At 63.5% G+C, this 50,420-nt stretch carries 43 protein-coding genes and 1 pseudogene; 39 read left to right on the top strand and 5 right to left on the bottom strand.

Going from position 1 to position 50,420, the window contains the following annotated elements:
• The 5 genes and pseudogenes from BT122_RS11035 to BT122_RS09915 all read left to right on the top strand — a co-directional run.
• A pseudogene (locus BT122_RS11035) lies at nt 1–1,458 on the top strand (hypothetical protein); the annotation flags it as partial.
• Nucleotides 1,459–1,677: 219 nt separating this feature from the next.
• A complete protein-coding gene (gene argC, locus BT122_RS09930) occupies nt 1,678–2,754 on the top strand; it encodes an N-acetyl-gamma-glutamyl-phosphate reductase (RefSeq protein ID WP_072355757.1) in 1,077 nt (358 codons plus the stop codon).
• A 93-nt stretch (nt 2,755–2,847) separates the two neighbouring features.
• Nucleotides 2,848–4,134: a bifunctional glutamate N-acetyltransferase/amino-acid acetyltransferase ArgJ gene (argJ, locus tag BT122_RS09925; protein ID WP_083432454.1), complete on the top strand. Its 1,287-nt coding sequence runs from the start codon at nt 2,848–2,850 to the stop codon at nt 4,132–4,134.
• Nucleotides 4,135–4,199: 65 nt separating this feature from the next.
• Complete coding sequence (argB, locus tag BT122_RS09920; protein ID WP_059055797.1) at nt 4,200–5,075, top strand: acetylglutamate kinase; 876 nt, start codon at nt 4,200–4,202, stop codon at nt 5,073–5,075.
• Between the two features lie 58 nt (nt 5,076–5,133).
• Entirely contained in the window at nt 5,134–6,378 is a 1,245-nt protein-coding gene (locus BT122_RS09915; RefSeq protein ID WP_072355756.1) for an aminotransferase class III-fold pyridoxal phosphate-dependent enzyme, read from the top strand.
• Nucleotides 6,379–6,561: 183 nt separating this feature from the next.
• On the opposite strand, the gene BT122_RS10905 is transcribed toward BT122_RS09915, so the two are convergent.
• Together BT122_RS10905 and BT122_RS09910 are read right to left on the bottom strand one after the other, a co-directional pair.
• Nucleotides 6,562–7,554, bottom strand: a complete 993-nt coding sequence (locus BT122_RS10905) for a hypothetical protein (RefSeq protein WP_143190040.1) — start codon at nt 7,552–7,554, stop codon at nt 6,562–6,564.
• A gap of 361 nt (nt 7,555–7,915) precedes the next feature.
• Nucleotides 7,916–9,145, bottom strand: a complete 1,230-nt coding sequence (locus BT122_RS09910) for an MFS transporter (protein WP_072355755.1) — start codon at nt 9,143–9,145, stop codon at nt 7,916–7,918.
• 301 nt (nt 9,146–9,446) lie between these two features.
• Between BT122_RS09910 and BT122_RS09905 the strand changes: the two genes are divergently transcribed.
• The 7 genes from BT122_RS09905 to BT122_RS09875 all read left to right on the top strand — a co-directional run bounded on the left by BT122_RS09905 (nt 9,447) and on the right by BT122_RS09875 (nt 17,604).
• Complete coding sequence (locus BT122_RS09905; protein WP_072355754.1) at nt 9,447–10,430, top strand: zinc dependent phospholipase C family protein; 984 nt, start codon at nt 9,447–9,449, stop codon at nt 10,428–10,430.
• On the top strand, nt 10,427–10,939 hold the full coding sequence (locus BT122_RS09900) for a very short patch repair endonuclease (protein ID WP_059055790.1): 513 nt from the start codon (nt 10,427–10,429) through the stop codon (nt 10,937–10,939). Before BT122_RS09905 ends, BT122_RS09900 begins: the two co-directional genes overlap by 4 nt.
• Nucleotides 10,940–10,992: 53 nt before the next feature.
• The gene (locus tag BT122_RS09895) at nt 10,993–11,796 is read left to right on the top strand and encodes a metallophosphoesterase family protein (RefSeq protein WP_072355753.1); all 804 of its coding nucleotides are present in this window, start codon (nt 10,993–10,995) and stop codon (nt 11,794–11,796) included.
• On the top strand, nt 11,786–12,322 hold the full coding sequence (locus BT122_RS09890; protein WP_072355752.1) for a DNA-deoxyinosine glycosylase: 537 nt from the start codon (nt 11,786–11,788) through the stop codon (nt 12,320–12,322). Before BT122_RS09895 ends, BT122_RS09890 begins: the two co-directional genes overlap by 11 nt.
• A 216-nt stretch (nt 12,323–12,538) precedes the next feature.
• Entirely contained in the window at nt 12,539–14,395 is a 1,857-nt protein-coding gene (locus tag BT122_RS09885) for a GNAT family N-acetyltransferase (protein WP_059055784.1), read from the top strand.
• Nucleotides 14,396–14,589: 194 nt separating this feature from the next.
• Nucleotides 14,590–15,966, top strand: a complete 1,377-nt coding sequence (locus BT122_RS09880; RefSeq protein WP_072355751.1) for a hypothetical protein — start codon at nt 14,590–14,592, stop codon at nt 15,964–15,966.
• 396 nt (nt 15,967–16,362) lie between these two features.
• Nucleotides 16,363–17,604 (top strand): deoxyguanosinetriphosphate triphosphohydrolase family protein, encoded by a 1,242-nt coding sequence (locus BT122_RS09875; protein WP_072355750.1) that lies wholly within the window; start codon nt 16,363–16,365, stop codon nt 17,602–17,604.
• A gap of 61 nt (nt 17,605–17,665) precedes the next feature.
• On the opposite strand, the gene BT122_RS09870 is transcribed toward BT122_RS09875, so the two are convergent.
• On the bottom strand, nt 17,666–18,955 hold the full coding sequence (locus tag BT122_RS09870; RefSeq protein WP_083432453.1) for an ATP-binding protein: 1,290 nt from the start codon (nt 18,953–18,955) through the stop codon (nt 17,666–17,668).
• Between the two features lie 59 nt (nt 18,956–19,014).
• Nucleotides 19,015–19,800: a gamma-glutamyl-gamma-aminobutyrate hydrolase family protein gene (locus tag BT122_RS09865; protein ID WP_072355748.1), complete on the bottom strand. Its 786-nt coding sequence runs from the start codon at nt 19,798–19,800 to the stop codon at nt 19,015–19,017.
• A 339-nt stretch (nt 19,801–20,139) separates the two neighbouring features.
• Here BT122_RS09865 and BT122_RS09860 point away from each other — a divergent pair, with 339 nt between their 5' ends.
• The 27 genes from BT122_RS09860 to BT122_RS09730 all read left to right on the top strand — a co-directional run bounded on the left by BT122_RS09860 (nt 20,140) and on the right by BT122_RS09730 (nt 49,837).
• The gene (locus BT122_RS09860) at nt 20,140–21,570 is read left to right on the top strand and encodes a replication-associated recombination protein A (protein ID WP_083432451.1); all 1,431 of its coding nucleotides are present in this window, start codon (nt 20,140–20,142) and stop codon (nt 21,568–21,570) included.
• 213 nt (nt 21,571–21,783) lie between these two features.
• Entirely contained in the window at nt 21,784–22,275 is a 492-nt protein-coding gene (locus tag BT122_RS11030) for a hypothetical protein (RefSeq protein ID WP_072355747.1), read from the top strand.
• Between the two features lie 160 nt (nt 22,276–22,435).
• Nucleotides 22,436–24,907 (top strand): glycoside hydrolase family 3 N-terminal domain-containing protein, encoded by a 2,472-nt coding sequence (locus BT122_RS09850; protein WP_072355746.1) that lies wholly within the window; start codon nt 22,436–22,438, stop codon nt 24,905–24,907.
• A 395-nt stretch (nt 24,908–25,302) separates the two neighbouring features.
• The gene (locus BT122_RS09845; RefSeq protein ID WP_072355745.1) at nt 25,303–27,105 is read left to right on the top strand and encodes an ABC transporter ATP-binding protein; all 1,803 of its coding nucleotides are present in this window, start codon (nt 25,303–25,305) and stop codon (nt 27,103–27,105) included.
• A gap of 616 nt (nt 27,106–27,721) precedes the next feature.
• A complete protein-coding gene (locus BT122_RS09840; protein ID WP_072355744.1) occupies nt 27,722–28,378 on the top strand; it encodes a DUF948 domain-containing protein in 657 nt (218 codons plus the stop codon).
• The gene (locus BT122_RS09835) at nt 28,371–28,763 is read left to right on the top strand and encodes an ATP-binding protein (RefSeq protein ID WP_059055766.1); all 393 of its coding nucleotides are present in this window, start codon (nt 28,371–28,373) and stop codon (nt 28,761–28,763) included. Before BT122_RS09840 ends, BT122_RS09835 begins: the two co-directional genes overlap by 8 nt.
• Nucleotides 28,756–29,685: a SigB/SigF/SigG family RNA polymerase sigma factor gene (locus tag BT122_RS09830; protein WP_082667370.1), complete on the top strand. Its 930-nt coding sequence runs from the start codon at nt 28,756–28,758 to the stop codon at nt 29,683–29,685. Before BT122_RS09835 ends, BT122_RS09830 begins: the two co-directional genes overlap by 8 nt.
• A gap of 141 nt (nt 29,686–29,826) precedes the next feature.
• Nucleotides 29,827–31,230 carry an AI-2E family transporter gene (locus tag BT122_RS09825; protein ID WP_177242225.1) on the top strand — a complete coding sequence of 468 codons (1,404 nt, stop codon included), beginning with the start codon at nt 29,827–29,829 and terminating at the stop codon, nt 31,228–31,230.
• Nucleotides 31,217–33,856 carry an alanine--tRNA ligase gene (gene alaS / locus BT122_RS09820; RefSeq protein WP_072355742.1) on the top strand — a complete coding sequence of 880 codons (2,640 nt, stop codon included), beginning with the start codon at nt 31,217–31,219 and terminating at the stop codon, nt 33,854–33,856. Before BT122_RS09825 ends, alaS begins: the two co-directional genes overlap by 14 nt.
• Nucleotides 33,857–34,270: a Holliday junction resolvase RuvX gene (ruvX, locus tag BT122_RS09815; RefSeq protein WP_072355741.1), complete on the top strand. Its 414-nt coding sequence runs from the start codon at nt 33,857–33,859 to the stop codon at nt 34,268–34,270.
• A gap of 24 nt (nt 34,271–34,294) precedes the next feature.
• Complete coding sequence (mltG, locus tag BT122_RS09810) at nt 34,295–35,677, top strand: endolytic transglycosylase MltG (RefSeq protein ID WP_286130363.1); 1,383 nt, start codon at nt 34,295–34,297, stop codon at nt 35,675–35,677.
• A 5-nt stretch (nt 35,678–35,682) separates the two neighbouring features.
• The gene (locus tag BT122_RS09805; protein WP_072355740.1) at nt 35,683–36,228 is read left to right on the top strand and encodes a YqeG family HAD IIIA-type phosphatase; all 546 of its coding nucleotides are present in this window, start codon (nt 35,683–35,685) and stop codon (nt 36,226–36,228) included.
• 47 nt (nt 36,229–36,275) lie between these two features.
• Nucleotides 36,276–36,815, top strand: coding sequence for a shikimate kinase (locus tag BT122_RS09800; RefSeq protein WP_083432450.1), 540 nt, complete (start codon nt 36,276–36,278; stop codon nt 36,813–36,815).
• On the top strand, nt 36,812–38,050 hold the full coding sequence (locus tag BT122_RS09795) for a hypothetical protein (protein WP_083432449.1): 1,239 nt from the start codon (nt 36,812–36,814) through the stop codon (nt 38,048–38,050). The genes BT122_RS09800 and BT122_RS09795 overlap by 4 nt, the downstream gene beginning before the upstream one ends.
• An 84-nt stretch (nt 38,051–38,134) precedes the next feature.
• On the top strand, nt 38,135–39,262 hold the full coding sequence (locus BT122_RS09790) for a M24 family metallopeptidase (protein WP_072355739.1): 1,128 nt from the start codon (nt 38,135–38,137) through the stop codon (nt 39,260–39,262).
• A gap of 576 nt (nt 39,263–39,838) precedes the next feature.
• Entirely contained in the window at nt 39,839–40,849 is a 1,011-nt protein-coding gene (locus BT122_RS09785; protein ID WP_072355738.1) for a PTS sugar transporter subunit IIB, read from the top strand.
• A 15-nt stretch (nt 40,850–40,864) separates the two neighbouring features.
• Nucleotides 40,865–41,680, top strand: a complete 816-nt coding sequence (locus BT122_RS09780) for a PTS mannose/fructose/sorbose transporter subunit IIC (protein WP_072355737.1) — start codon at nt 40,865–40,867, stop codon at nt 41,678–41,680.
• Nucleotides 41,681–41,704: 24 nt separating this feature from the next.
• Nucleotides 41,705–42,637 carry a PTS system mannose/fructose/sorbose family transporter subunit IID gene (locus tag BT122_RS09775; protein ID WP_143190039.1) on the top strand — a complete coding sequence of 311 codons (933 nt, stop codon included), beginning with the start codon at nt 41,705–41,707 and terminating at the stop codon, nt 42,635–42,637.
• Nucleotides 42,638–42,800: 163 nt separating this feature from the next.
• Complete coding sequence (locus tag BT122_RS09770; RefSeq protein WP_059055748.1) at nt 42,801–43,190, top strand: DUF956 family protein; 390 nt, start codon at nt 42,801–42,803, stop codon at nt 43,188–43,190.
• Nucleotides 43,191–43,501: 311 nt separating this feature from the next.
• On the top strand, nt 43,502–44,065 hold the full coding sequence (efp, locus tag BT122_RS09765; RefSeq protein WP_032110903.1) for an elongation factor P: 564 nt from the start codon (nt 43,502–43,504) through the stop codon (nt 44,063–44,065).
• 179 nt (nt 44,066–44,244) lie between these two features.
• Nucleotides 44,245–44,607, top strand: a complete 363-nt coding sequence (locus BT122_RS09760) for an Asp23/Gls24 family envelope stress response protein (RefSeq protein ID WP_059055746.1) — start codon at nt 44,245–44,247, stop codon at nt 44,605–44,607.
• Nucleotide 44,608: 1 nt separating this feature from the next.
• Complete coding sequence (nusB, locus tag BT122_RS09755) at nt 44,609–45,208, top strand: transcription antitermination factor NusB (protein WP_072355736.1); 600 nt, start codon at nt 44,609–44,611, stop codon at nt 45,206–45,208.
• Between the two features lie 2 nt (nt 45,209–45,210).
• Nucleotides 45,211–45,531 (top strand): exodeoxyribonuclease VII small subunit, encoded by a 321-nt coding sequence (locus BT122_RS09750; RefSeq protein ID WP_059055745.1) that lies wholly within the window; start codon nt 45,211–45,213, stop codon nt 45,529–45,531.
• Nucleotides 45,528–46,322 carry a TlyA family RNA methyltransferase gene (locus tag BT122_RS09745; RefSeq protein WP_072355735.1) on the top strand — a complete coding sequence of 265 codons (795 nt, stop codon included), beginning with the start codon at nt 45,528–45,530 and terminating at the stop codon, nt 46,320–46,322. Before BT122_RS09750 ends, BT122_RS09745 begins: the two co-directional genes overlap by 4 nt.
• A 56-nt stretch (nt 46,323–46,378) precedes the next feature.
• Nucleotides 46,379–47,236 carry an NAD(+)/NADH kinase gene (locus BT122_RS09740; RefSeq protein WP_059055742.1) on the top strand — a complete coding sequence of 286 codons (858 nt, stop codon included), beginning with the start codon at nt 46,379–46,381 and terminating at the stop codon, nt 47,234–47,236.
• Nucleotides 47,236–48,903 carry a DNA repair protein RecN gene (gene recN, locus BT122_RS09735; protein WP_072355734.1) on the top strand — a complete coding sequence of 556 codons (1,668 nt, stop codon included), beginning with the start codon at nt 47,236–47,238 and terminating at the stop codon, nt 48,901–48,903. The genes BT122_RS09740 and recN overlap by 1 nt, the downstream gene beginning before the upstream one ends.
• Nucleotides 48,890–49,837 carry a TIGR02452 family protein gene (locus BT122_RS09730; protein ID WP_072355733.1) on the top strand — a complete coding sequence of 316 codons (948 nt, stop codon included), beginning with the start codon at nt 48,890–48,892 and terminating at the stop codon, nt 49,835–49,837. Before recN ends, BT122_RS09730 begins: the two co-directional genes overlap by 14 nt.
• Nucleotides 49,838–50,116: 279 nt before the next feature.
• Here the strand turns inward: BT122_RS09730 and BT122_RS09725 are convergent.
• The coding region (locus BT122_RS09725) for a transposase (RefSeq protein WP_143190038.1) at nt 50,117–50,420 on the bottom strand (304 nt) is incomplete at its 5' end.

Genomic DNA, 50,420 nt, shown 5'->3' with positions numbered 1-50,420 from the left:
TACAACTACGTGTGGTCCTACGGGGGCGGCTGGGACCTCTGGGGCTCCACCGTCAGGGACACGGGGAAGGGGACGAGCGAGGCCACGGGGACGCTCGCGCTGACCAAGCCGGGCGACTACACGGTCTACGTCGACGTCACCGACCGCGCGGGCGAGAGGAGGACGATGTCGGCACAGCTCGTCGTCTCCTCCCCCTCCTGGACCTTCACCGGGGTCAAGGTCTCCTCGTCCCGCGTCCGCGTCGACGAGCCCGTCACCGTGACGCCCGTCACCTCCGGCGACCTCGACGGCGCCGAGTACAACTACGTGTGGTCCTACGAGGGCGGATGGGACCTCTGGGAGTCGACCGTCAGGGACACCGGCAAGGGCACGAGCGAGGCCTCCTCCGAGCTCTCCCTCTACCGCCCCGGCCGCTACGTGCTCTACGTCGACGTGACCGACCGCTCCGGGCGGACGCGCACCATGTCCACGGAGGTCGAGGCCTACGACGACTCCTGGTCGCTCGACGGCGTCACGGCCTCCCCGGCCGAGGTCGTGGCCGGCGACGAGGTGACCTACGCGCCGCGGGTCTCCGGAGACGCCTCCGGCCTCAGGTACAACTACGTCTGGCAGCGCGACGGCTCCTGGGCCGAGGGGGACTGGGGCTCCACGGAGCTCTGCACCGGCTCCGACACGGACGAGGCCTCCCACACCGGGGCCCTCGGCTCGCCCGGGCGCTACACCCTCTACGTGGACGCCGTCTCCGCGCGCGGCGAGAGGCGCACCGCCTCCACGCAGGTCGTGGCCTGGGGCGTGACGGGAATTGACGTCTCGTCTTCGGATGGAGGGATGACTTGGAAGGCGTCTGCGAATCTCTTTGAGGTTCCTTCCGATGCTCAGATGGAGTACCGCTTCCGCTGGGAGGCCTCGGACGGCTCCGCCTCCGGCACGCTCAGCGACTGGTCATCTGCCTCCTCATGCACTTTCCGTCGATCGGACTTTGGTAGTCTCGCCTCGCGCTATCGCATTTATCTCGACGTGAAGTATCCCAACGGGAAGACGAGTGCGTATGCATCTGGCAGCCTCTCCCTGCTGAGCGATGCGCAGAAGAGGGTCATCGCCTCGGCATACAACACTCCGTCTGTCGGCTCTGGCTACTGCTCGGAATGGGTTGACAACGTGTTTGTCAACGTTGGCTTCTATCGTTATGGTCAGGATAAGAATGCAAATGACCTATGCCGCGAGTTCTGCACGTATATGAAGCTCTCAGACCTGCAGCCTGGCATGATTGTTGCAGTGGAGAAGTCCCCAACTCCCCTTGGAAGAATCTACGGGCATGTAGCTGTATACATTGGCGATGGCAAGCTGCATGATGACGAGGGATACATTAGGGAGATGTCGCTTACGGACTGGCTCGCCTTTTACAGCAAGCTCGATACTCCTCGATGGGGGTGGTACGGCAACATTCCGCTTGCCTAGGATACGGTTTCACACTTGAGGCGGCGCGGTTCCCGTAGATGGGACCGCGCCTTTTCTATGATCGCCCGCTCGGCTATTTGTCGACAATTGTGTCAGGGAGAAGAACAGATTGTCGCGTATGGCACAGCCACTAGTCCCTGTGCTATCCTGCACCCAATAAACAAAAGCAATCTTGCATACGCTATGCTGTTTATGCATTGTTCTGAGGTGATTGAGGGAATGGAGCAGATAAGGGCCTGCGTCGTGGGGGCAACTGGGTTCGCTGGGGTCGAGGTCTGCCGCATCGTCCTGGGGCATCCCGCCCTGGAGCTTACGATGGCTACAGATCGCAAGGCTGCAGGTACTAGACTCGCTGACGTGTACCCCGGCTTCGAGGGCGCCTGTGACCTCGTGCTCTCGCTCCCCGAGCCAGAAGCCATCGCCCAGAATGCAGATGTTGCCTTTCTCGCCGTGCCCCACACGGCATCGCTTGCCATCACGCCTCAGCTCTTGGCGCTAGGCGTTACCGTCATCGACCTTTCAGCGGACTACCGCCTGCATGATGCGGCCGTCTACGAGCAGTGGTACGGCACGCCGCACACAAGCCCCGAGCTTCTCGGCCAGACGGTCTATGGCCTTCCCGAGCTTAACCGCGCAGGTCTTCTCGCACTGGGGGAGCGCCACGAGAAGGGCGAGGCGGTTCTTGTCGCCGTGCCGGGCTGCTACCCCACGGCAACGGCGCTTGCCGCAATTCCGGCGCTCGAGGCCGGGCTTGCCACGGGAGACCTCGTGATCTCCGACGCCATCTCCGGCGTCTCCGGCGCGGGCCGCACGCCCAACGCGCGCACGCACTTCTGCCATGCCAACGAGTCCGTTGAGGCCTACGGCGTGGCGCACCACCGCCACACGCCCGAGATAGAGCAGACGCTCACCCAGGTTGCCGGCCGTGAGATGAACGTGGTTTTCACGCCGCACCTGGCGCCGCTCACCCGCGGGCTTCTCGCCACGGTGTACATGACGGCAGCCGATGGCGTCACCGCAAACGATGTGCAGGACGCCTACGAGCGTCGCTATGCCAACGAGGCGCTTGTCTCAACGCTCCCTGCTGGCCACATGCCGCAGACCTCCTCGGTTGCGGCAACCGCCCGCGCCCAGGTTGGCGTTGCCCTTGATGACCGACGACGTAGGGTCATCATCGCGTCCTGCGCGATCGACAACCTCGGCAAGGGGGCTGCCGCCCAGGCGATGCAATGCGCAAACCTGGTGCTCGGCCTCCCGGAGACCCAGGGCATAGGAGCCACCGCACCGCTCATCTAAGCTCATAGCCGAGTCCGTCGACTGGCGCAAGGACTACCCGCACCGTCCGCTTTGGGCGCGCATGCGGCGCGTCCCCGTCCAGAAGGACCTACCATGGCCAACTACAAGCCCCTTGCCATCCCCACACAGGATGACGCACCTCAGTCGTTTGGATTTGCCCCCTGCAAGGGTGGCGTCTGTGCTGCCGTAGGCATGCGTGCGGCCGGCATATCTGCAGGATTTCGTCGGAATCCCGAGCGCAAGGACATGGCGCTTGTCGTAGCCGACAAGACAAGCGTCTGCGCGGCGACGTTCACCCAGAACCGCTTCTGCGCCGCGCCGGTGCAGGTGAGCCGTGCGCGCGCCGCCTCTGGGCACGCGCGTGTCGTGGTGCTCAACTCCGGCAACGCCAACGCCGCTACGGGAGAGCCCGGCCTGCGGTGTGCCGAGAGGGCCTGCGCCCTTGTCGCCCACGCGCTTAACTGCGACGAGCAGGATGTGCTGGTTGCGTCGACGGGAGTCATCGGCGTGCAACTTCCCTTTGAGCCGTACGTGACTGGCGTGCCCGCGATTGTGGACGCGCTTGCGGCAACTCCCGCGGCCGCCCATGACGCTGCTTGCGCCGTTATGACCACGGACACTCACTCCAAGGAGGCTGCCTTCGCGGGCCCTGCGCCTCAGGCGGACGGCAGTTCCGTCACCGTGCACGTGGGAGGCTTTGCGAAGGGCTCCGGCATGATTCAGCCGAACATGGCGACCATGCTCTGCGTGCTCTCGACCGACGCGCCGTTGACGCCGGAGGCAGCGCATGCGGCGCTTCTCTCGGCTGTGCGCAATACCTTCAACAAGGTGACGGTGGACTCCGACACCTCCACCAACGATACGTGCATCCTCTTTGCCACGGGCGCTGCCGGGGGAGAGCCCATCGACGAGTCATCGCTCGCCTTCCCGGCCGTAGCCGCGGCCATCAAGGGCGTCTGCACCAACCTTGCGCGCCAGATTGCCGCAGACGGCGAGGGGTCTACCAAGCTCGTGACGGTGGATGTCCTGGGCGCCGCCACGCAGGAGGACGCCGACAAGGTAGCCTTTGCCATCGCCAACTCACCGCTGGTCAAGACCGCCATCTTTGGTCATGACGCCAACTGGGGCCGCGTTGCGGCGGCTGCCGGAAAGTGCGGGGTGCCCTTCTCGCAAGAGAACGTGGACATCGACTTCATGGACGTGCCCGTGCTGCGTGCGGGCCTTGCCGTACCCATGGACGAGGACGACATGCTGCGACGATTTGAGCGGCCCGAGATTGACATTGCCATCTCGCTTGGTGCGGGGGAGGCCCACTCGCGGGTGTGGACCTGCGACCTCACGCACGACTACGTCAAGATCAACGGAGAGTATCGCACCTAGGCGCCCAGCGCCCGGCCGCACGCGAGGCGGCCCCACGACCAGACAACCAAACACAGGAGGTACGCATGCAAGGTCGCGAGGAGGGCGAGCTGGAGCTTGCCCAGAAGAAGGCGGAGGTTCTCACCGAGGCGCTCCCGTGGATCAACAAGATGCGCGGAAAGACCGTCGTGGTGAAGTATGGCGGGTCTGCCATGGAGGACCCCAAGCTCATGGTGCAGGTGCTGGGAGACATCGAGCTCCTCAAGCTCATGGGCATGCGCGTGGTGCTCGTGCACGGAGGCGGCAAGGCGATAAGCGCCATGCTCACACGCCTCAACATGCCCGTGCAGTTTAAGAATGGCCTGCGCGTCACCGACGACGACACCATGGAGGCCGTGCAGGAGGTCCTTATCGGCAAGGTCAACCAGCAGCTGGTCTGGGCCTTGAATGAGTACGGCCACAACGCGGTGGGCATCTCGGGCGCGGACGGCAAGACGCTCAAGGCGGTGCCCGTCTCGCCAGAGCTTGGTCGCGTGGGGCACATCCGCGAGGTGAGCCCCGAGCTTATCGAGACAATCCTCGACGACGACTACATCCCTGTGATCGCCTCCGTGGCCTGCGGGCCAGACGGCTTCTTCAACGTGAATGCGGACGAGGCGGCAAGTGCGGTTGCCGAGGCGCTCCACGCCGACAAGCTCATCTACCTCACGGACGTCGATGGTCTCTTTGCCGACGTTAACGACAAGGGAAGCCTCATCCGCTCGCTCACCAAGGCCGAGACCAAGGACATCCTCGCATCCGGCGAGCTTGCGGGAGGCATGGTGCCCAAGGTCCGCTCGATTGTGGAGGCCATGGACCGGGGCGTCTCCGAGGTGGTCATCCTCAACGGAAAGTCTCCCCACTCGCTGCTGCTCGAGATCTTCACCGACGCAGGCGTGGGTACCCTCTTCACGCAGGAATAGTGAGAAAAGGGAGACAGAGGGAGTTTCCCTTTGTCTCATTCAGAACAAGGAGAACAACATGGCAGACACCAGCTACGAGAGCGCCAAGGCCCTTGACGATGCCTACGTGATGCACACCTATGCGCGTCTCCCCGTTGAGTTCGTTTCGGGCGAGGGCGCCACGCTCACCGACTCCACCGGCAAGACTTATATCGACTGCCTGGGCGGCATTGGCTCGGTGAGCATGGGCCACTGCAACCCCGTGGTGGCGGCCGCCCTTAGGGAGCAGGCCGAAAAGGTCTGGCAGGTGGGCAACTACTACTTCGTCGAGAACCGCGGCGAGCTTGCGCGCGACCTCTCCGGACTCCTCTCGTCTGTATGCGACGAGGAGGGCCACGTGGTTGGCTCCACAGGCTCCACGTGGAAGACGTTCTTTGCCAACTCCGGTGCCGAGGCAAACGAGGGTGCCATCAAGGTGGCAAGGCGCTGGGGCGAGAAGAAGCTTGGCGGCGCGACTGGTATCCTCACGGCACAGAAGAGCTTCCACGGCCGCACGCTGGCAACGCTGGCCGCAACCGGCCAGGACGTGTTTCACAAGGCGTTTCTCCCCATGCCGGCCGGCTTTGCCGCGGTGCCGCTGAACGACGCGGACGCGCTGGTGGCGGCGCTGGACAACCCGCCGGCGAGCTGCGGACCCGTGTGCGCCGTCATGCTCGAGTGCGTGCAAGGCGAGGGCGGCGTGTGGCCGGCTAACTTCGATTACCTGCGGTTTGTTGCTGCCGAGTGCAAGAAGCGCGGCGTGCTTCTCGTGATTGACGAGGTCCAGACCGGGTTCTTTCGCTGTGGTGCGCCGTTTGCGTACCAGTTGGCCGGCATCGAGCCAGACGTGGTGAGCCTTGCCAAGGGCATCGCGGACGGTTTCCCCATGGGTGCCGTTGCGGCGAAGGTAGAGGTGGCCGACCTCATGGGGCCGGGCGACCACGGCTCTACCTTTGGCGGGAACGCGCTGGCTGCCGCCGCGGGGCGCGCCACCGTTGAGGCGCTGGTCTCGCAGAAGATGGGGGAGCACGTCATTGCCTGTGGAGCGCACCTGCGCCAACGGCTTGAGGCGTTGCCGCACGTGACAGAGGTGCGTGGGTATGGTCTCATGCTCGGCGCGCAGCTGGACGTGCCGGTGGCGACGGAGCTGGTCGACAAGGGCCTTGAGGTGGGTCTCGTCCTCAACCACATTGGCGACTCGATCCTGCGCTTCCTGCCTCCGCTGGTTATCTCCGAGGAGCAGGTTGACGAGGTTGTCGACAAGCTCGCGGCGCTGCTGGCGTAGGGGTGCTGGTACGGTCGCGCTTGCTTCTCTGCGCCGTCGCGGCGCTCTGATGGCGCCCGGAAGCCCCGTTTTGTTGCAATAGTCGCCAAAATCGACCCTCCGGAGACAATTTGTCTCCGGAGGGGCTCATTTGATGCAATGTGCGACAATTTCATGCTTCCGGCGACTTGTGCCGCGCGCGGTCTACACCCTTAACGTTCCTGCCCCCGTTTCGAATTCCCTCTCGCGAAGGAGTTCGTCGAGAAAAGCCTGCCGTTCCTCAAGGGGGCGGAGAAGGTCTTCTCTCCACGTTCTTCTCGTCTTGCGTGTTACCTTTCTTGCGACTTCTGTGAGCTCTTGGGCGCTTGACAATTGGCGATATGTCACAAAGTCAGTATCTTCACCCATGCATGCGAGCGCGTTCTGCCTCGAAATGTCTTCAGGCACACGCCATTGATGGGGGAGATGCCCGCTAAACTCAAGCCCATAATGTGCTTTACGATAGTGAAGATCGATTTTTGCAAAGCTCCTTCCGGTGAGCTGACGGGCAAGTTCTCCATAGGGAACCCGGTCATTGAGGGTCGCGTGAACACAACCATACCCCGCTTTTGATCGAGGTCGAGACAAGGCGATTTCGAGCTCGGATTCCCTCGGCGATGCCGATCCGTCTTGTACATGTCGCAGGAGTCGGCACGGCCTTCTTGCTCCGCGCATCCCCATTTCGGAAGCCGAGAAGAAATAGGCTTCGAGTTCTTGCGTGTTCGTGAGCGGAGGGCGCTCAATGATGCCCCCTTCCACGAAGTCGTCGAGCGAAAATGTTCCTGTGAAACGATAGGCGAGCTTGAGCCAGGAACATTCGTCTAGCACCAGAGACAACTGAAGCAAGGAAAGTGCAGGGGAAGCGATGAGGATGCCTCCTCTTCCTCGTAGGAATGATCCGGCAGGAAAAGACGGATGTCCGCGATGGTATCGCAAGGGTGAACGCGGGTCTCTCGAAGCATCTCTTGGAACAATAATGTCTAAGCCTCCTTCATCGAGACCGTATTTCGAGAGACCGTGTGAAGTAATCTCTGCGCGACTTATCGATGCCTGCGAGAGGTTTACTACGTTGGACGGAGTGAAATCTTTGAATCCCCTGCGGGCATTTCTCTCCACCAATACTGCTGAGGTTTGGAATCCAAGGAACAATAGGCTCATGGTTACTCCTCTCGACGGAAACGGTGAGCGGAGCGTGCCACAATTGGCTTGCACTCTTCTTTCTATACGCAAGCACTTTTCTTGACGATAGCTGTCAAGTTAGTAGGCAGCATCTGGCTTTGCGCAGGTAAAAGGTAGCATTTTCGATACCAACGCAGTGATAGCTCTTCACCAAACTACGTAGCGAGAAATATGAGCCGCCGGTTCACTGCAGAGAATGTCGCCGGAAAGCCCTGATTGTTGCAAATCGCATCAAAGAACCCTCTTCGGCGATTAATTGTCGCCGGAGAGGGCCAAGTGTTGCGATGCGCATCAAAATGGGTCTACCGGCGACATTACATGCCGCCACGCCCGGGAAGCGCTACCCCTCCGTCGCCGCCGTGCGCTCGGGGACGCGCAGCATCACCACAAAGCCGATGATGAACAGCACCACAATGGAGAGCACACCCAGCGAGCTGTTGCCAGTGGCGGCCGTCATCGTACCCACGATAAAGGTGCCGAGAATTGCCGCGTACTTGCCAAAGATGTCAAAGAACCCAAAGTACTCGTTGGCGTGGTCCTTGGGGCAGAGCTTGCCAAACTCGGACCTCGAAAGCGCCTGCAGGCCGCCCTGGAAGAGACCAACCATGATGGCAAGAATCCAGAATTCGACCGCCGTACGCAGGAAGAACGCAGCAAACAGCGTGATGAAGGTGTAGCCGGCAATGCCCACCAGGATCATCTTGCGCGTACCAAACTTGTGTCCTAGACGGCCATACGCAATGGCCGAGGGGAACGCCACAAACTGCGTGACGAGCAGCGCCAACACCAGCTGCGTGCCGTCGATGCCAAGGTCGGCGCCATACGAGGTGGAAAGCTTGATGATGGTGTGCACGCCGTCGATGTAGAAGAAGTACGCGATGATGTAATTCCTGATGGACGGGTCGCGCCAGATGCGCTTTGCCGTAGCGCCAATGCCACGCACGGCGTTGGCCAGCGCGTGCTCCTCGCGAGGCTTGTAGTGGGTCTGCTCAACGTTCTTGAGCATAGGCACCGTAAACGCCACCCACCAGGCAGCCGTGATCACAAAGGAGATTTGCATGGCCGTCTGCAGGCTCATGCCAAAGGGTCTCACCAGCACAAACGCCAGGCAGGCGAGAAACGGCACGCAACTGCCAATGTAGCCCCACGCATAGCCCTGGCTCGAGACTTCGTCCATACGGTCGTCCGTTGTGGCATCAACGAGCAGCGCGTCGTAGAACACGAACGACGTGTTGAGTGCCACAGAGGAGATCACGTAGATCACGAGAAACGCCATTGCGCTGGTGGGGAAGCCCATCGCAACGCATGCCACGGCGCCCGTTCCCACAGACCCAATGATGAACTTCTTCTTCATGCCCTGCTGGTCGGCAACGGAACCCAGGATTGGCATAAGCAGGGCGATGACCAGCGAGGCCACGGTCTCCGCGTAGCTCCAGGCAACAAGGGCGGGGCCGTCTGCCAGCGACTTGAAGTAGATGGGAATGACGCTTGTGGCGAGAAGCACCAACGCAGAGTTGCCCACGTCGTACATGACCCAGCTTCTCTCGGCCTTTGTCATCTTGAAAGACATCGTGTTCCTCTCTGTTTGGCTTCGCGTCTCACGCTCATACACTTCAAAACGTTATCGTTTGGATGCCGTCGAAAATCACGGCTTATGTCAGGATTATGTAATGGCTTGTGCGGTACGGCACGCACGTGGCGCCATGCGGATGCGTGGGTGCCGCGGGCGTACAACCCTGTTGCACACGTGACGCTATCTGTTACCGCGCCGCCCGTCTGGCGTCCTCTGGATGGGGCATAATGGCGGAACGGGTGTGCTTTGCGTCCGTCTTGCGCGACCACGCGCCCGCCTGAACCGGAAAGGGGTCACGATGCCAGACATTCTCACGCACGACTTCTTTGCTCGCGATGTTGCCGATCGCGCAAAGGCAGAGCTGCCTCTGGCGACCCTCGACGAGCGCGACGCCTTCCTGCTGGGAAGCCAAGGTCCAGACCCGCTCTTCTACATCACCATTTACCCCCTCATGGCCAAGTGGGCAAAGGTGGGAAACCTCATGCACGACGAGCGCCCCGCGCGGCTTCTCTCCGCCATGCGTGAGGCCGTCGACCGCCTTCCCAAGCGCGAGAAGGACGTGGGTTCAGCGTACCTGGCGGGCTTCTCGTGCCATTGGCTGCTTGACTCAACGGTCCACCCCTTTGTGAACGCCTGGGCATACGACCTCACGCATGCGGGTGTGTCCGAGCTGGGACCGGAGTATGACGGCAAGGTTCACATGGAGGTGGAGCGCGACCTGGACGAGGCGGTTCTCTATCGCAAGACTGCCAAGACCATTGCCGAGTACCGTCCGTTTGCAAATATCCTGCGCGCTTCTCGTGAGGTGCTTGCCATTATCGACAAGATTTATTTCTATGCGGCGCTCTGGACGTACGACAAGCCCATCGACCCCACCACCTTCTCGGTTTCGGTGGGCTGCTACCGCACCATCATGCGCCTGCTGTACGCTACGCGCGAGCCGCACCGCAACGTGGTCGCCGCCCTTGAGCGCGCTATAACTGGCACTCCCTACTCCACCTATGGCGCGCTTTCGCATCGCGTGCGGGCGTCTGCTTCCTCGGAGTTTGATAACAGCGAGCACCGCGCATGGACCAACCTCGCAACGGGTGTTGTGAGCAGGGATTCGTTCGAAGATCTGTATGAGCGAGCCTTGGACCGTGCGTCTGCCGTGGTCGCGGCCGTGCTCTCGCGCGACTTTGGTGACGATGCCGCGTGCGCGCTTACGGGCAACCTCAACTTTGAGGGGGCGCCTGCTCCCATTGACGCCCCGCTCGCGCAGGTGGGTGTCGCTGCGTCTTGACGAGCGAGGCAACGCGCCATGTGATGCAGGCGAACAAGAGCAAGAACACCAAGCCCGAGCTGCTGGTGCGGGCTCGGCTGCGTGAGGCTGGCTACACCGGATACCGCCTGCACTGGAAGAAGGCGCCGGGCAAGCCCGACATCTGCTTTCCCGGCAGGCGCGTTGCCATATTTGTGAACGGCTGCTTCTGGCACCGATGCCCCCACTGTGCCCTGCCGCTACCAAAGAGCAACGTGGAGTTCTGGAAGGCAAAGTTCGAGCGCAACAGGGAGCGCGACTCTCGTGACAATGCGCTGCTGGTACAGGATGGTTGGACCGTCATCGTGGTGTGGGAGTGCATGCTCAAGAAGGAGCGTCTCGAGCCCACAATGCAGGAGGTCCTTCGCGAACTTGACCGAGCGAGCGGGGATGCTCCGCGCGTCCCGCGCGTTGTTGAGATTGGCTCGCTTAGCCCGTGGAAACTTCGCCGAGAGCGCCAAAAGCTACGCTCACGGTATGTTTTGCGTTAAACCAGCCGCAGGTCTAAGCTAGTGTCCATGGCCAACGACGGGGGGGTGCCGCCATGTCGACATACGTCTTTTCTGATGTCCACGGGCATCGTGCGACGCTCGAGCGCGTGCTCGAGCGCGTGTCTCCTTGCGCAGAAGACGTTGTTTTCTGCCTGGGAGACATGATTGACCGCGGGCCAGATCCCGTTGGCGTCATGCGCGTGGTGCGCTCGCTTCCCAACGTTCGCGTGCTCAAGGGCAACCACGAGGACCTCATGCTTGACGCGCTCGACCACAAGGACGACGTTGTTTCCCAGGCCAACTGGGCCATCAACGGTGGCATGGCAACGCTCTCCGGGCTCGAGGGTGCCTCGGATGATGAGGCGAGCGAGCTTATCGGCTGGGTGCGCAACCTTCCGCTCTCTGCGCACATTGAGGTGGCGGGTCGTCCCTATATCATGGCTCACGCCGGCATTCGCCCAGGTGGACCGCTGCCGGCAGACGGCGCGTGGAATGATTGCGCTCTTGATGCACTTATCGGCGAGCAGACCCCCGACGACCTGCTGTGGATTCGCGACGAGTTCTGGTCGGTTCCTACGGGGTTGCTTAACGAGAGGGGAGAGGGTCCCATCGTCGTGGCTGGCCACACCCCCACGCCCTACCTTACGTCCATGACGGACGAGTTCGACCGTCCGGTGAGAAACAGTGACGGCATTGCGCAGATGGTGCGCGTGGGCGCGTGTGACGCAACAGGTGGCGTGGCGGACCGCTGGGACATCGACTCCGGTGCTGCGGGCGGCGCGGGCTTTGGCCAGATTACGATGGTACGCCTGGATGACGGCGAGGAGTTCGCGGAGCCCGTTCGCGATGGCGAGTAGAGCAGGCAAAGAGACGTCCGCCCCTACGGGCCAGCGCGTCGTTCATCCTCTTGAGCCTATATTTGATGGGATGAGCCGCGTGCTTGTGCTAGGGACCATGCCCAGCCCCAAGTCGCGAGAGGTGCGCTTCTACTATGGCAACCCGCAGAACCGCTTCTGGCGCGTGATGGCGGCGCTTTGGGGAGAGCCTGTGCCCGCGAGCAACGACGACCGTCGCGACCTGTGCCTGCGCCACCACGTTGCCCTGTGGGACGTGCTTGCAAGTTGCACCATCGTGGGGGCGAGCGACGCCTCCATCCGCGATCCCGTGCCCAATGACGTGGGCAGGATTCTATCGGCGGCTCCTATCGTGCGCGTGTTCTGTACCGGTGGCACCGCCACAAGGCTCTACCAGCGGCTCATTGAGCCTGCGTGCGGCGTTCCATGCACGGGGCTTCCCTCCACGAGCCCGGCGAACGCCCGGATGCGCTTCGACGACCTTGTCGTTGCCTACGAACCGCTCCGGCGCGCGGCCGACGGGGAATAGCGCCGAGCGCCGGGCGCCGGAAGAGCCGTTATCGCAGCGATTGCGTACGAAACCCCCTCTCCGGCGCCGTTTTCTCGCCGGGAGTCCCGTTTTAGCAACTCGCTTGAAGCGTTATTGCTCAGCGCCCACGCCGTCTTCGTTTCTGCCACAATGGATGCTCGCAAACAACAATCGCAGCGCACACAACGTGGCTGAATCGCAGAGGGGCGACGTGCGATGAGCGTCAGTGAACTCATGGACGAGAAGGACATGGCCGACCTGCTCGTGAGCGTTCCCGCAGAGGGTCTGCTCCACGGTGCCGTGTGGACAGAGCCGTTGGGCCGCGGATGGACTCACCCCTGGCGCTTTGCAAAGAGCCAGCTCAAGGCTATCGGGAGCTGTCGGGCCTGGCACCCGGGGCTCTATCGCGCAATGGCCGCCTGCACGGCGGGCGTCACCGTGGAGTTTGAGACGGACTCCTCCGCCATCGTGCTCGAGGCGCGCGTGGAGCCGTTTCCGCGCGGCTCGCGCGAGGTGCTCGACGAGGCCGCTGAGTGCGCCTTTGCGCCAGACGGCCCCCTCGACGGCTTCTCGTGCGACGTCGACGGCCGCCATCTGCCCTGCGTGCTTCCCGAGGAGAACCGCGACGGTGTGACGCGCGTGGAGTTTGCGCTTGACGACCCCAACGAGGCGCCCGAGAGCAACCTCCAGCGCCTACCCGGCATGGGTCGCCATCACCACGTGCGCGTGTGGCTGCCCTGCCTCACAAGCTGCGACCTGCGTCACGTGGTGGGCGACGGCAACGTAATCGAGGCGGTTCCCGCTCGCGACCAGCTGCTGGTGATTGGCGACTCCATCGCCCAGGGCTTCGTTGCCGGCGACCCTGCGCACAACTGGCCGGCCCTTCTCGCCACGCGGCTTGGTATGGACGTGCTCAACCAAGGCATCGGCGGCCAGGTCTTCCTGCCGGGCTCTACCGTTGGCCTGGCAGACGAGGCGTCGCCCGCGGCCGTGGTGGTGGAGCTCGGCGAGAACTACCGCTACGAACCCTGCCAGGAGATGCGCATCTCGCGTGACATTCGCACGAGCCTCTTCGAGGTTGCCGAGGCGTGGCCCGAGGCGTCTACCTGGACGCTTACGCCCCTCTGGCATCTGGACGAGACGCACCCCACGCACCGGGGCAGCTGCTTTGCCGCCGTGCCCGACCTTATCCGCACCGCGGTGGCGGCCAACCCCGGCATGCATCTGGTCGAGGGCTCGCGCCTCCTGCAGGCAAGCCCAGTCCTCATGGCCGACGGCTACGAGCACCCCAACGCCGATGGCTCTGCCGTCATCGCGGAGCGCCTGGCCTATATCATGGATGCGCTGGCTGAGCCCGCGGAGACCCGCCGCGCACGGGCGATAGGGCTTCTCTCGGACGGTCCGCACGAGGCGTTCCCCATCCTCGAGTGCGCGCGCCGCGGGATTGGTGAGGTCCTTGTCGCCGAGAAGGGCGTGTGCCTCCTTGAGGTGCCGCGCCACGGGACTTTTGTCTGGGGGACCTCCCGGAAGGCCATGCGCGAGGCGCTCGACGTCTTTGCCTCGCGCGACCTGGTGTGCGTCCTTGGCTCCGCGCCCGTGCACGACGTGCGCCGCGACCTTGGCCTAACCGAGGACGCCCCCTGCAACATGGTTGTCTACGAGAAGAAGGGCCGCCTTGAGGTAGACCCTACGCTCGATATCCGCACGCTCACGCCAGCGTACGCCGAGCTTGTTGCCTCGCACTACTCGCACCCTGAGTACCTGGCGCCCGGCGAGCTGGAGGACATTCTCGCACGCGGACTTGTGCTGGGAGGCTTTGAGGCGGGGCGTCTCTGCGCATTTATCGGCGAGCATCCCGAAGGCGCCATTGGCATGCTGGAGGTCTTTCCCGAGCAGCGCCGGCGTGGGTGGGCAACCGCGCTTGAGTCCGCGAAGATCAACGAGCAGCTCGACCGCGGTCTTGTGCCCTGGGGAGAGGTGTGGCCCGACAATCAGGCCTCCATTGCGCTTCAGGAGAAGCTTGGCCTCACGGTGTACCCGGAGAAGGGAATGCACTTCATGAGCCGTCCGTAGCGTGATCTACCGGTGCCAAAATGTCACCACGGCCATACATTTCAGCTTCCTGTCACAAAGATTCGCTCGTCATGCTGTGTGCAGAATCAATGATGCTGTTTCCAAGCGTCTACAATCGGGCAACAACTTACAGAAAGATTGGTAACGTTCACCGAATTGTCGTGTAGCGGCATGGTGATCAGGAAGTGACCCATATGACTAGTCTTCATGGACGCGAGCTTGAGGAAGAGTTCCTCTCGACTGTGCGCGAGCTTGCCGGTGACGTTGAGAGCAGGGAGGCCGGGGATCGCTACCTTCTCACCACCCACGCGCTCTACCATGGCGGACCCGTTTCTTGGGCCATGACGCCCAAGATCTTTGACGGCGAGCAGATTAAGATCCTGCGCGATGCCGCCGAGACCATGGGTCGCATCATGGACAAGATCACTGCCGAGTACCTGCGCAATCCTGAGTTCCGTAAGCTCTTCCACTTCTCTCCGGAGCTTGAGGAGCTCACGCTTGTACCCACCGGCTACGAGCAGATGATTCCCATCGCGCGTGTGGATGTCTTCTTCAACGAGGAGACGGGCGACTACCAGTTCTGTGAGCTCAACACAGACGGCTCTGCCGGCATGACCTCGACCGTCGAGGTCACCCGCGCCATCCAGGCAACCCAGGCCTACCGCAAGTTTGCCGAGAAGCACCCCAACATCACGACGTACGATGTCGTGGGAGAGGCCATCGACGCCATTCGCGACACGTATGTGAGCTGGGCAAATGCCGACCGTTTTGGCAGCAGCGTTGAACATCCGTCGCTGTGTATTGTCGACTACACCGAGAGTGCGTCGACGGACGAGCTTGAGGACTTCCTCTGGCGTCTCTCCGACAGGGGCATCTATGCTCAGTTCTGCGACATTCGCGACCTGCATATCGAGCACGTGGCCGGTACCGACCTCCTCATGGCGCCCGGTGGCCCCGTCTCCTGCGTGTACCGCCGTGCTGTCACGTCCGAGATTGCCGAGAAGCCCTGCGCCGGAGCCGACGCCCTGGCAGAGGCTGCGCGCCGTGGCCTTGCCTGCGTCATTGGCGGCTACAGGACCTGGCCGTGCGCCACAAAGACCGTCTTCGCGATTATGCGCTCGGATGCGGTAGACGGCATACTCACTCCCGAGGAGCGCGCGTTCATCGACGCACACGTTCCGGAGACGGTGCTGCTCACCGCCGATTCTGATCTCTCGCCCTATGCCGAGAAGGACCGCTGGATCGTGAAGCCTGCGGGTGGCTACAACGCCGTGGGCGTGGTGGCCGGCCTTGACTGCAAGTCGCAGGAGGAGTGGGAGAGCGCGCTTGCCACCTGCGCAAAGAACGGCGGTGTGGTGCAGGCGTATGCGCCTCAGTACCGTACGCCCACCCTGCGCGGCGGCGTTCTCAAGCCTGGCGAGGACCCGCTCGACGCCCCCGAGATGAGCAACATGGAGGGGCTCTTCCTCTTCAACGGGAAGTTCGGCGGCGTCTTCACCCGCTGTGGCATTGGCAACGTCATTGGCGAGTGGACGCACCGCCTCAACATGGGCTGCCTCGTCGTGGAATGAGACAAAGGGAGTTTCCCTTTGTCTCACGACGCTCTCTCTGGTGCCGGCTTGACGCCCGAGGCACGTTATCGCAGGAATCACGTACAAAGTTGCTGCTCCGGCGTCAATTTGGCGCCGGAGCAGCATTTTCATGCAGTTGTGTCGGCGAGAGACACCTATGACTCTGGAAAACTGCGACTTAATAGCCGTCAAACGAGAAGCCACTTGCCCCTTACCTGCGGTTTCTCTCATCGACGCACGAGGCTAACTGCTATTAAGTCGCAGTTTTCCAAAACGGCCCCGACCTCCATGCGGCATGGCGTTCTCCATGCGACCCGGCGTCCTTCTCGCCGCTCTAATTACTGTCGCGCGGCCTTGCTAGAATCTGCCTCGATAAACAACTCGCAGGAGGCAGCCATGGAAGTCACCAACATGCTCGCGCCTCACCTCACGGGGCAGCTCTCGCCCCAGGCGCAACAGGCCATCGCGGACCGTCGCGCAAGCGGGGCCCTCTCGCCGTTTGCCACGCCCAACGCTGCCGCGCTTCGCCGCGACAAGACCGAGCGCGACCAGGAGAGCGTCCTGCGTCCGGCCTTTGTGCGCGATGCTGAGAAGATCATGCACATGTCCGCGTACAACCGCCTTGCCGGAAAGACCCAGGTCTTCTCGTTTCGTGCGGATGATGACTTGGCCCGCCGCGGCCTGCATGTGCAGCTCGTCGCGCGCGTGGCAAGAGACATTGGCGCTGCCCTCGGCCTCAACCTTGACCTTATCGAGGCAATCGCGCTTGGCCACGACATTGGCCACACGCCTTTTGGCCACGCAGGCGAGCGCTTCCTAAACGACGTCTACCATGCCCGCACCGGCCGCTTCTTTGCGCACAACGTGCAGAGCGTGCGCGTGCTCGACGTCACCTACGGTAGGAACCTCGCGCTCCAGACCCTCGACGGCGTGATCTGCCACAACGGAGAGTTTGAGCAGCAGGTCTTCGAGACAAGCACCCTTGCCGACTTCGACGAGTTCGACCGCGGGGTGGAGGAGTGCTGGGAGAAGGGCGGTCCCGCCATTGCGCACTTGCGCCCCATGACGCTCGAGGGCTGCGTGGTGCGCGTCTCGGACATCATTGCCTACGTGGGCAAGGACCGCCAGGACGCCATTCGCGCGGGCCTTTGCACCGAGAAGAGCTTCGACGACGGGCTTGGCGGGGCGTACAACGCCTGGGCGCTTGGCGCCTTTGTCGCAGACGTGGTCGAGAACAGCCTGGGCAAGCCGCGCATCGAGATGAGCGAGGAGGGCTTTGCCGAGATGCGCCGGGCAAAGCGCGAGAACTACGAGAAGATCTACGGCGCCTCGGAGGTCAACGGGGACTTCTCTCGCGGCGTCTCGGAGCTCTTCTCGCTGCTCTATGACCACGAGCTCGAGGCTCTTCGCGCGGGTGACGAGTCCGCCGCCATCTTCCGCCATCACATTGAGCCGCTTGGCCGCCACCTCGCGCCCTATGGCCGCACGTATGACTGGGAGTCGGACCCAGACCTTGCGGTGGTGGACTTCATCTCGTCGATGACGGACGACTACTTCATGGCCACGTGCTCGGAGCTTTTCCCCAAGGCGCGGGAGCTCTTCCCGCGTCGCGGGTACTTCGAGGGCGTGCGCCCGTAAGGCCCGCGCGGACGGCTGCGGGGCCACTTCCCGTCTCGGCGGGGTCAAGCGGCAGCCACGCTCAGCGATGGTCGGTCTCGAGCAACCAGTCCCGTGCATCCTCAATGCGAATCCCGGTTTCGGTGATACCTTCGTGAAGGCGGTCAAGCGTGAGCACGAGTTTAGGGAATGAATCGCCCAGCTCGTTCAGTGGGGCGAGTTCTCGCTTGCGAGTCTGAGGTGAGGAGAGGTCCTCGGAAACCTGGACATAGAGCTGGTCGGAGCCTCGCCTGCAAACAAAGTCGATCTCTCCGCTGGCGGTCTTTCCAACGGAAACATCCCAGCGGCGTCGAAGCAGCTCAAGGTAGACAACGTTTTCCAGCTGGAACCCCGTATCAAGATTGGAGAAGCCGCTTGCAAGATTCCGTAGCCCCGTATCTACCGGATAGTACTTGCGCCTTGGGTTGAGAAGTGCCTTCTCGGACAAGCTGTTCTGAGTAGCGCTGTGGAGTATGAGGGCATCCTCAAGTGCACCAAGGTAGGCATCGATGGTATTGACGTGAACTTTCATGCCATTCGAGACGAGGTAGTTGCGCACGGAGTTGGCAGAGAAAAGGTTTCCCGACGTACGGAAAAGATAACGGCACAGCCTGTCAAGCAATGGGTAGTCTCGCACGCCGGTGCGCAGCGCTACGTCATTCATGATGACCGTGTCATAGACCGACGAAAGGACCGTTCTGATTGCATCCTCGTCTCTGTTTCTCAGGGAGAAAAGGATGGGCATTCCTCCATACAGCTGGTAGGAGGGGTATGCGTCATCGGGGCTGTTTTCGTCGCCATCGAACGCGCGCTTGAAAACGCGGTATTCGGAAAACGAGAGCGGCCAGATGGGGATACGGACATATCTGCCAGACAGCAGCGTGCCAAGCTCGCCCGAAAGGAGAAAGGCGTTGGAACCCGTCACGACAATCTCGCAGCCTGGCACGGTTTGCAGCTGGCGGACGACTCTCTCCCAGCCATCCACCTCTTGCACCTCGTCTAGGAGTACGTAGCGTGGGTGCGCGGAGTCCGATTGGTCGAGTGCTTGAGAGAGCGCTTCCTTGAGATACGCTGCATCGGCATGCTCCGGGCGCAGCCACTGGGACTGGTCGTAGACGATTACGTTTTCTTGAGGTACGCCCCTGTCGAGCAGGCCGCTTCCATAGGTTGCAAGGATTGACGACTTGCCGCACCGACGAACTCCTTGAAGAACGCGGATGAGACCGGATCCTTCCCATCTCTCGAGCTCATCGAGATATGCTTTGCGCGGAATGAGTCCTCGTGCGAAGCCCATGCTGCCCCTCTCCTCACTGTAGTGAAGATTATAGTGCATATGGGGCTAAAGTCTTCACTACAGTGAAGACAATGCCTGCGGAGAGGCAAAAACCTTCACTACAGTGAAGACGCTTGCGCCGCGCGCTCCGCCGCGCCGTGCTCGCGTGCGGCGTCGACGAAGGCACTGAAGAGCTGCGGCTGCGTACGCAGCTTCTCGGGATGCCACTGCACGCCCAAAAAGAAGGTCTTCTCGGCAAACTCCAAGCCCTCCGGCGTGCCGTCCTCGGCCCACGCAACAACGTGCCCCTCGGGCGCTTGCTTGCAGATTGCCTCGTGGTGGAGCGAGTTCACCTCGCCCGAGGTGAACCCCAGAATCTTTGCCAGGCGGCTCGTCTCGGCAATGCGCACGTGGTGGACGGGGGTGTCTGGCTGGTCGAGCCTTCTGTGGACGATGGTCTTGGTGGGGTAGTCGCTGATGTCGCGCACAAGCGTGCCGCCTAGGGTCACGTTCATGACCTGCATGCCGCGGCAGATGCCCAGCACCGGAACGTCGGCGTTCCAGCATGCGCGCATGAGCGCCCACTCGAAGGCGTCGCGCGCAGTGCAGGTGAGCGAGATCTGCGAGTGGCTCTCCGGTGCGTAGGCGTTGCCTCCAAAGGAGCAGTCGGCAATGTCGCCACCGCCCGTGAAGAGGATGCCGTCAAGGCGACGCACGATGTCGGGGACCAGGCTGGTTGCGTCAAAGCCAAAGGGGATGGTGTAGGGGAGAGCCACCGGGATGCCTCCCGCATCTGCCACCGAAGCAGCGTAGTGGTCATCCGTCATGGTCCAGTTTGGGTTCTCGGGGTCCTCCCGGGGCCTAGACGTGATGCCGATGAGCGGCCTTGTGGCTGCGATTATCATGTTTCCTCCCCTGCGCGACCTTCCGGTGGATACCTTAGCCGACCAAAGGTGCCTCGATCTGTTTGGGTTGCCAATACAGAAAAAACGAACGGGTGGCGCGATTTGGCCCAAGCCGGAGTGGCTCTGGTGCCCGAGAATGACCTGGCGATAAGAAAGGCCGCACGTTGAGAAAGGCGGCACGATGAGAAAGGTCTCGCTGCCACACATTCGGGGCCGAACGTGTGACCCGCGCAGGTCGATACAGATTCGGGCTGCGAATGTGTGGCGGCACGCTACACATTCGGCAACCAGTAGGGTGCCAAATGCCGCTGCCTACGCCCCTGGGCTACAATCGCTTGCATGGACAACCTCTTCACCAACATAGAGCGCTACAAGCGCACGATGAACGCCCCGCTCGCCGCGCGCATGCGTCCTCAGACCCTCGAGGAATACGTGGGCCAGACCGAGGCCGTTGGTCCCGGCAGCTGGCTGCGCACGGCAATCGAGCACGACACGCTTTCCTCGGTGATTCTCTACGGCCCTGCTGGCACGGGAAAGACCACGCTTGCGCGCATCATCGCCAACTCGACGCACGCGGAGTTTGTCGAGGTCTCGGCCGTTACGGGTACCGTGAAGGACCTCCGTCGCGAGATTGAGGCCGCCGAGAGCCGCCTGCTCTCCCTGGGCCGTCGCACAATCCTCTTTGTGGACGAGATACACCGCTTCAACCGCTCGCAGCAGGACGCGCTACTGCACGCTGTGGAGGACCGGACCGTGGTCCTGGTGGGTGCCACAACAGAGAACCCCTACTTCGAGGTGAACTCTGCGCTGCTCTCGCGCTCTCGCGTGGTGGAACTTGAGCCGCTCGATGATGACTCCATTCGCACCATCGTGCGCCGCGCAGTCACCTCGGAGTATGGCCTCAAGGGCGCCTTCACCCTCGATGACGACGCGCTCGAGGAGATCGTCACCCTTGCCGGCGGTGACGGTCGGGCGTCTCTCACCTCGCTTGAACTGGCGAGCCAGATGGCCGCGCCGGCCGGTACGGCCACGCCGGAGGAGCCCGTGCGCATCACGCGAGCCCACGTGCTTGAGGCCAACCCACGCCACGGTCTGTCCTACGACAAGTCCGGCGACATGCACTACGACATCATCTCCGCCTTCATCAAGTCCATGCGTGGAAGCGACCCTGACGCGGCGCTCTATTGGCTGGCGCGCATGCTCGACGCGGGGGAGGACCCCAAGTTCATCGCGCGGCGCATCTTCATCCTGGCCTCGGAGGACATTGGCAACGCGGATCCGCAGGCGCTTCTCGTTGCCGAGGCGGCGTTCAAGGCAACCGAGGTCATCGGACTTCCGGAGTGCCGCATCAACCTTGCTCAGGCCGTGGAGTACATGGCGCTTGCGCCCAAGTCCAATGCCGCCGAGGCGGGGATTGACGCTGCGCTAAAGGAGGTCCGCGAGGGACCGCGCCGAGAGGTACCCAGCTACCTGCGTGACAGGCATCGTCCCGGCTCCGATGAGTACGGCCCCTACCTCTATCCCCACAACTATCCCACTGGCTGGGTGGAGCAGCGCTACCTGCCCGAGGGCCTTGAGCGCGGTGCGTTCTATCACCCCAGCCCCCGCGGTTGGGAGGCCTGGCGCATTGAGGCCACGGCGCGCGACCGGGCAGGGCTTCAACCCAAGCCGGTGGATACGGGCGAGAAGGGCACCGCAGGTGCTGCCGGCGCGGACGCTGCCGCGAACGGCGCCGATCCCACCAAAAACGACGCTCCCGGCAAGGCGTAGGCGCCGAGAAATACCGCTCGCCGCCTCTCTCGCCACCGCTTGGCCCTTCCGTCCGCCGTTTCAGGATGCAGGACACGCCAGAAATTCGACAGGTTAGTACGGTTCCCCTCATTCGAGGCGTCATCGATTTGTAATGACTCTCGAGCAAGGCGCACCGAATACCGATGCGCGGGATGGCCGGGATGGTCCCGGCCAGAGGGGAAGGAACCTAGCATGAAGAAGCAGGTACTGGTTGCGGGTCTGCTTGCCGCAACGCTCTGCATGCCGCTCGCAGCCTGCGGTGGCTCGTCGACCTCGTCTACCAGCTCGTCGTCCTCCACGACCACGAGCAGCACGAGCACGACCTCCAGCTCGTCAAAGGACAGCTCCACCTCCGAGTTTGACGCCAACAAGGCTTATGCCGGCCAGTGGCGCGGCTCCGTCGAGATTACCGGCCAGACCGTCTACGGCACCGCCGGCGGCAGCGAGCAGATGCTCGACGTGAACCTGAACGATGACGGCACCTGCGAGGTCAAGCCCCTCGAGGCTCACGCCGACCTCCTCACCGACACGGGCACCTGGGAGGGCACCGAGGACGAGATCACGCTGCACCTCTCGTCCAAGGACATCACGCTCAAGGTCGTCGACAAGAACACGCTTGAGGGCAACGCTGCCGACTTCGACATCGCCGACTTCGACACCATCGACTTCGACTTCTACGGCTAGGAGACAAAGAGAGTTTCCCTTTGTCTCACGCAGGCAGGCGTTGGGAGCGCTCTGCTCGTGAGCCCAGGTGTTACGCGGGAACTACCACGGCTAAACGGCCGTGCGGAGGGAAGGCTGCGGCCCCCTGTGGGAGGGGGACCGCACGACAAGAGGAGAAAGAATGGGAAACAACCTGACGCGCAGGAACTTCCTTGCTGGGTCGGCTGCCGCGGCGGCGCTCGCAGGGCTTGCGGGCTGCTCGACCGGGAGCACCCCGAGCACTGATGATGCGGCGAACAAGAAGGGCAACGGCTACACCGAGACGGCAACCGACTACGGGTACACCATCGTTGACAACGGCGACGGCAAGCAGCTGTCCTACTCGCCAGACTCCGGCCTCAAGCTCATCGAGAAGGACGGCTACGCGTTCAAGGACTTCGAGGGCACCGGCGAGCTTGTGCCCTACGAGGACTGGCGCCTTTCCGCCGAGGAGCGCGCCGAGGATCTTGCTGGGCGCCTCTCTATCGAGCAGATTGCTGGCCTCATGTGCTTCTCTGGGCACCAGAGCAAGGTTGAGGATGATAGCTCGGTGACCGATGAGCAGAAGCAGTTCCTCGACGGAAACGTTCGTGCCGTTCTCAATGCTGCTTCTGCATACCCTGCGTTCAAGCAGGCTGCTTGGGCAAATAACATGCAGGCATACGTAGAGGCATCGGAGAACAAGATTCCCATCAACTTCTCCTCAGATCCTCGTAACGGCAAGAACTGCGTCGATTGGCCCGGCAACCTCGCCCTTGCCGCTACGTTTGACCCCGAGGTCGCCAAGCGCGCTGGTGCTGGAATTGCTCACGATCTTCGCAGGATGGGCATCTCCATGTTCCTTGGCCCTCAGACCGACGTCGCGTCTGACCCCCGCTGGACGCGCTTCTCCGGTACCTTCGGTGAAGACCCCGCACTTTCCCGTGATACCTGCAAGGCCTTCATCGACGGCATGCAGTCCACGACCGATGACAACGGAAACGATGTTGGCTGGGGCAAGGACTCGGTTGCCGCTATGGTCAAGCACTGGCCGGCGGAGGCCCCCGGCGAGGGTGGCCGAGAGGGTCACAAGGATGGCGGCAAGTTCGCCATCTATCCCGGCAAGAACTTTGAGGCATGCATGATTCCGTTCGTGGATGGTGCCTTCAAACTCGATGGTAAGACCGGCACCGCGTCATCTGTCATGACCTCCTACACCATCGCGTTCGACCAGGACAACGAGTATGGCGAGCTGGTTGGCTCTGGCTTCTCGAAGTACAAGGTCACCGAGCTTCTCCGCGATCGCTTTGGCTTTGCCGGCTCTGCGTGCACCGACTGGGCGGTGCTTAACGATCCGGGCGCAGGTATGGCTACCTGCTGGGGTCTTGAGGACACAAGTGTCTGGACGCCCGCAAAGCGCGCCTCGAAGTCTGTCTCCGTCGGTGTCGACCAGATGGGCGGCTGCAACGACCCCACGCTGCTTGTCTCCGCTTATAACGACATGAAGGAAGAGCTTGGCGAGGATAAGGCAAACGAGAACTTTAAGAATTCCGCCAAGCGTCTGCTTCTGAGCTACTTCAACACCGGCATCTTTGAGGATCCCTACATTGACGTTGACGCTACTCGTTCCGAGGTCGACAAGGGCGACGACGCCACTAAGGAAGAGGCTCTCTCCGACCAGGTCAAGGGCATCGTTATGCTCAAGAACCACGGCAACGTCATCAAGGCTGGTTCCGAGAGCGCAAAGCCCAAGGTCTACGTCCCCATGCGATTCTCGAAGTCTTACCGCGCTGCCGGTTTCATGGGCGGATGGTCGGAGACCCCGTCGGCGTGCGAGCTTCCGCTGTCTGATGGAACACTCAAGAAGTACTTCGACGTTGTTACCGATACGCTTGCCGATACTCTCACCGGTCCCGTTAACGAGAAGACCGGCAACGCCACTCCCACGCTTGATGACCTCACGAGGCTTACCGCTTCTGACATCGCTGACGTCGATTATGTCCTCGTTTGCGCCAAGGCACCGAGCAACGCAGATCCCAGGTCCTCTCAGGACGAGGACGGCAACTATGTGCCGCTCTCTCTCCAGTATCGCCCCTATACTGCGGACTCCGAGTACGTGCGCCAGACCTCGATTGCCGGTGACCCTGCTGATGGATCCAAGTGGGCAGAGCATGAGTCTGCGAAGGGCGTCGAGATTGAGAACCGCAGCTACTATGGCAGGAGCTCCAATATCACCAACGAGTACCAGCTCGACCAGATCCTTGAGGCAGCTGCGCTCGCCAAGGAGGCCGGCAAGCCCTGCATCGTGATTCTCGATATCACGCAGCCCATGTGCGTCCACGAGTTCGAGTCCGAGGTTGACGCCATTCTCGTCTCTATGTCCGGCTCTACAGAGGCGGCTTGCCGTATTGTCGCCGGTCTTGATGAGCCCTCTGGCCTGCTCCCGATGCAGATGCCTAAGGATATGGTTGACGTCGAGAAGCAGCTTGAGGACATCTCTCGTGACATGGAGTGCTACACCGACGTAGACGGCAACACCTACGACTTTGCCTTTGGTCTGAACTACTCTGGCCAGATTTCGGATGATCGTACGAAGAAGTACGGCGTTGATCCGCTGACCAAGCTGGCCGACTAGTCCCACCCTCCCTGCTCGACCGCACTCTCCCGGCGGTCGAGCAGGTCCCTTTTGAGACAAAGGGAAACTCCCTTTGTCTTATCGTAGGGACGCGTCATTCTTCCTCCTATATCCCAGCGCGTCCCAGCGAGCGGGGTCGGCACTGCGCCGGCCCCGGTTCGTGTTTCTCGGCATGCCACAGCTGCGGAAATGCCCCTTCAGGCGAGAAAACGACGCCCGAAGGGCCGTTATTGAAGCAACCGCGTACGAAATGGCCCCTCCGGCGCCAGATTGACGCCGGAGCGAGTGTTTCCTACGCCTACGCTGTCGAGATGCGCTTCCCGGCGCCGTCATCGCCCCACCCATCCGCTATGATGTCGCGCGGACAACATTCGCGTCACACGTAGGGATCACATATGAGCACCGTTTCACCCAAGTCTCCGGCGCAGCGCCGCCGCGGACTCTTCGCTAGTTTTCTCGGCTACTACGCAGGTCAGATGCACCTCTTCATCGCAGACATCGTCTGCGCCATCGTCGTCGCCGGCATCGACCTCGCCTTCCCGCAGATCCTCCGCACGCTCACGGGTGGCCTCTTCCGCCAGGGTTCGGATGCCATCACATCCGCCCTCGTCTACCTTCTCGTGGGCTTTGTCGTCATGTACGCCGTGCGCTTTGGTTGCCGCTACTTTGTGGCCTACTGGGGCCATGTCATGGGCGCGCGCATGGAGAGCCGCATGCGCGAGGACCTCTTCGACGCCTACGAGCGTATGAGCCTCTCGTTCTTTGACCGCAACAAGTCCGGCGACCTCATGAGCCGCCTGGTGAGCGACCTCTTCGACATCTCCGAGGCGGCCCACCACGGACCCGAGTTCTTGCTCATCGGCTTCATCGAGGTCGTGGGTTCGTTTGTGATCCTGTCGTTTATCAACGTGCCGCTCACCGTCTGCCTGGGCGTTGTTCTCGCCATTCTCGTCATCTACAACCTGCGGGCAAACCTCCAGATGAAGGCCGTCTTTCGCGAGAACCGCGTGCGCATCTCCAACGTGAACTCGCGTCTGGAGGACAGCCTTGCCGGCGTCCGTGTGGTCAAGAGCTTCGCCGCCGAGGACGTTGAGCGCGAAAAGTTCCGCGAGAGCAACGAGGCATACCTCGACTCGAAGGTGCGCATGTATCGCGCCATGGGCCGCTACCAGGCGGGCATTGCCGCGCTCATGGGCATCCTCTACACGCTCATCGTGGTGATGGGCGGCTGGCTCATCGCCCAGGGGCAGATGGAGGCCACGGACCTTGCCACCTACGCCCTGTACATCTCGCTCTTCACCACACCCATCGAGAACATCCTCAACTTCACCGAGACCTTCCAGAAGGCCATTGCGGGCTTCCGACGCTTCAAGGAGATGGTCGACTCCCAGCCCGAGATTGAGGACGCCCCCGGCGCGTCGGCGCTCAAGGTGACCAAGGGTGCTATCTCCTACCACGACGTCCACTTTGCGTACGACAGCGGGGACGGCGAGGGCGCGGGCGAGAACCCCGAGGTCATTCGTGGCCTCAACCTGGACATTCGCCCCGGCGAGACCATTGCCCTGGTGGGCGCGTCCGGCGGCGGCAAGTCCACCACCTGCGCGCTTCTCCCACGCTTCTACGACGTGGACTCTGGCTCCATCACCATCGACGGGCAGGACGTGCGCTCTGTTACCCAGCGAAGCTTGCGCGAGGCCATCGGCATCGTCCAGCAGGAGGTCTACCTCTTTGACGGGACCATCGCCGAGAACATTGCCTACGGCAACCCGCGCGCGACCATGGCACAGATAGAGCAGGCTGCCGAGAAGGCCAACATCGCCGAGTTCATCGAGACGCTGCCCGACGGCTACGAGACCCAGGTGGGGGAGAGGGGCACCCGCCTCTCGGGCGGGCAGAAGCAGCGCATTGCCATCGCGCGCGTCTTTCTCAAGGACCCGAAGATCCTCATCCTGGACGAGGCCACCTCTGCCTTGGACAACGAGTCCGAGCACGCGGTGCAGGAGTCGCTCGCCGAGCTCTCGCGCGGGCGCACGACCATCGTGATCGCGCATCGCCTCTCTACCATCAAGGATGCCGACGAAATCGCGACAATCGACGCCGGGCGCGTGGTTGAGCGCGGGACGCATGAGGAACTTCTCGCACGTGGCGGCACCTATGCGCGGTACTACCGCATGCAGTTCGAGGGCGCGCGAGCCTAGGGCGGCGCGGGGAGCGGAGCGGCGCGGCGCGGCGCCGGAGCGGCGAGCGGCGTCGAGGAGGTGCGCGCGGCGCTGGCCTTCTCGGCCATGCCGCGGGATTTCGCCGGTTAGGAAAAATCCGAACGATTAGGGCCCTTTAAATGGCGAGATTGCGCGGCATCGCGATAATGCCGCGGATTCCGAACGGTTAGGCCGCCCTAACCGTTCGAGAAATTCCTAAACGGCGAAATGGCGCGGCATTGAAGCGCCGGTGGCGGTAATCCGCCTTCCGGCGAGAAATCGGCGCCGGAAGAGCCATTTTGTACGCACTTGCTGCGATAACGTGCGCTCGGGCGCCAAATCGACGCCGGAGGGAGCGTTTCCACAGGAAGTGCGTACGAAATCATCGTTCGGGCGTCGTTTTCTCGCCCGAAGGCGCATTTTCGCAGCGAGCGCGCACGTAACCCCTCGCCCCAGCTCCGACGCCACGTCCATCTCGCCCCCCAGAGCCTTTGCCGTTCAACAGGTGTCTGGCATGCGTCCAAGTTCATGCAAACGGGTAGAATGTCGGCGTACGTGTGGTGCGCCGTGTCCCTAGGCAGTCCCCAAGGGAGCGTCGCAAGAGAAGGGACACAAGATGAGTCCTCTGGACATCGCCCTCGTCGTGCTTGTTATCGTGGCCATCTGGGCCGTGGTCGAGCTTGCGCTTACCATCCGCAAGGCGCGCGCTTCCGTCGACGAGGTCACTACTTCGGCAAACGAGACCATCGCGCAGGTGCAGCCCATCATTGCCAAGGTCGACGGCATGGTCGACGACCTCGACCCCGCCATGAAGCAGGTCAACCCGCTCCTCGTCAAGGCTGGCGAGACCATCGATGGGGCCACCCAGAGCCTCGATAGCCTCAACAGCATCCTGGGTGACGTCTCCACGGTCACAGGCACCGCCTCTGCCGTGACTGATACGGTGAGCAAGGGCGTTGCCGGCGCCGCCGGTGCCGTTGCAGGAGCAGTCTCCAAGCTCGTGGGCAAGGGCGAGGCGCCCCAGGCGCGCCTTGAGGACGCAGCGGGCAAGGAAGGCGAGAAGGCCGAGGAGAACGCCGCGCCCGCCCCGCAGCACACTACCGCGTATGTGACCTACGCGCCGGTCGAGGCCGAGAAGACCGCATCCGCCGCAGACCCCGCACCCGCTGCGGACACCGATTCCGCCGCAGAGAAGCAGCCCCACAAGCCCAAGCACGCCGCACCCGTCTCCACCACGGAGGCCGCGGCAGATGGCGAGGAGAACAATGCCTAGCACCAGTATCGTCAAGCTCAGCGTTCCCGCGGAGGCGCGCTTCGCCCGAGCAGTTCGCATGACCGCCTCCAACCTCGCCGTCTGCTGCGACATGAGCGTGGACGACGTCGAGGACGTGCGCATGGCCGCCGAGGAGGGCTTTGTCTACGCCTGCGCGACCAGGCCCGCCACCTGCGACATCGTCTTTGGCCTTGCGCCGGACGGCATGACTGCCGACTTCTCCCTCGGCGACGAAGACCCTGACGAGGCCACAGATCCCTCCGGCGAGCCGCAGCCCATCGACCTGGTTGAGGTCCTTCTCGGCGCCGTGTGCGACGACTTCAGCATCTCGGAGGACGGTCGCACGCTGCACCTCTCCAAGCGAATGGACGTGAAGAATGCCTAGCGCCAGCACCACGAACGCGCAGGAGACCGCGAACACGCCAAACGCCGCGAATGCGCCCAGCACGCAGGAGACCGAGGAGGAGCGCGCCGTACGCGAGGCGTCGGAGGCGCGTGCCGAGAGGGCCCGCCACCGCTCGCTTCACCGCACGCCAAAGGGGAAGGCCGCCTGGGACAAGGACCGCACGCGCGAGCTCTTCCGCCAGTACAAGGCCACGGGAGACCCCGAGGTACGCGACCAGCTTATCGTGAGCCACCTCAACCTGGTCCGCTTCCTCGCGTCCAAGTTCAAGAACAGGGGAGAACCCCTGGACGACCTCATCCAGGTGGGTACCATCGGCCTCATCAAGGCCATCGACCGCTTCGACCCGTCGCGAGGCCTCGAGTTCACCACCTACGCCACGCCAACCATCCTGGGCGAGATAAAGCGTCACTTCCGCGACAAGGGCTGGTCGGTCCGCGTGCCAAGGCGTCTGCAGGAGCTCTCTGCCAAGGTCAACCAGGCAAACGACGAGCTTACCAACGAGCTCTCGCGCAGCCCCTCCGTCGAGGAGATTGCCAAGCGCGTGGGCGCAAGCGTCGACGACGTCCTCGAGGCCATGGAGTCCTCGAGCGCCTATAGCTCGGTGCCGCTCGAGGGAGGCGGCTCCTCGGATGACGATGATGCCCCCTCGGTCATCGACCACTACGCCACCGAGGACGAGAGCCTTGCCGCCTCGGACGACCGTATCGTCCTCGAGGATGCCATCAGGGACTTCTCGCCGCGCGAGAAGGACGTCATCCGCATGCGTTTCTTCGAAGGCATGACGCAGGTCGAGATTGCCGAGCGCCTGGGCATCTCGCAGGTGCAGGTCTCGCGCCTCCTTCGCCGCACGCTCCGCCGCGTGCAAGAGAAGATCGACCCAGAGGGCCTTATGAGCAAGTAGCGTCATCTGCGGCGCCGGGGCTTCGGCTCCGGTGCCGTTTTTTGTGTGGCAGCCGCGCGGTTCTCGTCCGTCCTTTGCTCCCAACGGCCATAACACCCCACCTTGCTACAATGAGGTGCTCGAAAACGAGGGGAGATGCCGGTGGGGAACAAGGACGCTGACGAGAAGTACGCCACCTGGCGCAGGCGGCTGGTGATCGCCTGGGCGATCGTCGGTGCCATTGCGGTCTTCGTGCTTGCGGTCCGAGGCCTCTCGCTGATCGGGGACGCCGTGGAGCTTCTGCTCATGGGCATCGTGATCGGCTTCATCTGCAGCCCCATCACCAACGCGCTCGAGGACTCCCGCGTCCCAAGGGCGCTTGCCGCGCTCGTCTCGCTGCTCGTGGTCCTTGCGGTCCTCGCCGCCGTCATAGTGGTTCTCGGCGGAACCTTCGTCCAGCAGTCGGTCGAGGTGCTGCGCCAGGTCCCAACCTACCTGCGCAGCATTCAGGACGCCCTCTCGGGCTTCTGGGAGAGCTACGGCAGCTCGGACAACGAGCAGCTCCAGAACATGGTGAACTCGCTGGTCCAGACCGTCTCCTCCGCCAGCAGCTCCATGGCCTCGGACACGGTGCGCCAGCTCTCCAACGGCGCCGTCTCGGGGCTCTTCGACACCGTGGACGGCCTCGTGAACTTCTTCCTGGCGCTCATCCTCGCGTACTGGTTTGCCAAGGACTACCCCGTGATCGTGCGCGAGCTTGCCGTGGTCGCCGGCCCCTCCCGCAAGGACGACATGACGCTGCTTCTCGCCGTCATGAGCCGCTCCATGGGCGGCTACATGCGCGGCCAGCTCATCTGCTCAATTATCAACGGCGTCGCCGTGTGGGTGGGGCTTGGGCTTCTCGGCCATCCCTATGCGGGCCTTGTCGCCATCATCACGTTCTTCATGCACTTCGTTCCCGTGATTGGGCCCTTCGTCTCGGCGGCCCTCGCCACGCTGCTCGCCCTCTTCGAGAGCCCCTGGCTCGCGCTTTGGTCCCTCGTGGTTATGGTCATCGCGGCAAACGTGACTGACAACGTGATCTCGCCTCTCATCATGCGCTCGGCAGTCAAGATCCATCCCGTCCTCTCGATCGTGGGCATCGTGATAGGCAACTGCCTGGGCGGCATCGTTGGCATGGTCCTCGCCATCCCGCTCACCGCTGCCATCCGCGGCGTCTTCGTCTACTACTTCGAGACGCGCACCAAGCGTCAGCTGGTCTCGGAGGACGGAGCGCTCTTCCAGAGCACGCCGCATCGTGACGCCCAAGGCAACGTGGAGGCCGTCTTTGACGCCCTTGATGACGAGAAGTTCTTCGAGAGCACCCGTCTCGTGACCTCCTCTGCGTGGTCCCGTGCTCGCAGGGCGACAAAAAACGCAAGCAATGACCATGAAAACGCTGTGTACACGGCAGATATGAGTAAAAATAGGAACGTTGCAACCAACAGGCAGGACGGTGACGGCTCCGGCCCAGCGGCCGATTCCGCAGCACCGTCCACAGACGAGGAGAGACATGAGCGCGTCTGACTACAAGACCATGACCACGGCAGAGATCCGCGAGGACTTCCTCAAGTTCTTCGAAGGCAAGGGCTGCAAGCTCTACCCGTCCTCCTCGCTCGTGCCGGATGACCCTTCGCTGCTTCTTGCAAACGCTGGCATGAACCAGTTCAAGGAGTACTACCAGGGCACCAAGACCATGAAGGAGATCGGTGCCTGCTCCTGCCAGAAGTGCCTGCGCACCAACGACATCGACAACATTGGCGACGCGCGCCACCTCTCGTTCTTCGAGATGCTCGGCAACTTCTCGTTTGGCGGCTACACCAAGGCCAACGCCATCGAGTGGGCCTACGAGTTCATCACGTCGCCCGAGCACCTGGGCCTGCCCAAGGACCGCCTCTACATGACCGTCTTCAAGGACGACGAGGAGGCCATCGAGCTCTGGCACAAGCAGGGCGTCCCCTACGACCACATCTCGCGCCTGGGCGAGGAGGACAACTTCTGGGCCGCCGGCCCCACCGGCCCCTGCGGCCCCTGCTCCGAGATCTACTTTGACCAGGGTCCCGAGTTTGAGGGCGAGAAGCCCGGCGACGACGGTGACCGCTACCTCGAGTTCTGGAACCTCGTCTTCACGCAGTATGACCGCCAGGAGGACGGCTCCATGCCGGAGCTGCCGCACCGCAACATCGACACGGGCATGGGCCTCGAGCGCATCGCGGCCATCATGCAGCACGAGGGCTCCAACTACGAGGGCGACATCCTGCGCTCCCTCATCGGCGTGGGCGAGGGCCTCGCGGGCGTGCGCTACCACGAGTCTCCTACCACCGACAAGAGCCTGCGCATCGTGGCCGACCACTCCCGCGCCGTCACGTTCATGATTGGGGACGGCATCCTGCCCTCCAACGAGGGCCGCGGCTACGTGCTGCGCCGCCTGCTCCGTCGCGCCGTCTACCACGGCCGCCTCATGGGCATCAAGGGCCAGTTCCTCACCACCTACGCACACGAGGTCACGCGCCTTCTCGGTGATACCTACCCCGAGCTCGTTGAGCAGCAGGCGCTGATTGACGGCATCATCAACGCCGAGGAGGAGCGCTTTGGCGCAACCCTCGACAACGGCGAGGAGCAGCTCAAGGCCGAGCTCTCTCGTCTGGGCGAGGGCGAGCCCCTCTCGGGCGAGGTCGCCTTCACCCTGCACGACACCTACGGCTTCCCCATCGACCTCACGCGCGAGATCGCTGGCGCATCCGGCCACTCCGTCGACATGGACGCCTTCGATGCCGCCATGGAGGCCCAGCGCGAGCGTGCCCGCGCTACGGCCAACCGCGATGCCTGGGGCAAGGCAAACAACGTCTGGGTTGCCCTCTCCGATAGCCTTCCCGCGACCGAGTTCGATGGCTACGATCACGACGAGCTCTCCGGCTGCGAGGTTGTGGCCATCGTGCGTGACGGCGAGTCTGTCCAGGAGGCGGCGACGGGCGACCAGGTTGAGCTCGTGCTCGACCGCACACCGTTCTACGGCGAGATGGGCGGCCAGGTGGGCGACACCGGCATCGTGGGTCCTGCGCGCGTCACCAACACGCTGCACCACGAGGGCGGCCTTGTGGGCCACGTGGCCGAGGTCACCGATGGCGCCGTCTCTGTGGGCGATCGCGTGACCGCTGTGGTCGACCACGGCCGCCGCGAGCTCATCCGTCGCAACCACACCGCGACGCACCTGCTCGACGCCGCCCTCAAGAAGGTCCTTGGTGACCACGTGAGCCAGGCCGGCTCGCTTGTGGCCCCCGACCGTCTGCGCTTTGACTTCACGCACTTCGAGGCCATGACAACTGACGAGCTCGAGCGCGTCGAGGGTATGGTCAACGCCGAGATCTTCGCGGCCGAGCCCATCGTGACCGAGGTCATGGGCATCGACGAGGCCAAGGCTTCGGGTGCCGTGGCGCTCTTTGGCGAGAAGTACGGCGAGCGCGTGCGCGTGGTCTCCACGGGCAGCTCTGACAAGCCTTTCTCGCGCGAGCTCTGCGGCGGCACTCACGCCCGCAACACCGCGGACCTTGGCATCTTCAAGATCGTCTCCGAGAGCTCCGTTGGCTCCAACGCCCGACGCATCGAGGCCGTGACCTCGATGGGCGCCATCGAGTACGTGGACGAGAGACTCGCCCTTATGGACCAGGCGGCGGCAACGCTCAAGTGCCGTCCCGCCGACCTCCCCGAGCGCGTCTCCCAGATGCGCGACGAGCTTCGCGAGGCCAAGCGCAACATTGGCGTGGCCAAGGGCTCTGCCTCGGGCGACGTTGTGGCCGCCGCGCTGCGCAACGCCAAGGACCTTGGTGCCTACCGCTGCGTCTTCACCAAGCTCGACGGCATCTCCGGCAAGGACCTGCGCTCCGTCTGGGATTCCATCCGCGATGGCGCCAAGGGCGAGCCCATTGCCTGCGTTGTGGCCTCCACCATGCCCGACGGCAAGGTGGCGCTTCTCGCCGCCGGCACCGAGTCTGCGGTTGCTGCGGGCTTCTCGGCGGGCAACATCATCAAGCAGATTGCCGGCTTTGTGGGCGGCCGTGGCGGCGGCAGGCCCAACATGGCGCAGGCCGGCGGCTCTGACGCCTCTGGTGTCGCCGCTGCCCTGGACGCGGCCAAGGCTGCCCTGGGGGCATAGGTGCGGGCCCTGGCGCTCGATATTGGCGAGACACGCGTCGGCGTGGCGGTGAGCGACCCACAGGGTCGCATCGCCACGCCGGTGTGCGTACTTCCTGCGGCCGAGGTCTTCTCGGTCGCACGCAGCTTCCGCAGGGTGCTCGAGGACTGGGAGCCCGAGGTACTTGTCTGCGGACGCCCGCTTACCATGGCGGGGGAGGAGGGGCCCCAGGCCGCGCGTGTCCGCGCGGTGGCAGAGCACATCTCTGCAGCCACAGGCCTGCCCCTCGAGTTTGAGGATGAGAGGCTCTCTTCAGCGGAGGCCAAGCGCATTTTGCGCGAGCAGGGACTCTCCGAGAAGTCTATGCGCGGCAAGGTAGACATGGTCGCCGCGTCGCTCTTCCTGCAGGCTTGGCTTGATGCTCGGCAGGCGTGACCAACGGTCTGAGAGGCAAACGACATGCCCACGAACAACCAGAACAACGAGAAGCCCCATCGTCGCGCGGCGCACTTCCGCACGCCCGATGCGACTCAGCAGGGAACGGGCAGCACCCCGCGCATTCAGGCGAAGGTTGCCCCGGTTCAGGGCCGTCCCGCGAGTCATGCGGGCGGTTCCTCTCATATGGGCGCGGCACACCATACCGGTACGGCGCAACGCATGAGCTCGCCTGCACCGGGGTCCACTGGTGCCATTGGAGGCACGACGAGCCATCTCTCCGCGCGCACCGCCGCGGCAACCAAGCGCGCCCGGAGCCAGAGCCCGCAGCGGCGAGGCTCCGGTGGCGGCCGCGGCAACGGCCCCAAGGGCATCGCCGTGGTCGTGGCGGTTCTCGCCGGTGTCGCCGCGTTTGTCGCGCTGTTCTTTGTCCTTGTGCTGCCCAGGCTCACTCAGGGCTCCAGCTCCAACGAGCCGCAGGTCGCGGCCGGCCAGGAGGTCGAGGTCACCATCCCCGACGGCTCGAGCACCGCGAGCATCGCCTCTATCCTCCAGCAGGCGGGCGTCATCTCCGATACCTCGAGCTTTGTCCAGGAGGTCCAGAAGCAAAACGCTGAGCAGAAGCTCAAGAGTGGCACGTACTCGCTGCTCACGGGCTCGAGCACAACCAACGTGATAGACCAGCTCGTGGCTGGCCCCAACTCCACGGCTTCTACCCTGCAGGTGCCCGAGGGCTACACGGTGGCGCAGGTGGCCTCGCTTGTGGAGGAGAAGTTTGGCATTTCCTCGAGCGACTTCATCGCCCAGGCAAAGGCATCAAACTACGTGGCCGACTATCCCTTCCTCTCCGAGGCGGCAAACGACTCGCTCGAGGGCTTCCTCTTCCCCAAGACCTATGACTTTGCGGGCCAGACCGTCACGGCGGACTCGATCATCCGCGCTATGCTCAGCCAGTATCAGACCGAGATTGCCACGCTCGACCTCGACACCGCGCGCCAGACGCTCCAGTCGCGCTACGGCACGTCGTTTACCAACTACGACATCCTCACCATGGCCTCCATCATCGAGAAGGAAGCCCTGACAGACGATGACCGCTCGCTCATCTCGTCGGTCTTCTACAACCGCATTGCCGCAAGCATGCCGCTTCAGAGCGACGCGACGCTTGCCTACACGCTGGGCCGTGAGGTCACCGCGGACGACCTCACGCAGGACGGCCCCTACAACACCTACACCAACATGGGGCTCACGCCCACGCCCATCTGCAACCCAGGCCTTGCCTCGCTCACGGCTGCCGCCAACCCGCAGGACACGGGCTACTACTACTTCTACATCACAAGCTCGGTGCACGCTTTCTCCGAGACCTACGAGCAGCACCAGCAGGTCATAGCCCAGAACTCCGGGGCGTGAGTGCCATGTCGCTTGGGTCCTTCTCGCCCTTCCGCGCCACGCGCTACGTTTCCTCGGTCGACCTCATCGACGTTGACGCGCTGGCTGCTACCGGCGTGCGCCTGGTGCTTCTCGACCGCGACAACACCTGCATACCCAGGGATACGCACGTGGCGCCGCCTGCCGTCAAGGCGTGGCTCGACCGCCTGCGCGCTGCGGGCATAGCCACGTGCCTGCTCTCGAACAACTTCCACTCGACGGAGGTCGCCGCCTCCGCGTGCGAGCTGGGCTGCCCCGTGGTGGATCACGCCATGAAGCCTGCGCCCTTCTCGGCCTGGGTTGCCATGGCGCGCATGGGCGTGGGTCCCGAGCAGACAGTCATAGTGGGCGACCAGGTCTTTACCGACATCCTTGCCGGCAACCTCGCAGGTGTGCGCACCATCCTGGTGCGTCCGCAGTCGCGCCGCGACCTCTGGTACACGCAGATATTTCGCCTGGGGGAGGCGCTCGTTCTGCGCGGTGTCGAGTTCGAGGGCAAGACCAGCAGTCTGACTGGCCGCAGCGACGGGTGATAGAATCTAGCCCGTCAGGTACGCACGGGAGCAAGGAAGAGCGAGTTTTGGGCGAGGGTTACGTCATCCACGAGGGCTGCGACCACATTTTCTTCGTGGGGTTTCTTGGCGCAGGCAAGTCTACCCTCGCACGCAACCTGGGCAAGCTCTTCTGCCGGCCCTACGTGGACACCGACCAGCTGGTTGAGCGCGCCCTGGGCATGAGTGTGTGTGACGTGTTTGCCTCGCGTGGCGAGGAGGGCTTTCGCGACGAGGAGACCAAGGTCCTGGAGGGCCTTGCCTCTCGTAAGTCGCTGCTTGTGAGCTGTGGCGGGGGAGTGGTCGAGAGGGCCGAGAACTGCGAGCTCATGCACCGCATGGGCGTGGTGGTCTACCTTGACGGGGATCTCTCGGATTCGCTGCGCCAGATGCGGTGTCCGGAACGCCGCCCGGACCTGGGTGACATCTCGCACGCGAAGGCGCTCTTCTGGCACCGTCGCCCGCTCTACCAACAGACGGCCGACATCACCATCGACATTCGAAACAGGACCTTCGAGCAGGTGGCCAGCGAGTCCGGCCAGCTGCTCTGGGAGAGGGGGCTATTGTGAGCGAGGACACCCAGGTAGCAGATACTGAGAAGGACGCGGAGAAGCCCGAGCTCAAGGACGCCAAGAACGTGGCGCCTACAGCGGATGCGGCACCTGCGGCGGAGGCTGCTGCGGAGGCCGAGCCCGCAGACGAGGCCCCGCTGCGCATCCGTGCGAAGCGTCAGTGGGTCAATCTCCGTGGCAACTCCCTCGACGCCCGCGTGGGTGACGACCTCGTGGGTACCATGGGCAACGACCTGCGCGCCTACGTGGGCAAGCCCCGCGCGGCCGTGCTTGCGTCCGTTCCAGAAGCGCCCGCAGACGTTGTTGAGGCAATACGCCGCGACCTTGCCGACGTGGGCTTCCACGTTCACCAGCTCGACCTTCCGTCCGGCCCTGAGGCCTCCTCGACGGCGGCCCTCGAGGCGGTGTACGAGGGACTTGCAGAGACTGGCGCAACCGCTGACGACGTGGCGGTTGCCGTGGGTGGCGTGCGAGCCCTCTCCACGGCGTCGTTTGCCTGCCGCACCTGGTGCGGGGGCCTGACGCTCGCGCAGGTTCCCCTCGACCCCACCACCGCGCTTCTCGCTGGCGTGACCCCGCTCGCGCTGGACCTTCCCGGCGCCGACCAGATGGTCACGCAGGACGGCAGTGCGCGCTATGTCTACTGCGACCTAGACGTGGTTGACGCCACGCGCACCGACGAGGCAGCCCTTCTCGCCCGTGCGCTCTTTGTGACCAGCGCCATGGCAGACTCCGACAAGTCCTTTGGTCGACTCTTCGACCGCGCCAACGACATTGCCGCGCTTGACCGCGCTGCCATCTGCGACCAGATGGTCGATTGCATGAAGAGCCGCGGCAAGGTCATCTCGTCAACCTCGGTGGCCGTGCGCCAGTCCATTGGTTACGGCACCACGTTCGTGCGTGCGCTTCGTCCCTTGGTGGAGGAGGGCGTGCCCTCTTCGACTCTGCTTGCCGAGGCCATGCGCTTCTCGGCGCGCCTTTCCGTGGCGCAGGGCGGCCTTTCGGTCGACGACATGCTCACGCAGGACGAGCTGCTCGACCGCCTGGGCCTGGGCTACGTGGAGTGCGCGGTCGACCCTACGGCTATGGCCGCTGCTCTCAAGGCCGAGCGCTTCCGCCGTTCAAACAAGTTCATGCTGGAGCTCCCGCGCTCGCTTGGCCGCGTGCGCCTCGCTGCCGTCGAGGATGACCAACTTGCCGAGCACACCGCCGCGTGGTGCTCCTCGCGATAGATCGGTTCTACCCGCGCCGCCTGCCTATGTGCGGGCGGCGTCACACGTCACTACTGTCCGCATTGCAAGGGAGAAGAGAGAAACATGGCAGATGCACACGCCTGCGCCGCACGCGTCGAGAGGTTTCGCGCGCTCATGGCCGAGAGGGGCTACGACGCGGTGATTCTTCGCAACAACCCCGACCTGCGCTGGCTCACTGGTGCCGAGCGCACCTTTGACGACGAGGTGGCCCACACCGCCTTCGTGACCGCCGATGGGCTTTGGCTCCACACCGATTCTCGCTACTTTGGCACCTTCCAGAGCCGCCTTGGGGCAGACACCTCCTGGAAGCTTGACATGGACATCGTGACCCCTGCCTGGTGGGCGGCGCAGCGCATCCGCGAGACGCGCTCGCGTGTGGTTGCCGTCGAGGACACCTGCGACCTGGCCTTCTTTGATGCGCTGGGCGAGGAGTGCGCCAAGGCGTCTGTGGCCGTCCTCACGCCGCGCCTTCACGGTGACATCGCCAACCTGCGCATCGTGAAGGATGCCGAGGAGGTCGAGCTCATGCGCCACGCGCAGTCGATCACCGACGCGGCTTTCGAGCACATCTGCGGCTACATCAAGCCCGGCCTCACCGAGCAGCAGGTCCGCGCCGAGCTGGAGGGCTGGATGCTCTCGAACGGTGCCGACTCGCTCTCCTTTGACTCGATCATCGCCTCCGGCCCCAACGGTGCCAACCCCCACGCCCAGCCCGGCGAGCGCGTGATCCAGCGCGGCGACATGATCGTGATGGACTACGGCGCCGGCTACCACGATTACCACTCCGACATGACGCGCACGGTCTGTGTGGGTGAGCCCAGCGATCTTCAGCGCAAGGTCTACGAGGCAACGCGTGCGGCGAACGAGGCCTGTGAGGCAGCTATTCACGCGGGCGTCATTGGCCGCGAGATCCATGAGCTTGCGCACAAGGTCATCTGCGAGGCTGGCTTCCCCGAGTACTGCTTCGTGCACGGCCTTGGCCACGGCGTGGGTCTGGAGATTCACGAGCAGCCTATGTTCAACATGAGGAACGACAAGCCCATCCCCGCTGGCTCGGTGATCACCGTGGAGCCGGGTACGTACCTGCCTGGGCAGTTTGGCGTGCGCGTGGAGGACTTTGGTATCGTCACCGAGAACGGCTACGAGGTCTTCACCCAGTCGCCCCACGAGCTGGTGTGCATCCCCTGCTAGCAGGGGAGCGCTCGCGTTTGCTTGCGCCCTTGGCTCTCCGGTGGTAGTGCGCTGTCGCCGGAGAGCCGTTTTTCTCGCCATATGCAACAAAGACGCCCTTCCGGAGACAAATGTCGCCGGAAGGGCGATTTTGATTCAGACGAGAAACGCTATGGGCCCCTCGGGCGCCAAAATGGCGCGTGGGCGGTAGCTGGTCGCGTCGCTGGCCTTTCTCTATTCTCCGTTCGCGGCACGCAAATCGGTGAACGGCGTTAGGAGAAAAACCTACGTTGACCTTGGGATTCTCGTTATTTTTCTCGCAAGAGACCCAGCGATGGATACCGTTCACCAACTTGTATGAACGACTTTTGCCTTCAGGTCGTAGTATTCAGGCCGGTAAGTAGCTTGACAAACAAAGTTGCTCGACCAAGTCGAATTTTCTAAACAACGATATTTCCCACATACGAAAGTCTTCCATGTCCTATAATGTGAAGCCGGTGTGAACGAGGCATGAAGGATGGGAGAAGAAAGCATGAACGCCTCTTCACATTTGACGCGTTATCTGTTGGCGGTACGAGATATGCGTAAGGAGGAAGAATGGTCAGTATCGTTCTAGCCAGCCACGGCAAGTTCGCCGAGGGGATCATGGAATCCGGCCAGATGATCTTTGGGCCGCAGAAGGATGTCGCTGCTGTGACCCTGACCCCCGACATGGGTCCCGATGACCTCAAGGCGAAGCTGAAGGATGCCGTCGCATCGTTCGATGAGCAGGAGCACGTGCTCTTCTTCGTCGACCTTTGGGGCGCCACTCCATTCAACCAGGTCAACGGCCTGCTTGCGAGCGAGGGCCACGAGGACTGGGTCATGGTGACGGGTCTCAACCTGCCCATGCTCATCCAGGCCTACGGTGATCGCATGAGTGAGGAAACCGCGGCTGCCATCGCCAAGGACGTCTTCACCGAGGCAAAGAACGGCATTCGCATCAAGCCCGAGGAGCTCGAGCCCAAGGAGGCTGCTCCCGCAGCTGCCGCAGCGGCTACTGCAGTGCCCGCGGGCGCCATTCCGGAGGGGACGGTCATCGGCGACGGGCACATCAAGATCGTGTTCGCGCGCGTCGACACCCGTCTGCTCCACGGCCAGGTTGCAACCACCTGGACCAAGGCGGCCAACCCCGACCGCATCATTGTCTGCTCCGACGGCGTTGCCTCGGACCAGCTCCGCAAGACCATGATCATCCAGGCGGCCCCTCCAGGAGTCCACGTGCACGTGGTTCCCATCAAGAAGATCTGCGAGATCGCGAAGGACCCCCGCTTTGGCAACACGCATGCCATGCTCCTCTTCGAGACCCCGCAGGACGCCCTCCGCGCCATTGAGGGCGGTGTGCCCGTCAAGAAGCTCAACCTTGGCTCCATGGCTCACTCCGTGGGCAAGGTCGTCGTGACCAACGCCCTCGCCATGGACCAGGACGATGTTGACACCCTCGAGAAGATCAAGTCCAAGGGCGTCGAGTTCGACATCCGCAAGGTCCCGGCCGACAAGGCGGAGTCCTACGACGCCGTCATCAAGAAGGCTAAGGACGAGCTTGCCGCGCAGGCAGCCAACAAGTAGGGATAAGGAGGGGTTATGTCACCAATATCAGTCTTGCTCGTGATTATTGTTGCCTTCCTGGCAGGCATGGAGGGCATCCTCGACGAGTGGGAGTTCCACCAGCCTCTGGTCGCATGCACGCTCATTGGCCTTGTGACCGGTCACCCCACGGAGGGAATCCTCCTGGGCGGCTCGCTTCAGATGATTGCCCTTGGTTGGGCCAACATCGGTGCTGCCGTCGCTCCTGATGCGGCTCTCGCTTCCGTCGCCTCCGCCATCCTGATGGTTATCGCCATCAACGGCGGCTCCGACCCCACCGAGGCCATGACCACCTCCATCGCCGTCGCCGTGCCTCTGTCCGTCGCTGGCCTCTTCCTCACCATGGTCTGCCGCACCATCGCAACGGCTATGGTCCACGGTATGGACAAGTGCGCCGAGAATGACGACATGGCCGGCATCGAGCGTTGGCAGATCGTTGCAATCTGCATGCAGGGTGCCCGTATCGCCATCCCGGCCGCGGCCCTCTGCTTCATCCCCGGCGACGCCGTGACCGCGGCCCTCAACGCTATGCCCGCCTGGCTCTCTGGCGGCATGGCAGTTGGCGGCGGCATGGTCTGCTGCGTGGGCTACGCCATGGTCATCAACATGATGGCCACCAAGGAGGTCTGGCCCTTCTTCGCGCTCGGCTTCGTCCTCGCTGCCATCTCCCAGCTCACCCTTATCGCCCTTGGCGTCATCGGTCTCTCCCTGGCCTTCATCTACCTTGGCCTCAAGGAGTACGCCAAGCAGAACGGCGGCTCCGGTGCCGTGGGCTCTGGCGATCCGCTGGGCGACATCATCGACAACTACTAGGCTTGCAAGGGAGTGTGATTAGCAATGGCAGAAGAGATTCAGGAGAAGGGCATCCACCTTACCAAGCAGGATCGCCTTGCGGTCTTCAACCGTCACCAGTACCTGCAGGGCTCGTGGAACTACGAGCGTATGCAGAACGGCGGCTGGTGCTACTCAATGATCCCTGCGATCAAGAAGCTCTATCCCAACAGGGATGACCAGATCGCGGCCCTGAAGCGTCACCTCGAGTTCTACAACACGCACCCGTACGTCTCCGCCCCCGTCATCGGCGTCACCCTCGCCCTCGAGGAGGGCCGCGCCAACGGCGAGCCCATCGACGACGTCACCATCCAGGGCGTCAAGGTAGGTATGATGGGTCCTCTCGCCGGCGTCGGTGACCCCGTCTTCTGGTACACGGTGCGCCCGCTGCTCGGCGCCCTCGGTGCGTCTCTGGCACTGGGCGGCTCCCCGCTCGGCCCCATCCTGTTCTTCGTGCTCTGGAACGTCATCCGCCTTGCCTTCCTCTGGTACACCCAGGAGGCTGGCTACCGCGCTGGTGCCGACATCTCCAAGGACCTCTCGGGCGGCAAGCTCGGCAAGATCACCGAGGGCGCTTCCATCCTCGGTATGTTCGTCATCGGCGCCCTGGTCGAGCGCTGGGTGACCATCAGCTTCAAGCCGGTTGTCTCCACGATTCAGCAGCAGGCCGGTGCCTACATCGATTGGTCGACCATCACCGGCGACGCCGAGGGCATCAAGAACGCCCTTACGCAGTACTCCGCGCTCGGTGCCAACGGCCTTGACCAGATGAAGGTCACCACCCTCCAGCAGAACCTCGACTCGCTGATCCCCGGCCTCGCCGCCGTGGCCCTCACGCTGTTCGTGTGCAAGCTGCTGAAGAAGAACGTCTCGCCGATCGTCATCATCCTCGCCCTCTTTGGCGTGGGTATCCTCGGCCGCCTCATCGGGCTGCTCTAGGGCTCCTTCCCCGATATTTCGGGCGCCGCACTGGCGAGAATGGCGTACGTCGTGGACCGCACCCTGCTAGGCTGGTGGGGTGCGGTCCTGTTTTGTTGGGGCCGCTGCGGCGCAGCCCGTCGCACAGTCGCTGATTCCACGGAATCGAGGAGGGTGCTCCTACATGGCACAGTCTCAGAACACGAAGGTCGACTACACGGACCGGGCGACGAACCTCGACGGGCTTACCTCAGGTGGCAACGTGATGCTGGGCGACGTGGCCTTTGAGTACTACAACGAGAAGAACGTCGAGGACTACATCCAGATTCCCTGGGACGAGGTCGATTATGTCTCGGCGTCGGTTATTGCGAAGAAGACGATTCCCCGCTTCGCCATCTTCGTGAAGGACGGCCGTCACTTTACCTTCTCGACTGGTGACAACAAGGCATGCCTGCGCGCCATCCGCGAGCACGTGCCTGCGGATCACCTTCTGCGCTCGCCTTCCTTTTTCCAGGTTGTTGGGGCCGGCGCCAAGGGGCTGTGGAACAACACCATCGGCCGACTTGGGCACTAGGGCAAGGGGTGAGGCGGCTGACAGAAACGCGCCCTCCGGCGCGAAATGACGCCGCAGCGATGGTTTCCGACGCAATCCCGTACGAGATGCGCCCTCCGGCGCCAGAATGACGCCGGAGCGGCGGTTCCGTACGCACTTGCTGCCAAAACGCGCCTTCGGGCGTCTGTCAAACACCGGGCTGCTCGTGCTCCCTTTTTGCACGTTTTTGGAAGACGCCCCGAGCAGGTCGCGCTGCCGTGCAAAGGCGTCTATACTCTACCGCCGTACGAAAATGCCCGGTGTGCCCGGGCAAGGGAGAAGGAGACCTTTTCGTGGCTACACTTTCCATCACCGATCTCAAGGCCGGCCTTGGCGTCAACATCAAGGGCAAGGATTGCGTTATTCTCGAGGCCCAGCACGTCAAGCCTGGCAAGGGCAACACCTACGTCCGTACCAAGTACCGCGACATCCGTACCGGCCGCGTGAACGAGGAGAACTTCCAGCAGTCCGCCAAGTTCGAGAGCGTCGACATGCGTACCCGCGAGATGCAGTACCTCTACGACGACGGCACCTCCTTCTGGTTCATGGACACCGAGACCTACGAGCAGATTCCTGTTGACAGGGCGCTCATCGGCGACAACGACAAGTTCCTCAAGGAGAACGACATCTGCCTTCTCCAGTACGCCAACGACGTTCTCTACGCGGTGCAGCCGCCCACCTTCATCGAAGTCGAGATCACCCAGACCGACCCCGGTTTCAAGGGCGATACCGTCCAGGGCGGCACCAAGCCTGCCGTCATCGAGACCGGCGCCACCATTCAGGTTCCCATGTACCTCAACCAGGGCGAGAAGATCAAGGTCGACACCCGCGACGGCAAGTTTGTCGCGCGTGTCTAACGTCTAGCGCAGACGCTGCTGGCGCCATCTCAACCGCACACGCGCCCGCGTGGCCACAGCCGCGCGGGCGTCTGCGTCCCAAGCGTTGGCAACGTCTATACTGGCAGTGTTTGGGGTCTGCGGCGGACAAGCGCGCCCGCCGCCTGACGGCAACGAACCGAGCACAAGGAGGGCCACCTATGGCCGAAAGCGAGCTTTACGTTTCTGGCATCGGCATTTCCAAGCGAGTCATCTCCACCGTCGTCTCTCTCGCTGCCAAGCGCGTCGAGGGCGTTGCCTCCGTGGGTGGCAACGACATCACCTCGAGCCTCATCAGCGTCTTCACCAGCAACTCGGTTGCGCCCGAGTCCGCCGTCGAGTCCTCTGTCGAGGACGGCGGCCTGCGCATCTGTGTGCATCTTGCCGTCTTCTACGGCTACCCGTTCACCAAGCTTGCGGCTGACGTCCGCAGCGAGGTCGCGAACGCCATCACCGAGCAGGTGGGCGTTGGCGTGACCGCGGTGGACGTCTGCATTGATAGCCTCGTCTTCCCCAAGGAGTAACGTGTCCGGTCGCTTTGGAGGGCGCACCCTTGCTCGCGCCCAAGCCCTACAGCTCCTCTTCCAGGCCGATGTCAACAATCGCACGGTGGAGGAGGTGCTCTCGGGAGACTACGCCATAAGCGATGGTCCGCTCGACCCGTACGGTCAGGAGCTTGCCCTGGGGGTGGACTCGCGCCGCTATGCCATCGATGCCGTGATTCGCGCCAGCTCCGCAAGCTGGACGCTTTCCCGCATGCCCATCGTGGACCGCAACATCCTGCGGCTTGCCCTCTACGAGATGATCGAGGAGGACGACATCACGGTAGCCGTGGCCATCGATGAGGCCGTTGAGCTTGCAAAGGCATTTGGCACCGACGAGTCCCCACGCTTCATCAATGGCGTTCTGGGCAGCATCGCCGCGGACGTGAACGCTGGCGTCGACGTGTACGAGAAGGCCCGCCAGACGCTTCACGCGGCGGCAAAGTCTCAGGCAGACGCGCCAGAGGACGAGACGGGCGAAGCTCCTGCTGTAGACGAGACGGACGTGGAGCCCCTCGCCGAGGCACCTGTCGCCGATGACGTTCCCGATGACGCCCCCGTCGCGGACGACACCGCGGAGTAGCCATGGCCAAGCCCGACGTCTCCCAGTACCAGAGCTTCGACCAGATTACGCGACGTCTCGATGACATCGTGGGCGCCGTGCGCGACCGCGACGTGTCGCTCGAGCGCTCGCTCGACCTCTTCGACGAGGCCATCGCGCTGGGTTCGAAGGCAGTAGAGCTTGTCGATGCCACGGACTTCTCGCCCGAGGAGAAGGCCATGCTCGCCGACGACGGCGCGCCCGGTGAAAAGGGCGCCGAGAAGCCCGAGAACGATGCCGCGCCTGCACCCGACGCCGCGCCCGCCGACGCAAAAAACGCTACCGAAGGCGGCAACGCCTCGTGACACGCCGCCGCAGGCTCGATGACGAGCTGGTCGAGCAGGGCTTTTTCTCCAACCGCGAGGACGCGATGCGCGCCGTGATGGCAGGCGAGGTCTCGACGCAGGATCGCCGCCTCGAGTGCGCGGGTGAGCAGGTCGAGCCGGGCATCGTCCTTCACGTGCGCGGCCACATCCCCTTTGTGAGCCGCGGCGGCCTCAAGCTTGAGCGTGGCCTTCAGGCCTTTGACGTTGACCCCACGGGGCTTGCCTGCCTCGACGTGGGGTGTTCTACCGGTGGCTTTACTGACTGCCTCCTCAAGCATGGCGCCACCTCGGTCCTCTCGGTGGACGTGGGCTATGCGCAGTTTGACTGGTCGCTGAGAAGCGATTCCCGCGTGACCCTCCTCGAGCGCACGAACATCGTTGACGTCCCCACGCCAGAGCGCATGGGCACCATCCAGCTTGCCGTCTGCGATGTCTCCTTCACCTCGGTGACGACCGTGCTGCCTGCGGTCCTCTCGCTACTCTCGGCAGACGGGGCCTTTCTCACGTTGGTGAAACCCCAGTTCGAGGCTCCCCGCGACCAGGTGGGCGAGGGCGGCGTGGTCCGCGATCCGGCGGTTCGCCTGCATGCGCTGGAGCGCATCGCAGCGGCGTTTGCGGATGCCGGTCTTGGACCGGTGGGCTGCTGTGAGAGTCCCGTGCGCGGTCACAAGGGCAACGTTGAGTACCTCCTCTTTGGCCGGCGCGGTTCGGCACCTACCGCCCTCGACCTCAAGCCGGTCGTTAGCGGGGGAGCGGTGGCCCTGGCCTAGCGAGTGGGGGTACACTCTAGGTTGTGCTCCGTACACCTGTTTGGCTGGAGGTTTGCGTGAAGGTCTTTATCGTCCCAAACTACGCGCGCCCGGATGCCGTGGAAGGCGCGCATGCCCTTGAGCATTGGCTTTCTGGCCAGGGCGTCGAGGCCGTGTGGGCTCATGACAAGAAGCGCTACCCGGACTACATCGAGGACCCCTCCGCCTGCCAGCTTGTGGTTTCCCTGGGCGGAGACGGCACGCTGCTTCGTGCCGCGCGCATTGTGGGCTACACGCAGATTCCCATGCTGGGCATCTCTTATGGCCACCTGGGATTTCTCACTACGGCGGGTCCGGACAAGCTCATCGAGACGGTCAAGAGTGCTCTTGACGGCAAGCTGCACGTCTCGCACAGGGCAACGCTTGCCATCGAGAGCACCTTTGCGTGCGAGGATGGCAGCGCCTACCAGGTGAACAGCTTTGCTCTGAATGACTTTGCGGTCTCGCGCGGCGGCCAGGGCGACATGGTCCAGTTCGAGGTCTCGGTCTCGGGCAACCACATCGACACGCTGCGCGGCGACGGCTTTGTGGTCTCCACCGCAACTGGGTCGACTGGCTACGCGCTTGCCGCGGGTGGCCCCATCGTAACGCCGGAGTTCTCGGGCATGGTCTGCGTGCCCATCGCTCCGCACACCATCATGGCCCGCGCATTTCTCACGGCGCCCTCGGACATCGTCGAAATCGAGATGAGCCCCGAGCGCCCGGTTGCGCGCCACTTCTTTGCCGATGGCCAGAACGTGCGCCAGCGCCAGGAGGGCGTGCCCGTGCACGCCACGGTGCGCCGCGGCCCGGGAGACATCCTCCTCCTCGATCACAGCGCGCAGAGCTTCTACAACTCGGTCTCGCGCGTCTTCTACGGCAGGGCGGGTCGCTGATGCTCGATGAGCTGCACGCGCGCGACGTCGCGCTCATTCGGGACGCCACCATCCAGCCCTCTTCCGGCCTCACGGTGCTCACGGGCGAGACGGGCGCCGGCAAGACGGCGCTCATCTCGGCCATCAAGCTTTTGGTGGGGGAGCGCGCCGACGCCGGCTCGGTGCGCGAGGGGGCGGACTCCCTCGAGGTCGAGGGGCGCTTCTTCGAGCGCGGGGGAGACCCCGATGGCTGCGTGGTGCGCAGGCGCGTCTCGGCCGACGGCCGTGGTCGGGTGGAGATAGACGGTCGCATGGGCTCCGTGCGCGAGCTGGCGTCGGGCGTTGGCAGGACGGTCGACCTCTGCGGGCAGCACGAGCACCAGAGGCTGCTCTCCGTTGCCTCGCACGTGGAGATTCTCGACGCGTGGCTGGGCGAGGAGGCCTCGGAAGCGCTTGGTGCCTACCAGGACGCGCTTGCCGCGGCGCGTGCGGCGGCAGACGAGCTCGAGCGCGTGCGCGAGCTCTCGCGCACTGGCGCCGAGAAGCTCGAGGAGGCCGAGTTCACGCTCAGGAAGATCGACGAGGTGGCCCCCAAGGAGGGCGAGTACGAGGAGCTCGAGGAGGCCCTGCCACGTGCCGAGCATGCCGAGGCGCTCGTGGCCGCCGCCTCTGGCGCGCACAACCTGGTTGCGGGCGATGACGGCGCCACGGATGCGCTCTCGGCGGCGGTCCGCGCACTGAGAGACGCCTCGAACTACGATGCCAAGCTCGGTACCTGGGCAGATGCCCTCGAGTCCTCTCTCATCGACATCGAGGACGTGGCATCGAGCCTGCGCGACTACGCTGACGGCGTGGAGTGGGACCCGGAGTCGCTCGAGCAGATGCAGCAGCGCCTCTCTCGCCTCGAGGGCCTGCGTCGCAGCTTTGGCCCGCGCATGGAGGACGTCTTTGCCCGACGCGAGCAGGCCGCGGCTGTGGTGGCAGCAAGCGAGGGCGGCGACGAGGCCGAGAAGCGCGCCAAGCAGGCGCTCGACGCCGCCGAGAAGAAGCTCGCCCACGCCGCCGACGCGCTGGATGCCGTGCGCGAGAAGGGTGCACCGCGTCTCTCGGCCGAGGTCAGCGCCCAGATGTCGCGCCTCGAGATGGGCTCGGCATCGCTTACTGTCTCGCAGACGCGACTGCCGCGCGACCAGTGGGGGAGCATGGGGCCAAGCCGCGTGGAGTTTCTCTACCGGCCAGCCGCTGGCCTTACCGCGCGGCCGCTCAGGCGCATTGCCTCAGGCGGCGAGGTGAGCCGCGTGATGCTTGCGTGCAAGGTGGCCCTTGGAGATGCTGACGGCTGCGACACGCTCGTCTTTGACGAGGTGGACGCCGGCGTGGGTGGCGCCACGGCCGTGGCGCTCGCACAGGTGCTGCGCGACCTTGCCCGCACACACCAAGTCATTGTGGTCACGCACCTGGCGCAGGTCGCCGTCATGGCGGACAGGCACTACCTGGTGCATAAGGTGACGCCCGCCGCGGGCGAGCCGCCCGAGACTAAGATTGACGAGGTCACGGGAGAGGCACGCGTCGCGGAGATTGCGCGCATGCTCTCGGGTGACACGGGTGAGGCGTCGCTCGCCCACGCGCGCGAGATGCTCGAACACGCAGGTAACAGCTACGGAGGGGATTCCGATGGCACAAGATAGAGAACGTCAGCGTCAGCGCAACGGCAGGAACGCGGGTGGTGCGCGGCGTGGACCAAGCCGCACGCAGCTTGCCGCAAGGCACATCGCCCGGATGGACCAGCTCTTCTCGGCAGAGATTGCGTCGTCGCTTGCCGGGACGCGCGAGATAAACGGCATGCCTGCCGCGCCCGCCCGCGAGGGTGTGGTGCCCCAGGTCGAGGTTGTCGAGGAAGATAGTGCCTCGGCGGTCCTGCGGCTTGGCCGTGGCATCGCGAGCCGCTGCGACATGGCTATGCTCGACTTTGCCTCGTTCGTGAACCCCGGCGGCGGCTACGAGCGTGGCGCCTGGGCGCAGGAGGAGGCGCTCTGCTCGGAGTCGTTCCTCTACAACGTGCTTGCGCAGAAGCGCGACTGGTATGGCGAGAACCGCCGCCGCAACATCAACTGCGAGCTCTACCGCAACCGGGCCCTCGTCGTGCCCGCCGTGCGCTTCGAGCGCGACAAGTATCACTCGTACTCGGACGTCATTGTGTGCGCGGCACCCTTTGCCACGCGCGCCCGGGCGGACTACCACGTTGCGGACGACGCCCTGCTCACGGCCATGCGCGAGCGCATTGCCTTCGTGATGGCCATCGCAGACCAGCTTGGCTACGACAAGCTGGTGCTGGGGGCCTTTGGCTGCGGCGCCTTTGGGTGGGACGCGGCAACGGTGGCGGAGCTCTTCCGCGCGGAGCTTGCCTCTGGTACGCACGTGGCCTCCAAGATCACGTTCCCCGTGCCACGCGGTCGCGCCGACGAGAACCTGGAGATCTTCCAGCACGCGTTTGCTGCCTTCCCCGAGAAGAACGAGGCTCCATACCAGAGCCGCGCCGAGCTTGCGGCGCAGCGCGCGTCCCAGCGTGCCGCCAAGGCGGAGGACACCGACGACGAGGACGACTGGCGCAAGTACCTCTAGGATGTTCGCTCCCAGCGAAATTCGACTTTCCTCCGGGCCTCGGATGCGTGCATCCGAGGCCCGGAGGCAGTTCTCGCGTTCCGGAGGGAGACTCTTGCCATCCAACGGATGCAGCCTGCCCAAAAATTGCGGTTGCCGGTAATAATTCGGGGTTCCGCTTAGTATCACCCCAGAGGTGCCATTTACCTACCTGCGGCTCTGTAAAAAGTTAGAGGCTTCGTACTCTGCGATTCACCCAAAAAGGGCCGGCAACCGCAAATTTTAGGCTCTTCGCTGTTTCTAGTGGGTAGCAGATGATACGGCCAGCTGGGCCGAGAAGTCCAGGCGGCCGAGCCTCAGGAATATCATCGTCTTGAAGTACTCGACGTTCCTGAACCCCCTCGCTGCCCGCTTGACGGACTGGATGACGGAGTTCAGCCCCTCGAGGATGGCGTTGGTGGCGTTCCTCGAGAACCAGTTCAGGATACCCTCCCGCTCCTTCCTGACCGTCCTCGCCACCACCTTCATCTCGGGCACGTTGGAGTGCGCGATCCAGGAGAGGACGCGGTCCAGCTCCCGTCCCGCGGACCCCCTGTCCGGGCAG

This window comes from Olsenella sp. kh2p3, from assembly GCA_900119625.1.
GTDB lineage: Bacteria > Actinomycetota > Coriobacteriia > Coriobacteriales > Atopobiaceae > Tractidigestivibacter.
The sequence above is the reverse complement of the archived record's forward strand: the minus strand, read 5'-3'. Positions and strand labels throughout refer to the sequence as shown.

Coding starts and splice junctions, on each gene's coding strand:
- BT122_RS10905 (WP_143190040.1), bottom strand. CDS start 7,554: ATGAGCCTATTGTTCCTTGGATTCCAAACCTCAGCAGTATTGGTGGAG.
- BT122_RS09780 (WP_072355737.1), top strand. CDS start 40,865: ATGTCACCAATATCAGTCTTGCTCGTGATTATTGTTGCCTTCCTGGCA.
- BT122_RS09910 (WP_072355755.1), bottom strand. CDS start 9,145: ATGTCTTTCAAGATGACAAAGGCCGAGAGAAGCTGGGTCATGTACGAC.
- BT122_RS09775 (WP_143190039.1), top strand. CDS start 41,705: ATGGCAGAAGAGATTCAGGAGAAGGGCATCCACCTTACCAAGCAGGAT.
- BT122_RS09760 (WP_059055746.1), top strand. CDS start 44,245: ATGGCCGAAAGCGAGCTTTACGTTTCTGGCATCGGCATTTCCAAGCGA.
- BT122_RS09770 (WP_059055748.1), top strand. CDS start 42,801: ATGGCACAGTCTCAGAACACGAAGGTCGACTACACGGACCGGGCGACG.
- BT122_RS09750 (WP_059055745.1), top strand. CDS start 45,211: ATGGCCAAGCCCGACGTCTCCCAGTACCAGAGCTTCGACCAGATTACG.
- BT122_RS09730 (WP_072355733.1), top strand. CDS start 48,890: ATGGCACAAGATAGAGAACGTCAGCGTCAGCGCAACGGCAGGAACGCG.
- BT122_RS09875 (WP_072355750.1), top strand. CDS start 16,363: ATGGAAGTCACCAACATGCTCGCGCCTCACCTCACGGGGCAGCTCTCG.
- BT122_RS09870 (WP_083432453.1), bottom strand. CDS start 18,955: ATGCACTATAATCTTCACTACAGTGAGGAGAGGGGCAGCATGGGCTTC.
- BT122_RS09830 (WP_082667370.1), top strand. CDS start 28,756: ATGCCTAGCGCCAGCACCACGAACGCGCAGGAGACCGCGAACACGCCA.
- BT122_RS11030 (WP_072355747.1), top strand. CDS start 21,784: ATGAAGAAGCAGGTACTGGTTGCGGGTCTGCTTGCCGCAACGCTCTGC.
- recN (WP_072355734.1), top strand. CDS start 47,236: ATGCTCGATGAGCTGCACGCGCGCGACGTCGCGCTCATTCGGGACGCC.
- mltG (WP_286130363.1), top strand. CDS start 34,295: ATGCCCACGAACAACCAGAACAACGAGAAGCCCCATCGTCGCGCGGCG.
- BT122_RS09865 (WP_072355748.1), bottom strand. CDS start 19,800: ATGATAATCGCAGCCACAAGGCCGCTCATCGGCATCACGTCTAGGCCC.
- BT122_RS09835 (WP_059055766.1), top strand. CDS start 28,371: ATGCCTAGCACCAGTATCGTCAAGCTCAGCGTTCCCGCGGAGGCGCGC.
- BT122_RS09790 (WP_072355739.1), top strand. CDS start 38,135: ATGGCAGATGCACACGCCTGCGCCGCACGCGTCGAGAGGTTTCGCGCG.
- argC (WP_072355757.1), top strand. CDS start 1,678: ATGGAGCAGATAAGGGCCTGCGTCGTGGGGGCAACTGGGTTCGCTGGG.
- BT122_RS09905 (WP_072355754.1), top strand. CDS start 9,447: ATGCCAGACATTCTCACGCACGACTTCTTTGCTCGCGATGTTGCCGAT.
- BT122_RS09915 (WP_072355756.1), top strand. CDS start 5,134: ATGGCAGACACCAGCTACGAGAGCGCCAAGGCCCTTGACGATGCCTAC.
- BT122_RS09895 (WP_072355753.1), top strand. CDS start 10,993: ATGTCGACATACGTCTTTTCTGATGTCCACGGGCATCGTGCGACGCTC.
- BT122_RS09885 (WP_059055784.1), top strand. CDS start 12,539: ATGAGCGTCAGTGAACTCATGGACGAGAAGGACATGGCCGACCTGCTC.
- argJ (WP_083432454.1), top strand. CDS start 2,848: ATGGCCAACTACAAGCCCCTTGCCATCCCCACACAGGATGACGCACCT.
- BT122_RS09880 (WP_072355751.1), top strand. CDS start 14,590: ATGACTAGTCTTCATGGACGCGAGCTTGAGGAAGAGTTCCTCTCGACT.
- argB (WP_059055797.1), top strand. CDS start 4,200: ATGCAAGGTCGCGAGGAGGGCGAGCTGGAGCTTGCCCAGAAGAAGGCG.
- BT122_RS09890 (WP_072355752.1), top strand. CDS start 11,786: ATGGCGAGTAGAGCAGGCAAAGAGACGTCCGCCCCTACGGGCCAGCGC.
- BT122_RS09860 (WP_083432451.1), top strand. CDS start 20,140: ATGGACAACCTCTTCACCAACATAGAGCGCTACAAGCGCACGATGAAC.
- BT122_RS09785 (WP_072355738.1), top strand. CDS start 39,839: ATGGTCAGTATCGTTCTAGCCAGCCACGGCAAGTTCGCCGAGGGGATC.
- BT122_RS09845 (WP_072355745.1), top strand. CDS start 25,303: ATGAGCACCGTTTCACCCAAGTCTCCGGCGCAGCGCCGCCGCGGACTC.
- BT122_RS09850 (WP_072355746.1), top strand. CDS start 22,436: ATGGGAAACAACCTGACGCGCAGGAACTTCCTTGCTGGGTCGGCTGCC.
- BT122_RS09840 (WP_072355744.1), top strand. CDS start 27,722: ATGAGTCCTCTGGACATCGCCCTCGTCGTGCTTGTTATCGTGGCCATC.
- BT122_RS09805 (WP_072355740.1), top strand. CDS start 35,683: ATGTCGCTTGGGTCCTTCTCGCCCTTCCGCGCCACGCGCTACGTTTCC.
- alaS (WP_072355742.1), top strand. CDS start 31,217: ATGAGCGCGTCTGACTACAAGACCATGACCACGGCAGAGATCCGCGAG.